Here is a 56,482-nt window from a genome sequence, read left to right as displayed (position 1 = left end):
CTGACCCAACAGCAAACCGCCTACCGAGTCGATCACGCCGTGCACCGGAGCCGACACCTGGTCGAGCCCGGTGACGACCTCATCGGCCCCTAAGGCCAGCAGCCTGTCCCGGCTGCCGGGATCGCGCACCGCGCCGGTCACGTGGGCACCCGCGAGCCGGCCCAGCTGGATGGCGAAGTGCCCGACCGCGCCCCCGGCCCCGGTGACCAGCAGGCGGCGACCGGTCACCCCGCCCAGCCGCCGCACGGCTCGTAGCGCGCTCACGCCCGGCACCAGCAAGGTGGCGGCGTGGCTGGGGTCGACCTGATCCGGTACGATCGCCAACTCCTCTGCGGGAACGGCACGTACCTGCGCCCAGGCGTTTCCGGTCATCATCGTCGCCACTCGGGTGCCCCGCGCGGGGCCGGTGCCGTTCTCGGCCGCCCGCCGGACCACGCCGACCGCATCGAATCCCGGGATGCTCCCCGGCGGCAGACCGGCCGCGTGATCGAGATTGCGGGCGACCAGGGTGAACCGCTCCACCTCGATCAGGACGTCGCCGGCCTGCGGCACCGGCTCGGGAGCTTGGCCGAACCGCACACCGGCAGGGGCGTCCGGGTCGCTGAGCAGTGCTTGCATGGGCCCTCCTCAGGCTCATACGCTATCTGAAATGAACACTCCAGTTGAGAATATGGAACGGCCATTTCAGATGTCAACCGCCGAACAACCCCGCCGAGCCGACGCCGTACGCAACCGACGGCTTGCCCTGGAGGCCGCCAAGACGCTGCTCGTCCAATCCGGGGTCACTATCACCGTGGAGGCCATCGCCCGCCAGGCCGGACTGGGAGCGGCAACGATCGTGCGAGCATTCGGCACCAAGGACGCACTCATCGACGCGGCAGTGACCGACCTGCTCGACCCACTCATCCAGCGCGCCCATCAGGCGTTGACCGAACCCGACCCGGCCGCGGCCCTACGCCGCTTCCTGCTGGACCTGATCGACTTCCAGGCGGCCCACTGGGTCATGAGTGAGCAGCTCACTCACCTGCAGATCCCCTTGACAGCCGAACGGCGCTCCGCTCTCCACCAAGCCCTTCTCGGCATGATCGACCGGGCGCGGGAGGCCGGGGCGATCCGGACCGACATCGATCCGGCCGTCGTCACCGTGATGCTGGGCGAGGTGGTGTACGCCATCGCGCGCTCAAGCGCCACCCCACCAGCGCTGGCGCACGATTTCGTCACGGTCCTGGCGGACGGGCTCCGACCACAGTCCTCCACCGGCCCGGCAGGCCGATGACGGGCATAGCCTGCCCAGGCATGCAGGTCGCCGTGACACTTCACGCAATTGCGCCCCGAACCGGAGGCGCGTACCGCCGTCGAGCGCGGATCTACCCGGGGGCGCCAACCCTCAGCGGTTCACCCGCAGACACCGCGACTGCCCAAGGTCCCCACGGTCGCCTACATCAACCAGTCCGAAAAAGATCACAACGGCGCATCAACGCCCCGCAGGAGGCCGCCTAGTGATCGCCTCGGCACGGCTATGGTTCACCTGGTTCGCGTCAGGTCGGCGAGGAGCGCGGGGATGAGGCGTTCCTCCATGACCGCGCGGCCGGCGGCGGCCATGGCGTCGGCGAGGGCCTGGTCCCAGAGGCTGGCCGCGGGGCTGCCGGTGAGTGGAGTGGATTCGCCCAGCTCCAGCCCGGCGAAGTAGTCGGCCGCCCCCATCCGCCAGGGGATCGCGCCGTGTCGCAGTTGGGCGGAGGCGAGGATGCGCAGCCCGGTCCAGTCGAAGTCGGCGCGCCAGCACAGCCGGGTGCACCCGGTGAGCAGCCCGCGCCAAGCCTTTGGATTCAGACCGGCGCGGCGCCGCCGACCTCGCTGCCGAGTTGGCTGGGTGGGTGGCCTCGCACCCGCTGTGGGAAGGACTCCACGCCCGGCTGATGCTCGCGCTGTACCGATCCGATCGCCAAGCGGAGGCGCTGGAGGCCTACCAGAGGGCCCGGCAACTCCTGGCCGACGAACTCGGACTCGAACTGGCCCCGCACTCCAGCATCTGCAGCAGGTTATCCTGCGGTCCGACCCCGTCCACTCTGGAGCCGCGCTCGAGTCGCCTGCGGACCGCCCCATGGCCGTCCCGGCCGAGCTCCCGGCCGATCTGGCCGGCTTCACCGGCCGCACCAGCTACACGAACGGCTGCTCGACAAGCAGCGGCCCCTTCCTGTTCCGGTGCTCGGTGAGCGTTGCGGCGCGTTTGGTGGTCTTGCCCACGTCGTGGTGACGGGCGGGAGCCCGGTTCTTCGAGCCCGCAGACTGCTAGGCCAGGCCCAGTGACCTGACCAGGTCAAGCATTTCGGCGCGGTGCAGCGCGGCTGGGTTGCCTGCGACGGGATGGATGTGGCCGTCGATCTCCAGAGCCACCAGGCCGTGCATTCGGCCCCAGACGCGCAGCGCGAGCGCTGCCGCGGCAGGTGGCACGTCTGGGAGGTCTGCCTGGATCTTGGCGACGTAGTCCGGGTGAAGATCGGACCAGGAGGTGTCCTCGGGCTGGTGGTGCCGGGCGTGCGGCCATGCGGTGGCCACCAGGCGGGTGAGGTCGCGGCACACTCGGCGTGCTGTCCGGTCCACCGGCCCGTCCTCGGGGGGCTGGTAGCCGGGGATGGGCTGGCCGTAGAAGAGTCGGAAACTCTCCGGGTGAGCCAGCGCCCATTCCCTCAGGGCTTGGCCCCAGGCCATCAGCCTGCCGCCGGGATCGGTGTCGGGCACGGCGTTGCTAGCGGCTTCCAATGACTCGGCGAGCGAGGCGGCGATCTCGCTGATCAGTGTCGTGATCAGGTCGTCTCGGGTGGGGAAATAGCTGTAGATCGCGCGTGGTGTCATCCCCATCTCGCGGGCGATGCCGCGCAGCGAGATCGCCCCCGGCCCTCCGTCGGCCATCTGCCGCAGCGCGATGGCCTTGATCTCATGGCTCGTCTCCGCCCGCAGGCGTTCCCGGCGGCTCATCACGGCCACGACGCGTTCGCCCTTCTCCTTGCTCATGTTGACCCAGGTTACAGGAGTGCATTAGGTTCCGGCGTGTCGAAACTACACGCCGTTTCCAAGAAAGTGGGGAACCATGTCCGCTTACGTCATCGTCGGAGTCGATGTGCTCGACCAAGAGGCCGGCCTGGCCTACGCCGCCGTGGCCCAGCCGTCCATCCTCAGCCACGGCGGGCGTTACCTTGTGGCAGGTCCCACTCCCGAGCCGGTCGAGGGCGCCTGGGACTTCTCACGCCTGTTGGTCATCGAGTTCCCCGACATGGACCGGATAAGGGAGTGGTACGACTCTCCCGAATATCGGCGGGCCCGGGAGATGCGGAAGAGTGCGGCTCGGGTGCGGATGTCGTTCGCCGAAGGCTCGCCGCCCGAGGGTTTCTCCCTCCCGGCCTAGCTGGTGCGGTGGCGGAAAGGATTGCCGAGAAACGTCGCGACGATCCGACGCGCTGTACCGACGCCGCAGGCCGATCCGCCGAGTTCGCCCGGTCAGGGGCCTGGCCGCCGGTGGAGAGAAGCACAGCCAGGTGCTCGGCTGGGGTATCTCAGCCGAGCGTCTGCAGGGCCGCCCAGACCAGGCAGAGGCAAGAGGTTTCGGCGGGAAGACGCGGGCCTCCGTGTTGCTAGTTGCGATCCTGCAGACCCGAGTTTCGAAGCGTCTGAACCCGGGTGGACGCATGGGGGAGCGGCGTTCGAGACCGGCATATCAGCATGTCACGGGTGACTATTAGGAGTGGTCCAGCGTGTTTGAGGGTGGCGGACGGTCGAACCGGGGTCCAGTGTCCAGCGACATCGCAGCCCGAAGATTCCGAAACTATTGACGACATGTGTTCGTGACATCTACCGTTACAGCGATCGAGTTCAGACCTGAGCAGCACATTGCCGGGACGACTACGCCCGTCTTGTCGTTCGCCGACCAGGTGCGATGGCGATCGGAGGGTCAGATGAAAGCCGCGGTGCTGGAAAGCCTCGGAAGCCCCCTTGTCGTTCGTGACCTGCAGCTTGACGTGCCGCACGCGGGCGAGGTCCTGGTCAGGGTCGAGGCGGCCGGTGTGTGCCACAGCGACCAGCACTACCTGTCCGGCGATCTGCGCAGCCCGCTGCCGGTCGTGCCGGGGCACGAGGGCGCCGGTGTGATCGAGGAAGTGGGCCCGGGTGTCACCGGACTGGAGGTCGGGGACCGGGTGTGCCTGATGTGGCGGCCACGGTGCGGCCAGTGCCCGTACTGCCTGGCCGGCAGGCCGGCCCTGTGTGAGGCGGCGGGCATCCAAGCAGGCTCGGGGGGCCTGCTCGATGGGACCACACGCCTGCGCGTCGACGGCGCACGAGTCCATCATCTGCTGGGCGTGTCCTGTTTCGCCGAATACTGCGTCGTGTCCGAGCGTGCCGTGGTGCCGGTGCCGCCGGCGGTGCCGCCCGCGATCGCCGCGATCGCCGGTTGCGCCGTCATCACCGGCGTCGGCGCCGTGCTCAACGTCGTGGGTGAGTGCGCCGGCGACGGTGTCGTGATATTCGGGGCGGGCGGTGTCGGGTTGTCGAGCGTCCTCGGCGCCGTGCTCGTCGGCGCGAATCCGATCATTGTCGTCGACGTCGTCGCCGAGCGCCTCGCCATGGCGGCGAGGCTGGGCGCCACGCATACCGTGGATGCCTCCAGCGAGGATGTCGCCGCCGCCATCCGGCGCATCCGGCTCCGCGGGGTCGAGTGGGCGATCGAGGCGATCGGCCGTCCGGCCACGCTGGAGACGGCGATCGACGTGCTCCGTCCTGGTGGGACGCTCGTGGCGGTCGGTCTGAGCGCGGTCGGGACGACGTTCGCCGTACCGCTGAACCTGCTGGTGCAACGGGAGAAGCGGGTGGTGGGCAGCCTGTACGGCTCCGCCAATCCGCTCATCGATCTGCCCCGGCTGTTCGACCTGTACCTCGCCGGCCGTTTGCCGTTGGACGCGCTCATCGGCCGGACTTATCCGTTGGACCACATCAACGCGGCCTTCGCCGACCTGACCAATGGCTCAGTCGGCCGTGGCGTGGTTCTGCCCTGGGAGTCGCCATGACCATCGCACGACAAACCGCCGAGGCATGCTCCCCACGCTACGCGGTCTATCCCAGCCTGCGCGACCGGGTCGCCTTCGTCAGCGGTGGCTCGACCGGGTTAGGAGCGCAGTTCGTCGCCTCGCTCGCGGCGCAGGGCGTCCGGGTCGGCTTCGCCGACATCGACGCCGCGGGGGCGGAACGGCTGCTCGACCGGATGGATGACTGGGACTGCCCGAAACCTGTGTTCGTCCCCGCTGACGTCCGCGATGTCGAGCAGGTGCAGGCGGCGGTGGCGGCGGTGGGGGCCGAGCTCGGGCCGATCTCGATCCTCGTCAACAACGCCGCCAATGATGAGCGCCACGACACCGAGGCGGTCGACGAGGCGTTCTGGGACAACGGGATCGCGGTCAACCTGCGGCATCACTTCTTCGCCATCCGGGCGGTCATCGCCGGCATGCGCGAGCTCGGCGGCGGGTCGATCATCAACCTCGGATCGATCAGCGCGCACGCGGACTTCGTTGGGCTGCCGGTGTACATCGCGGCCAAGGCCGCCATCGAGGGCATGACCCGCACCCTGGCGCGGGAGCTGGGCCCGGACCGGATCAGGGTCAACTGCATCATCCCCGGCTGGGTTCTCACCGAGAAGCAGCTCTCGCTGTGGGCCACCCCTGAGACGCTGGAAAAGGTCAGAAAGTCCCAGTCCCTGCGCGACCACGTCATGCCGGCCGACGTCGCGCGAATGGTCCTGTGGCTGGCGGCCGACGACAGCGCGATGTGTACAGGACAGAACTGGATCGTCGACGGCGGATGGATGTGAACGGAGGTCTCGGGCGCCGGCATGCCGCTTGCCCGCGACGCCTGCGCGTCTGCGACGGCTGCCTCAAGGCCCCTACGATGGTGGCTGCGACAGTGAAGCCCGGTTTCCGCAATGGAGCATGTCTTGGTGTCTGACTCAGTCGAACGGCGAGTCACCGTCGCCGATATCGCCGCCGAAGCCGGCGTCTCGCGTGCGACCGTGTCGAAGGTGCTCAACGGCCGTGCGGATGTGGCACCGGCCACTCGGGCCCAGATCGAAGCGATGCTGGTCGAGCGCGGTTATGTCCCGACCAAGCGCACAAAAAGGGCCGTGACCGCCAAGAGACGCGGCGGCCTGATCGAGATGCTCTTCAACGACGCGAGCACGCCCTGGGCCGCCGAAATGATTCGCGGTGGGGAGGCCGCGGCACGGGCGGCGCGCGTCGGCATCGTCGTTTCGGTGCTGGAGAGCGGACCCGGGCAGGCCCAGCAGTGGCTGGAGGACGTCTCGGATCGCGGCTCCCGCGGCATCGTACTCGCGCTGTCGGAGCTGTCGCCGGCCGACCACAAGCGGATCGCGAAGCTCGGCGTGCCGGTGATCCTCGTCGATCCCGTCGGGGATTTCGATTCCGACAGCCCATCGATGGGCGCGGGCAACTGGGGCGGTGGGATGGCCGCCACCCGGCACCTGATCGATCTTGGCCACCGGCGCATCGCGACGATCACCGGCCCGATGCGATTCCTCTGCAGTCAGGCCCGGCTGGCCGGTTATCGGGCCGCGCTGGAGCGGGCGGGCATTCCCGCCGATGACCGGCTCGTCAAGCACGGCGACTTTCACTACTCCTCCGGCTTGAAGTCGGCGCTGGCCCTGCTCGATCAGTCCGACCCGCCTACGGCGATCTTCGCGGCGAACGATGAGCAGGCGACCGGTGTCTATGCTGCGATCCAGCAGCGGGGGCTGTCCGTACCCGGTGACATGAGTGTCGTGGGCTTCGACGACGTGCCGGTGGCGCAGTGGATCTCGCCGGCCCTGACGACGGTGCGGCAGCCGATCGCGGAGCTGGGCGCGCTGGCCATCCGGACGCTGCTCGCTCACGAGGAGGGTGCCGAGCTGCCGCAGGGCCGCGTCGAGCTGTCCACGAAGCTGGTGGTCCGCGCCAGCACCGCCCGGCCGGCAGGCTGACGAAACCGGGTTCAGGCGCGTGGGACGATCGACTCGTCCCGTTCACGGGCGAAGTGACAAGCGGCTCGATGCACACGTCCCGCCGTGGCGGCCGGTTCCAGCGTCCGGCAGATCTCCCGCTCCGGGTCCGCGGCCGGTCCGATCGGGCAGCGCAGGCGGTAGGCGCACCCTCCCGAAGGGGGCGGATCGGTGACCGTCGAGGCCTCCACCGCGGACTCCGACAGCAGCCTGCGCTGCCCCATCTCCGGTATGGCGGCCAGCAGGGACCGCGTGTACGGATGCTCCGCTTGCTCGATCACCTCGTCGGCAGGCCCGAACTCGACGATGCGGCCGTTGAACATCACGGCGAGCTCATCGCACATGTACTGCACGACGGCGAGGTTGTGACTGATGAAGACCATGGTCAGCCCCAGCTTGGCCCGGAGCCGGCGCAGCAGGTTGAGCACGACGGCCTGCACCGACACGTCGAGGGAGGCGGTCACCTCGTCGGCGATCAGCACGTCCGGGCGGGCCGCGAGCGCCCTGGCGATCGCCACCCGCTGCCGCTGGCCGCCGGAGAGGTTCCCCGGACGGGATCGGGCGATGGCGGGATCCAGGGAGACCAGGTCGAGCAGCTCGGCCACTCGCGCGGAGGCGTCCCGCCGACGGAACCCCACGAGGCCCTCCATCACGCACTGTTCCACGGTGAAGCGAGGGTCCAGCGAGCTACGGGAGTCCTGGAAGACCAGTTGCACTCTGCGGCGCGCCTGGCGGGAGGACAGGTCGGCACCGTTGATCCTCATGGTTCCCGCCGACGGCGTCAGCCCCACGAGAGCGCGGGCAACCGTGCTCTTGCCGGAGCCCGACTCGCCCACGAGGCCGAGCACGGAGCCGTCGGCGACGTCGAAGGAGACGCCGCGGACGGCCGTGACAGCGCCATAGCGGACCGTGAGGTTCTCGACCGACAGGCCGGCCATCAGATTGTCACTCCCTCAGGGGTCGGCGCGTTCCCAGGTTCCGTCAGCGGATGCCAGCAGGCGGCGCGATGGCCGTCGGCCAGCACCCGCAGGGGCGGGCGGCTCGAAAGGCAGGTGGAGTCGGCATGGGGGCAGCGCGCCGCGAAGTAGCAGCCGGGCAGGTCGGCGTCCGGGCCCGGCATGCGGCCGTCGATGGCCATCAGCGGCTCGCTCTTGTCGAGCCCCATGCGCGGGCTGGCCGCGAGAAGGACCGAAGTGTAGGGATGAGCGGGCGAGGCGAGCAGGCTGCCGGTTTTCGCCTCCTCCACGATGAAGCCCGCGTACATCACGATGACCCGATCGCAGAGCTCGGACACGACGGCGATGTCGTGCGAAATGAACAGCAGGCCCGCCTCCGTCTGCTCGCCGAGCCGGTCGATGAGCCGGAGGATCTGCCGCTGCACGGTCACGTCCAGCGCGGTGGTCGGCTCGTCCGCGATGAGCAGCCGGGCCTCGCCCATCAGGCCGATGGCGATGCCGACCCGCTGCTTCATGCCGCCGGACAACTCGTGCTGATGCTGCTCGTAGCGGCGAGCCGGGTCCGTGATGGCCACCGCCCGCAGGGCGTCCAGCGCCTTGCGTTTGGCGTCCTGCTTCTTCTCGTCAAGGTGAATGACGGCTGGCTCGATGAGGTGCGTGCCGATCTTGATCGCGGGGTTCAGCGCTTCACCGGGGTCTTGGAAGACCATGGCCATGTTGCGGCCGAGGAGGTGCTGTGTGGCCCTGTCCGGCGCGAGCAGGTCGGCGTCCATGAAGCGCAGTGCCTCCGCCTCCACATGGCCGGGTTCCTCGACGAGTTGGGCGATTGCGGCCGCGGTCATGCTCTTGCCTGACCCGGATTCGCCGACGATCCCCACCCTTTCCTTCGGGGCGAGCGAGAAGGAGACATCGCGGACGGGCGTGGTGAGGCGGCCGTCCGCGGCTGGGTAGCTGACGCGGAGGTGGCGCACGTCCAGAAGGGAGCCGCCCGCCAGGCTCGGCGACGGTTCCGCCGGGCGCGATTCGCGGCGGCGGGCAGGGGGCGCGGAGCGGCGGCCGCCGATGAGATCCGACAGCCGCTCGCCCGCCAGGTTGAACGTGAGGCCGGCCAGCACGATCGCGACAGACGGTGCGATCGCCACGCCCGGAGTCACGTAGATGCGCGTGAGTCCGTCGTTGAGCAACCGGCCCCAGTCGTATACGGGCGGCTGGACGCCCAGCCCGAGGAAGCTGAGGCCAGAGAGCGCCAGGACCGCCGTGCCGATGTGGATGGTCGAGTACAGGATGATGGGTTCCGCGATGTTGGGCAAGATGTGGCGGAACGTCCGGTAGAGCGGGCCCCGGCCCAGCACGTGGGAGGCCTCGACGTACTCCTTGGACACCACGGACGCCGTGAGCGTCTGCGTGATACGAGCGAAGCCCGGTGCGAACGAGGCGCCCACCGCGAGTACGCTGCCCACCGAGCCGATCCCGAACAGCACGGCGAAGAAGATCGCCAATAGGAGCGCGGGGAACGCGATGAGCACGTTGATCACCGCACCGAGGGCGCGGCTCAGCCGGCGGGACATCGCGGACAGCAGCCCGAGCCCGATGCCGACGCAGCCGCCCACGATCGTGGCGAGTACGGCGAGCACCAGTGAGTTGCGCGTCGCCACGACCGTCCTGGCCAGGATGTCGCGTCCCAGGTCGTCGGTGCCCATCCAGTGCGCGGCGCTGATCGACTGGTTGGCCTCGGCCACGTTGCTCGCGGACGCGTCGTTCCCCCAGATCGACGGGGCGGCGACCGAGAGAAAGACGAAGAGCAGGACCAGGACCAGGGGAACGCCGCCGGACACCGCGCGGCCCAGACGATGGCCCCGGGAAGACGTCATCGCAGCGGTCATGTCAGAGTTCCCCCAGGCGAGATCGCGGATCGAGCACGCCGAGCACGACGTCCACGACCATGTTGAGGATCAGTACGGTGGCGCCGAGGACGAGCAGGATGCCCTGGATCAGCGGATAGTCCTTCTGGATGACCGCCTGCGAGATCACCGTGCCGATCCCGGGCCAGCCGAAGACATTCTCCACCAGTACGGTTCCGGCGATCAGGCCGGCCAGGATCATGGTGCCGTAGGTCAGGGAGGCGGTCATCATGTTCGGCAGCACGTACCGCCAGGTACGCAGGACCGCCGGCAGCCGGCGCGCCTTGGCGGCCCTGACGTACTCCGCGTCGAGCACCTTGAGAGCCTCTACCCTGACGATCCGGGACAGCGAGGCCGCGGGGCCCGCGACGAGCGCCACGACGGGGAGCACGTACGAGCTGAGCTGGTCGTTGCCCGCCGCGGGAAACGCCTTGATCGTCACCACGAACACGAGGCTGAGGACGGTGGCCAGCACGTAGTCGGGGATCGAGTTGAGCAGGCCGGTCACGTTCACGAACCAGCCGCGGACGTGCCGGCCGCGGCCGCCCCTGGTGCGCACTGCCGTGAGCAGTCCGACCGGCATGGCGATCAGGATGACCAGCAGGAACGCCGGTGCGGCCAGGAGCAGCGTGTTCGGGAACCGGGTCGTGAGCAGGTCCGAGACTGGAGCCTCGGTCACGATGGACCGTCCGAAGTCGCCGGTCACGACGCCCAGAACGTAGCGCCAGAGCTGCTCGGGCAACGGGAGGTCGAGGCCCAGTTCGTGCCGGCGCTGGGCGACCATCTGCGGCGTGGCCTGGTCGCCCAGCGCGGTCTGCACCGGATCGCCCGGTATGAGGTGGACCATGATGAAGGTCGCCGCGAGGAGGACCAGCAGCGACAGCACGAGCCTGACCAGCCGCCGACCGGCGAACACCATCCAGCGGTGGCTCGCCCGGACCTGTTGCCGCGCTTGGCCGTCCGCTCGTGGTTCCGCCCCGGTGACCTGGTAGCCGGTGCTCATGCCGGTCACTGGTACAACCGCAGGCTCGTCGGCACCGCGAACAGGCCGACGGTCTGCAGAGAGGCCTTCGACGTGTAGAAGGGCCGGTCGCCAACGGAGATCGGCAGCACGTCGGCCCGCTTCAGCAGCGCTTGGTGCGCCTGCTTCCACAGCTCGCATCCCTTCGCCCCGGAGGCGGCCAGCGCCTTCGCCGACAGAGCGTCGAAGTCCTCGTTGACGATGCTGCCGGTGTTGCGGCCGCCCTTGTCCGGTGTCGCGCCACCCCAGTAAGCGGTCATCATGAAGGGGAACTCGAGGTTGATCCCGCTGTAGTAGGCATCGAAGTCCTGCGTCGTGTAGAGCGCTTCGAGGAAGGCCGCCTGGGTGAGGCCCTTGAGGTTCGTTCCGATGCCGACGGCCTTGAGCTGCTGGCCGATCAGCTCGACCGCGGACACTGTTTGCGGCGCTCCGACCTGGTAGATCAGGTTGACGGTCAGCCTCTTGCCGTTCTTCGAGCGGATGCCGTCGGCGCCTTTGGTGTATCCGGCGACGTCGAGGGTCTGGTTCGCCGAGCCCGGGTTGTAGGCGGGAAGCGTGCCGGTGGTCTCGTCCCCTGGGCAGGAGACGGGTTTCTCCACCATCATGTTGTCGGCGACCTGACCCAGGCCGCTGGTGCCTACCTTGGTGACCTGTGAGCGGTCGAGCGCCGCCGCCATCGCCAGCCGTACCCGGGGGTCGGCGAGCACGCGGTCCCCGGCTTCGTTCAGGTTCAGCTCGCCGACCATCACCGGGACGTCGAACCGCTTGAGCGTGGTGTTGGCGTCCAGCCGGGTACGGTCGGGGCCGGTGATCTGGGCGGCGTTGACCTGACCGGAGAGCAGCTGGTTGGCGGAGGTGGATTCGTTCTGGACAAAGGCGATCTTCACGGTCTTGGGGCTGCCCGCGGCCGAGTTCTTGGCCCCGTTCGGTCCCCACGCGTAGCCGGGCCGCGCATCGAGCGTGTAGTGGTCGCCGGGAACGTAGCTGGTGACCTTGTAGGGGCCCGTGCCGTTGGAGGCGTGCTCGATGGAGCCGGGGTTCTTCAGCCCCGAGGGGCAGACGATGGGCAGCGAGCCGGCGCCCTCCAGCAGGAACCCGAACGGCGTCTTGGTCTTGATGGTTACGGTGCCTGCGGCATCGTCCGCGGTCGCCGTGTACGACAGGGGGATGGTGAGGCTGACCCAGGGCGAGAGCGTCTTGGGATCCTTGATGTAGTCGAAATCCGCTGCGACGTCGCTGGGGGTGAGCGGGGTGCCGTCCTCGCAGGTGACGCCCTTGCGCAGGGTGTAGGTGACCTGGTCCGGCGACACCTTCCAGCTCGTGGCGAGTTGCGGGACGACGCTGCCGTCGGGCGTCCGGGCGACGAGCGTGTCGTAGCTGAAGGCGAAGATCTGCCGGTTGGTGCCGCCCGTCGTCTTGTACGGGTTGATCGTCCCCGGGTCGGTGCCGAGGTTCATGGTGAACGTTCCCCCAGAAACGGGAGCGCCAACGGCAGCACCGCCACCCGAGCCCCCGCCCCCGCATCCGCCGAGCAGGGCCGAAACCGCCGCGATCGCCAGAACGACCGAATAGTTGCGCTTCATGTCGACCCATTTCTGGTGGGGGTGGTACCGGAAAGCCGCCGCGAGGACTTGACTGCAGTTTCGATGCGGTCGGATGTAGTTTCGACTGTGTTCGAGCCAAGTTACGACTGCGAAAATATGGCGTCAAGACCCTACGCTCCGTTGTCCTGGCCCGAGTGCCGTTCCCTGCGGCGATCCCGTACCGACATTGACCTGCGCAGAAGTGGCGGAAGCAGCACGGCGACCTGGTGGAACGGTTCGCGGGTCTCGCGCTCGGGCGCTGATGGGGTTACGATGACCTGCAGCTACAGTGCCGAAACTTTTCCGAAACTAATCTTGGGCGCCGGCCCGGCTCACGACCGAAAGAGAACCGACGTGATTGAGACTCACGACATCGTCCGCCCTCCCGAGGAACTCGTCGCCGGTCTGGCGGCCATCGGAAGCGCGACCGCGAGCAGTGAGCTCAACCGGCTCGGGGTTCGCAGCGCGCACATCCGCGGCCCGGTCTCATTCACACCGGGAACCTGCGTCGCCGGTCCCGCGCTGACCCTCCAGTTCATGCCCAAGCGTGAGGACCTGTACCAGGTCGATGAGTACGCCGAGCCGGAGAAGCAGCTGCACCGGCACGTCCTCTACCACACGCGGCCGGGGGACATCGTGGTGGTGGACGCGCGCGGCGACATGGCCAGCGGCGTCTTCGGCGAGATGATGATGATCTACTTCAAGAGCCGGGGCGGCGTCGGCGTGGTCGTCGACGGCTGCATCCGCGATCTCGGCAAGGTGCGGGACCTCGGCCTCGGGCTGTGGTTGCGCGGGACGACGCCGAACTTCCACTCGCAGACCGACATCTTCCCGACGGCCGTCAACGTTCCCGTCGCATGCGGCAACACGGTTGTGATGCCGGGCGACATCATCGTCGCCGACGACGACGGCGCGGTGGTCGTGCCGATCAAGCTCGCCCCGGCCCTGCTGAAGGAGGCGGGCAGCCACGCGGAGTGGGAGGAGTTCTCCCGCATGCGGCTGTCGCAGGGCGGCGACCTGCGCACCTACTACCCCCTGTCGGAGGAGGCGCGCCCCGAGTACGAGCTCTGGCGGAAAGCGCGCGCGGCCGCGGACGGCGACGCCACCGCCTGACGCGGCGGCCGAGCGAGAGGATGCACGGATGAAGATCATGGAGCTCGTTCCCTGGCTGATCCGGTCGGGCGGTTCCTACTGGGGAGAGTTCCTGTTCGTCCAGGTGCGGACAGATGAGGGCATCGACGGCTGGGGCGAGATCACCACGACGACGCGCACGGCCAACCGCGCGGTCGCCGGCATGGTAGGCCAGGCCACCGAACTGCTCGCCGGCGACGACCCCGCCAAGATTGAGGACATCTGGCACAAGGTGTTCCGGGCGTTCACCTACATGGGCAGCCGCGGCGCCGGGACGAACGTCACCAGCGCGATCGACATCGCCCTGTGGGACATCCGCGGCAAGGTGCTCGGCCGGCCGGTCTGCGACCTGCTCGGCGGCACGGTCCGGGACGACCTGCTGCTCTACACCCACCCCGACCAGCACCGCTTCCAGACCCGTGACGGGGTCGAAGACGAGATCAGGAAGATCGTCGAGTCCGGCCACACCGCCATCAAGTTCGACCCGTTCCCGCACGAACCCGGCCAGCCGGAGAGCAACGACCGCTACCTCGACGGCCGGCTGAGCCGCGCGAGGGAGCACGAGGCGATGGAGTTGACCGCGCTCATCAGGGAGATCGCCGGACCCGGGGTGGAGCTCCTGATCGACGCGCACGGCCGGTTCGACGTCCCCACGGCCATCCGGCTGGGCCAGGCCCTGGATGAGGTCGGCGGCATCCACTGGTACGAGGAGCCGGTGCCGCCGGAGAGCTACCACGCGCTCAAGCAGGTGCGCGACCGGGTGCGGGTGCCGATCTCGGTGGGGGAGCGCCTGCACACCCGGTGGGACTTCGTCCCCGTCCTCGAGAACGGGCTCGCGGACTTCGTCATGCCCGACGTGACCTGGACCGGCGGGATCTCCGAGCTCAAGAAGATCGCCACGCTGGCCGAGGCGTACTACGTGCCGGTCTCCCCGCACGACGCGAGCGGGCCGGTCAACCTGGTGGCCGGCGGTCACGTGATGATCACCGTGCCGAACTTCTACCGCATCGAGTCGAGCAGTCACGACCTGGCGGCCTACAACCGGTTCCTGCGTACGCCGCTGGACAACAGCGGCGGCCGGCTCAAGCTGCCGGCGGGTCCCGGGCTGGGACTGGACTTCGACATGGACTACCTGCGCGCTCACGCTCAGGACGGCTTCGGCGGCTGAACCCCGCCGTACGACGAGCAGTCGGGGCAAGACGCGACGAAAGGACGAGGAGCATGCTCACCAAGCGCCCCCTGGGCTCCACCGGACTGATGGTGCCGCCGCTGTGCATCGGCACCAGCGCGATCGGCAGCATCCCGGGCATCTACGGCTACGAGGTGGACCGTGACCAGGCCCTGCGCACCCTGCGTGCGGTATTCGACGGGCCGGTACGGTTCCTGGACACCTCGAATGGTTACGGCGGGGGAGAGAGCGAGAAACGCATCGGCGCGGTGCTGCGCGAGATCGGTGGTGTGCCAGGGGACTTCCTGCTGAGCACCAAGGTCGACCCCGACGAGAGCGGCGACTTCTCCGGCAAGCGGGTCAGGGCGTCGCTCGCCGAGAGCATGGAACGCCTCGGCATGGACCACCTGCCGCTGGTCTACCTGCACGACCCGGAACGCATCACCTTCGACCAGGCCACGGCTGCCGGAGGCCCGGTCGAGGCGCTCGTGCGGGCCCAGGCGGAAGGGATCGTCGACCACATTGGGGTGGCCGGCGGGCCGGTGGCCATGTTGCAGCGTTTCGTGGGCCTCGGGGTGTTCCAGTCGGTCATCACGCACAACCGGTTCACGCTGCTCGACCGGTCGGCCGAGCCGCTGCTGGACCAGTGCGCCGAGGCCGGTGTCGCCGTGCTCAATGCGGCGCCCTTCGGGGGCGGCATGCTCGTCAAGGGCCCCGACGCGGCCCCGCGGTACGCGTACCGGATGGCGCCTGACGACGTCCGGGAGAGCGCCGCCGGCATGTGGCGCGCCTGCGAGCGGGCCGGGGTGCCGTTGGCCGCCGCGGCGCTGCAGTTCTCCATGCGCGATCCGCGGATCACCACGACCGTCGTCGGCATCACCAGGCCGGAACGCCTTGATCAGACGCTGGAGCTCGCGGAGCTCGACATTCCCGACGAACTGTGGACAGAGCTGGACAAACTAACTCCTCCGAAAAAGACGTGGTTGCAGTGACAACGCAAGCTCGGGCATCCCAGCCGCTCCGGTGGGGAATCCTCGGCACCGGCGGCATCGCCGGCATGTTCGCCGACGACCTGCGGCTCTCCGGCGAGGGCGAGCTGGTGGCTGTCGCCTCCCGCTCCGCCGACCGGGCCGCGGCCTTCGCCGCGCGGACATCCGCGCCCCGGTTCCACGCCGGCCACGCGGCGTTGCTGGAGTCGGACGACATCGACGCCGTGTACATCGCGGTGCCGCACACCGCGCACAGGGACGTGGCGGTGGCGGCCATCGAGTCCGGCAAGGCCGTCCTGGTGGAGAAGCCGTTCACGGTCAACCGCGCCCAGGCGGAGGAGCTGGTGAAGCTGGCGCGCTCGCACGGGGTGTTCCTGATGGAGGCCATGTGGACGCGCTTCCTGCCGCACATGGTCCGGATCCGGGAGCTGCTCGCGCAGGGCCGGCTCGGCGACGTCAGGCTGGTGACCGCCGAGCACGGCGTGTGGTTCCGCAGGAACCCGGCGCATCGGATGTTCGACCCGCACCTCGGCGGCGGCGCGCTGCTCGACCTGGGTGTCTATCCGCTGTCGTTCATGTCCATGGTGCTCGGCCGCCCCTCCTCCGTGCAGGCTTCCGCGCACTTCGGCGACACGGGGGTGGACGGGCAGACCGCGGTGGTGCTCGGGTACGAGCGGGGCCGCCAGGCAGTGGCGACGACCTCGATGCAGGCCTGGCTGCCCAACCGGGCGACGATCGCGGGGACGGACGCGCGCATCGACATCGACACCATGTGGTACCGGGCGACGACGTTCACGCTGACCGCGCGCACCGGCGCGACGGAACGCTACGAGTTCCCCGTGCCGGGCAGTGGGCTGCGCTTCCAGACCGAGGAGGTGGCGCGGTGTGTGCGGGCGGGACTGCTGGAGAGCCCGGTGCTGCCGTTGGACGAGGTCTGCCAGATCATGGGCACGATGGACGACGTGCGGGCCCAGGTGGGCCTGCGCTATCCGGGCGAATGACCGGTACGGCCGGCGCCCGAAGGGGACGCCGGCCGTACGCGTCACTTTCAGGCCTGACCGACCCTCGCCTCCATCACCCGGTCGAAGCCGACGTACCGCCGCGGCCCGGTCATCGAGACGCTGATGGTCTGGCGGATGTCGGCACTGGAGGCCCCGACCCGCAGCTCGACCTCACCGGGATCCACCTGCCGCCGCCCTGACGCCCCGGTGTAGGACGTCTGGTCGGCGTGCAGCGACATGGTGACCTCGCGCGTCTCTCCCGGGGCCAGGTCCACCCGAGGGGCGGCGAGCAGCGACTGCACGGGCCTGGCCACCTCGGCGACCGGGTCGTGCAGGTACACCTGGACCACCTCCGACACCGTGTGTGCCGCGTCGTTGTGCAGCGTGACCCGCACGTCGAAGGTGCCGTCGGTGGCCCACCTCCCCGACGGATCCCCCGCGACGGCCGTCCAGACGACCGGTGCGTAGGAAAGCCCGTGGCCGAAGGCGAACAGCGGCGTGGGGTCCACGGCGCTCACCTTGCTGCGCTGCGCCAGAGGCGCGGAGAGGTAGGTGGCGGGCTGGTTGCCGCTGTCGCGGGGGAAGCTCACCGGCAGCCGTCCCATCGGGTCGGCCCGCCCGGACAAGACGTCGGCCAGAGCATGCGCGCCCTCCTCGCCGGGGAAGAACCCGCACACCACGGCTGCCAGCCTGTCCACCTGCCGCGACAGCTCGTACGGCCGCCCGACCAGCAGGACCAGCACCACCGGCGTGCCGGTGGCCAGCACGGCCTCCAGCAGTTCCTCCTGCCGGCCGGGAAGGCGCAGACTCGTCGCGTCGCACCCCTCGCCGGAGGTCCCGCCTCCGAACAGCCCCGCCTGGTCGCCGAGCACGGCCACGCAGACGTCCGCGTCGGCCGCCAGCTCCGCGGCGGCGGTGATCCCGGCATCGTCCCCGCCGAGCACGGGACACCCCTGCTCGTAACGGACGTCATAACCGGCCGCGTCGCCGCTCAGCGCCTCGACCAGCGTCGGCACCTCGATGCCGAGGTCCACGCCGGGGTGGTGCACGCCGACGTGCATGGGGAACGAGTAGCACCCCATCATGGCCTGCGGAGTGTCGGCACGCGGCCCGATCACGGCCAGTTTCAGGTTCGGCGCCAGCGGCAGCGTCCCGGTGTTGCGCAGCAGCACGACGGACCGGCGAGCCAGTTCCCCGGCCAGGGCACGCGTCGCCGCGTCGTCCAGCACGACGTCGCCCGCCTCGTCGAGTACGGCAGGTTCGGGCGACCAGCCCTCATCCAGCAGGCCGAGCCGGGCCTTCTGCCGGAGCACGCGCCGCAGCGCGCGATCGACCAGGGCGAGGTCCACCTCTCCGCGTTCGACCGCCTCGGCCAGCGGCGGGCCATAGCAGTGCACCGTGGGCAGCTCCACGTCGATCCCGGCCGAGAGCGCCAGCCCGGCCGCCTCGCCCGGTGAGCCCGCCACGTTGTGCAGGGCTTGCAGGAAGGCGATCGAGAAGTAGTCGGCCACGACCGTGCCGGTGAAGCCGTACGTGTCGCGGAGCAGGTCCGTGAGCAGCCCTGGATCGGCCGCGACCGGCACCCCGTCCACGTCCGCGTAGGAGTTCATCACCGAGTCGGCTCCCGCCCGCAGCGCCATCTCGAACGGAGGCAGGAGCACGTCGGCGATCTCGCGGCGGCCGGCCGACACCGGCGCCAGGTTACGGCCGCCCTTCGAGGCCGAGTAGCCCACGAAGTGCTTCAGCGTGGCGACCACGCCCGCCGACTGCAGGCCGCGGACGTAGGCGCTGCCGATCGTGCCCACCAGGAGAGGGTCCTCGCCGATGGTCTCCTCGACGCGCCCCCAGCGCAGGTCACGGGCGACGTCCATGACCGGGGCGAGGCCCTGGTGGATTCCGAGGCGCCGCATGGTGGCGCCGATCTGGGCGCCCATCCGTTCGACCAGTTCGGGATCGAAGCTCGCGCCCCAGCACAGCGGTGAGGGGTAGACGGCGGCTCGCCACGCGGCCAGGCCGGTCAGGGTCTCTTCGTGCACCAGCGCGGGGATCCCCCACCGCCCGGCTGCCATGATCGAGCGTTGCGTCTTCGCGAGCGTGGCCGCGCCCGTGCGGACGTCGACGGGCGCGGTGCCGAACGGCCGGGTGAGCTGGCCGAGGCCGTCGCGGACCAGGTCGTCCCACTCGGCGTGGAGCTGGGCGAACTCGTGCTGGTGCGGAGCCATCTCGCCGTCGCCGTCGTCGATGCCCACCCAGACGCCGTAGAGCTGCGCGACCTTCTCGGCCAGGCTCATCCTGGCCACCAGGTCTTCGACGAGGTCCTCGTGGGAGGTACGGTCGCCGGCCATGTCAGATCACGAATCCTTTCGATATCCGGCCGCTGTGTCCCGGTTCGGCCAGGAAGATCGCGCCGGCCGCGGGCTGCTCTCGTAGGTCGCCGGCCGAGAGGCCGTCGGTGGAGGTGCTGATGACGAGCCGGTCCAGCTCGGGCCCGGCGAAGCAGCAGGACGTCACCTGGGACACCGGGAGCATGATGGTGAGGTCGGCCTGTCCCTGGGCGTCGAAGCGGCAGACGCGCGACCCGCCGAAGAAGGCCGCCCACACCCCGCCCTCGCTGTCGACGGTGAGCCCGTCCGGGATGCCGGGGATGGCGGAGGTGTCGGCGAACACGCGCCGGTTCGACAGCGCCCCGGTCGCCACCTCGTAGTCGAACACGTCGATGCGGCGCAGCGTGCTGTCCACGAAGTAACACGATGTGGCGTCCGGCGACCAGTCGATGCCGTTGCCGATGGTGACGCCGGTGAGCACGGTGTGCAGCGAATGGTCGGAGTCGAGACGGTACAGGCACCCCGCGCCCGGCTCGGCGTCATAGGCCATGCTGCCGGCGAAGTACCGTCCTGCCGGGTCGACGTTGCCGTCGTTCATGCGGATACCGGGCTGTCCCGCGAGCGGCGCGGCCAGCCGTTCGACCCGCACGCCTTCGGCGGCGAGGGCGATGCCGTCGCCGTCCGCCACGATGAGCGTCGCGGGATCGGTCGTGGGGTGCACGGCGGTCACCGGCGCCGGCAGGTCGAACCAGTCCACGGCGCCGGTGCCGAGGTCGGCGGCGAACACCCGCCCGCGCGGGATGTCGACGAACCGCAGCAATCCTGCGGCGTGGTCCCACACCACGCCTTCGCCGTGGACGGCGGACACGTCCAACCACGGCCGCGCGACCGGGCCGGAGCCCGTGCCGGCTCGCTGTGTCATGGAGCCAGCTTCCCCACCGCGGCCACCGCGGCCTGGTGTCCTTCGACGAGGCGGCCCAGCAGCGCGTCGGTCTCGGGGTTCGGCCGGGTGTGCTCGGCGTGACCGGAACGCCACTCCAGCAGCCGCCTGGCGCCGGTCGGCCAGGTGATCGCCGGCCGGAACGACGGTACGAATCGCTTGATCTTGGTGTTGTCGAACACGGCGCTGTGCGACAGGTCACCGAGGATCAGGTTGGACCAGAACCAGTCGGGGGCCACGATCGGGAGGAACTCCGAGGGCAGGTGCAGCAGCCGGGCCCGGGTTCCCGCCGTCAGCCCGATGACGTCGTAGATCTCGTTCCAGGTGAGCACTTCGTCGGAGGTGATGTGGAAGTCCTCACCGACCGCCTGCCAGTTCCCGGTCAGCCCGACCAGGCCCACGGCGAAGTCCTCCGCGTGCGTCAGGGTCCACAGGCTGGTGCCGTCGCCCGGTACGACCAGCTCGTCGCCGCGCACGATCCGGTCCCAGGCGGTCCAGTCGCCGGGCAGCGGCGGGCGGGCGTCGTCGTAGGTGTGCGAGGGCCGCACGATGGTGACCGGGAAGCCGCGCTCCTCGTACGCGCGCCGCAGGACGTCCTCGGCGGCGATCTTGTCCTGGGCGTAGGCCAGGTAGGGGTTGTGCCGCGTGGTCGATTCCACGAACGGCACCCGCCGCACCGGCTTGTGGTACATCGAGGCGGTGCTGATGTGGATGTACTGACCCGTACGGCCCTCCAGCAGGTCCACGGCGGCCGAGGCGTCCTCGGCGCCATAACTGAGGAAGTTGACCACGCAGTCATAGGAGGCGCCGTCGAGGATCCGGCGCATCGACTCCGGGTCCTGGACGTCGCCGGTGATGGTGGTGACGCTGTCGGGGAGAGGGCGGACATTGGCGGTGCGGCCGCGGTTCAGGACGTGGACGTCCATGCCCTGGCGCACCGACTCGGCCACGCAGGACGAGCTGATCGTACCGGTGCCGCCGATGTAGAGAACCTTCACTACGAGTCTCCGGAATCTGTGAGTCGTCTCTGATGCGATCGGCTCGGGGTGCCGCCGCGCAGAAATGTTTCGGAAACGTATCCGAAACTTCTACAGCTCATCCACAACGTAGGGCTGTATGTCGAAGAACGTCAAGGGAGCCAGGGCGCCGAAATGGACTGCTTCCGACCGTATCACCGCCTGTCAGGACGGCCCTGGCCACCACCGAACCACCTGACGAGTTTCGATGACTTGTCCCGATCTGCGACACTGGCCCGTAAGGTCGAGGGCCCAGCGCGGACTGGCCGCCCCACGCCGCACCGCGCGGTGGCCTCCGAGCCGTTTACCGACACCATCGTGAAAGTGAGGCCGGCCGTGAACATCGCGGTGACAGGGGCGAACGGCAAGACCGGGCGCGCCGTGGTCCAGGATCTGCTCGCTCACGGACACGACGTCCGCGCCGTCGACGTGACCGGCGCGCCCGGCGACCGCGGCCCCTTCCACGAGGAACTGGGCACCCCGCTGATGCGCGCCGACCTGACGGACTTCGGCGACACCGTCGACGCGCTGACCGGGATGGACGCCGTCGTCCACCTCGCGGCCATCCCCGCACCGGGCTTCTACACCGACGCCCGCACCTTCACCGACAACACGGCCATGAACAGCAACGTCTTCCTCGCCGCGGCCAAGCTCGGCACCCGCCGGATCGTGTGGACGTCGAGCGAGACCACGCTGGGATTCCCGTTCGGGCCGCAGGCCCCGCCGCGCTACCTGCCCGTCGACGAGGACCACTACCCGCACCCCCACTCCGCGTACGCGCTGTCGAAGGTGATCGGGGAGACGCTGGCCGAGCACATCTCCTCGTGGGCCGGCATCCCCGTCGTCGGCTTGCGGCTGTCGAACGTGCACGACGCCACCGACTACCCGAAGATCCCGTCCTGCTGGGACGATCCGCTGACACGGGCCTTCAACCTGTGGAGCTACGTCGACGTCCGAGACGTCGCCCAGGCATGCCGCCGGGCACTGTTCGCCGAGGTCACGGGCGCCCGAGCGTACATCATCGCCGCGCGGGACACGCTGATGGACCGGCCCTCGGCCGACCTGGTGGCGTCGATGTTCCCCGACGTGCCGGCGCACGGCCCGCTCGAGCCGTACGGAAGCCTGCTGAGCAGCGCCAGGGCACGCGAGGAGCTGGGCTACGAACCGCGATACTCCTGGCGCGACGTGCTCGGCGTCCCTCTCCCCTGAACCGCGGCCGAGCGCCGTCTCACCTGCGGCGGCGCGCGGCCCGGGCCGGCTTCCACGGCGCGGTGCTCTCCCGCACCACCAGGCGGGTGGACAGCTCGAGGCGTAGCGGGTGCTCATCAGGCGAGTGCGCGGTCTCCAGCACGTTTCGTACGGCCAGCACGGCCATCTGGGCGAGCGGCTGCCTGACGGTGGTCAGCCGCGGCGTCATCCACTCGCACATGTCGACGTCGTCGAAGCCGACGACGCTGAGGTCGTCGGGGATGCGCAGGCCCCTGGCGTGGGCCTCGTCGTACACGCCCGTCGCCTGCTGGTCGGACCCGGCGAAGATGGCGGTGGGAGGTTCGGGCAGGTCGAGCAGCTCGGCCGCGCCGCGGCGGCCGCCCTCGGCGTAGAAGTCGCCCCGCCGTACCAGGTCCTCATCGGGGGACAACCCGGCCCGGCCGAGCGCGGCGCGGTAGCCGTCGAGGCGTTCCAGGCCGCACAGAACGTCGTCAGGCCCGGTGATCATGCCGATGCGCCGGTGGCCCAGATCGGTCAGGTGCTCTGTGGCCGCGAATCCGCCCGCCCAGTTGGTGGCCCCGATGGTCGGGACGTTCTGGTCGTAGCCGCCCATCTGGTCGATGACGACGAACGGGGCGTCGATCGAGCGCAGCCGCTCGGGGGCTATCAGGCGGGTGCTGCTCGACAACACGATGACCACGCCGTCACTCTCCCGGGAGGCGAGGGTCTTGAACCACTCGCGCGGGTGGGCCTGACGGTCGTGGGTGACGGTCAGGACCAGGCGGGCGCCCAACCGGTATGCCTCCTGCTCGGCGCCGCGCAGCAGCTCGCAGGCCCACGCGGTGTCCAGCTCGGTGATCACGAAATCCACGAGGCCGGTCTTGCCCGTCTCGGACCGGCCTCGGCGCCGGTAGCCCGTCGCGGCGAGGGCGTCCTCGACCCTGCGGCGGGTCTCCGGGCCGACCGCGTCACGGCCGTTGAGCACCTTGCTCACGGTCGGCACGGACACGCCCGCCGCGCGGGCGACCACCGCGATGGTCACGCGCTCGCCGGCGACGCGCCGCGCCACACCCCTCACCCGTTTACGCACTTTCGTGCCCTCGTGTTCGGTCGCCACGGCACCTCTCATCATGCTCTGGCCCAGACGTTCGGAAACTTTCTTTCACCGTAGCATCGCGGATAACGGGTTGGTCGGGCCCGCGCCTGATGGGGTTCCCGCAGCTTACGTGCCGGTTGGCGAGAAGCGATGGGGCATGGCGCGGTCCTTCGCATCGACCCTGCCCCCGCAAGGGCGAGAGCAGTTGACCGTGCGTCCTTCGAAACTTCTCGGAAATGAATTCGGGCAAAGTTCTTGACACTGTACGTCGTGCGGTGTTTCGCTGCTCACGGGCAAGGATCCTTTCCGAAACTTTCGGACACCGCAGAGCCGTCCGTTTCGTCGTTCGTTCGTTCTGCCTCCATCCGCACGAGTCCGGCCCGTCGCCTTCCTTCCGGCGGGTGACTCGGCATCGAAACGGCCAGTACGTGCCATCACGTGCAAGGAGAGATCACATGCTGGGATCCCCTCGAACCAGGAAGCGCCGCCTCCCCCGAGCCGTGGCCTTGTTCATGGCCACAGGGCTGGCGCTCGCCGGGTGCGCAGGCGGAGTTTCGACCGAGACCGCGGACAAGGGCGCGGCCGACTCGGGCGACATCACCTGGTGGGGGTGGACGCCCGACTCCGCGCCCGCCGAAGCGTACATCAAGGCATTCAACAAGGTGTATCCGAAGATCAAGGTCACCTTCAAGAAGCTGACCATTGACGGCTACGACGCCGCGATCCGACCTGCGCTGGCCTCGTCGGTCGGCCCGGACGTCTTCGCCGTCGCGCCGGGGGCGGCCAACGGCGCGGTCGGCATCTACGGGGTCAACGCCGTCGACCTCACGCCCGCCGTACAGAAGGCCCTGGGGCAGGACTGGAAGTCCAAGCTGGCCCCGATCGGGGTGTCGAGCCTGACCACGGACGGCAAGCTCGCCGCCATGTCGGTCGGGTCGGTCTTCTCAGGAACGATCTGGGCCAACAAGGACCTGTTTGACAAGTACGGGTTGGCCCCGCCCAAGACGTACGACGAGTGGAAGAAGGTCTGTGCGGCTTTCAAGTCCCACGACGTCGGCTGCTTCGTGCAGGGCGCCGGCCAGCCCGCGTTCAACGAGGACACGCTGCAGGCGATCACCGACAACGTCAAGCCGGGCGTGTGGGAGAAGGCGTTGAAGGGCGAGACCCCGTGGACCGACCCGGCCATCGTCCAGGCGCTGACCATCTGGAAGCGGATGTTCGACGACGGGATCATGCAGGAGGGCGCGCTCGGCGTGCAACAGTACCCGGACGCCAACAACGGCTTCATGTCCGGTAAGTACGCGATGGTCATGATGGGGACCTGGTATATGCAGTACTCCACAGTGGAAGGCAACACGACCGCGATCTCCGGGGCCGGCGTCGCGAACCCGAAGCCGTTCACCCAGATCCCCATCGCGTTCCCGGACGTGGCGGGCACAGGCAACGTCGGGGCCCTCTTCGGTGACGCGGACTTCGGGCTGGCCGTGAACAAGAAGTCCAAATCCATCGCCGCCGCCACGACCTTCGTCACCTGGCTCGGCACGTCACAGGAGGGCCAGCAGGCCGTGGCCGACATCCTCAACGACATCCCCGCACTGACCAGCGCCCAGCCGAACTGGGACGCGGTGAAGCTGGTCAACCCCTCCGTGCAGCAGCCCGCGCTGGAGAAGCTGATCAAGGACGCGAGCCAGTCGAACGAGCCTCGCCTGGCGACGGTGACCGCCGACCTGCAGACCGCGATCGGCGTCGCGTCCACCACAGTGGCCGCCGGGCAGGCGACACCGGAGCAGGCCGCGGCGACCCTGCAGAGCACGGCCGAGAAGATCAAGTAGCCGCGCGGGAAGACCCATGACCTCCCTCACCTCGCAGCAGGACGAGACGCGTCGTCCCTCGTCCGCCACTCTTCCCCCGCCACGCCGAGCCAGGAACACCCTGCGCCCCTCGGGCCTGCCATGGATCACGCCGGCCTTCGTGCTCGTGGTCGGCCTCATCTACTACTGCATCATCGAGACCGGTTACCTCTCGACATTGGACTGGGACGGCACGAGCCCGACTCCCACACCGGTGGGAGCGCGGAACTACGCCGAGCTTCTGAACGACCCGATCTTCTGGCTCGCCCTCTGGCACACAGTCGTCTTCTTCGTCGTGACCTTCGCCGTGCAGACCCTCATCGGGTTCGTCTTCGCAGCGGTGCTGCACTCGAAGATCAAGCTCACCGCCGTCTACAAGGTGCTCGTGTTCACGCCGGTGGTCATCGCGCCGGCGACGATGGCGCCGGTGTTCCGGCAGATGTTCGCCGCCGACGGCCAGCTCAACTGGGTCTTGGAGCACATCGGTCTCGGTTTCCTGGCCCAGCCGTGGCTGGCCCAGTCGAGTACGGCGATGCCGGTCATCATGTTCATCACCGTCTGGGAGTTCACCGGCCTGACCTTCGTCCTCTACTACGCGGCGATGGGGCAGATCGACCCGGAAACCCTGGAGGCCGCGCGCACCGACGGCGCAGGCAACCTCCGGATCCTGGTGAGCATCGTCTGGCCGGGAGTCAGGGGGACGACGGTCGCCCTGGGCATGCTCGGCGTGATCGGGGCGCTGAAGACGTTCGACGTGCCGTACCTGGTGACCATCGGCGGGCCGAACTACAGCACGGAGTTCCTCGGCACCTACATCTATCGGGTCAGCATCCCGCAGGCACATGTCGGCTACGGGGCGGCGCTGTCGATCATGCTGCTCATCCTGGCGTTGCTCGGCGCGATCGCCGTCGCCACCCGTGCCAACAGAAAGGACCGTGAGCCCGGTGTTTGAGGCCCGTCGCCGTTCGACCCGGCTGCTGCTCCAGCTCTTCGCCACGCTGCTGATCATTCCGTACGTGTTCCCCCTGGTCGCCATGGTCCAGGGATCGCTGGCTGGCGAGGGATTGGGCAACTACCAGGCGGTGTTCGCGGTCGGCGCGGTAGGGACGTTCTTCAAGAACAGCGCCGTCATCGCCGTCTCGACGATCCTGATCGTGTACGTCCTGACCATGCTGGCCGCGTTCGGGTTCTCCAAGCTGCACATACGTGGCAAGGAGGTCTACTTCTGGTTGATCCTGGCCGCGCTCACGCTGCCCGAGGTCGTGCTGCTCACGCCGTTGTTCGCCACCACTCTGGCACTGGGCGTGTACGACACCTACTGGGCGGTCGTGTTGCCGCTGGCGGCGCTGCAGATCCCCTTCGCCGTGCTGCTCGCGCGCAAGTTCATCGACGGAGTCCCCGATTCGTTGTTCGACGCCGCGCGGGTCGACGGCGCCGGCATCTTCGCGGCCTTCCGCTACATCGTCCTGCCGATGACGCGGCCCATCGGCGCGGCCATCGTCGTGCTGACGCTGATCGGCGCCTGGAACTCCTACCTGCTGCCGCTGGTCCTCATTCAGGACCCGGCCAAACAGACGATCACATTGCTGCCGCAGTTCTTCGTCAGCCAGTTCAGCAACGACCAGACCAAGGTCCTGGCCAGCGCGGTCATCACCGCGATCCCCGAGATCGTGGCCTACCTGTCCCTGCAGGGTCTTTTCGAGCGCGGCCTGGCGGCCGGTGCCCTGAAGTAGTAGATGAGGAACAGAGGAAATATGACGTTTCTTCGTACTGCGGGCCGTGAGTTCGTCGATGAGACGGACACCACCGTACGCCTGCGGGGTGTCGCCGTGGGCGGCTGGTTGAACATGGAGAACTTCATCACCGGCTATTCCGGTAATGAATCGCTCATGCGCAGCACGGTGCGCGCGGTGCTCGGCGACGATCGCTACGAGCTCTTCTTCGAGCGGCTGCTGACCGCGTTCTTCGCCGACGGAGACGCGAAACTGCTGGCCGATGCCGGGCTGAACTGCGTACGGTTCCCGGTCAACTACCGTCATTTCGAGGACGACAGCGAGCCGTTCGTGTTCAAGGAGGACGGGTTCCGGCACCTGGACCGGGCCATTGACGCCTGCGCGCGGCACGGGATCTACTCGGTCATCGATCTGCACGCGCTGCCCGGCTCGCAGAATCACCACTGGCACTCGGACAACCCCACGCACCGACCGGCGTTCTGGGATCACCCGCATTTCCAGGATCGAGTGGTGGCGATGTGGGAGCACATCGCCGACCACTACAAGGACAATCCGTGGGTGGCCGGATACAACCCGATAAACGAACCCGCGGACGAATCTCGAGCCGTGGTGGGACCCTTCTATCGCCGCCTGGTCGAGGCCATCCGCAAGGTCGACAACCGCCACATCCTGTTTCTCGACGGCAACACCTACTCGACGGAGTTCGACATCTTCGACGAGCCTTGGGAGAACACCGTCTACGTCTGCCACGACTACGCCGCCCCAGGTCTGGGCCGTGGCGGGGACTATCCCGGTTTCACCGACGGCAAGTATTTCGACAAGGCGGCGCTCGAAGCCAAGTATGCCGAACGCACCGCATACTGCCGCCGTACCGGAACCCCCGTCTGGGTAGGGGAATTCGGCCCCATCTATACCGGTGACGAACGGGTCGATGCCATGCGCCGGCAGCTCCTGGATGATCAGCTCGACATCTACCGCCGAGACGGAGCCGGCTGGTCGATCTGGATGTACAAAGACCTCGGACGGCAGGGCGTGGTCATGGTCCGGCCCGACTCTGCATACTTGACCCGATTCGGCGACTTCGTGGCGAAGAAGAACCGCTTGGGCGCCGACCAGTGGGGCAGCGACGGTCAGGGCGTCGTGGAGGTGACCGAGCCGTTTCAAAACATGATCGCGCGCGAATTCCCCGGCTTCGAGCCTTACCCATGGGGGCGTTTCGACTGGGTTCGGACGCTCATCCTGAATCTCACGGTCGCCCAGCCCCTGGCCTACGAGTACGCCGAGTTGTTCCGCGGACTCCGCGACGACGAACTGATCGCCCTCGCCGACTCGTTCGCGCTCGGCAACTGCGACGTCCGTACCCCGCTCCTCGACCAGCTCCGCACCGGCTGACTTGATATGGCACGACTATTACGTACGAGCAGCCACTGGCAGGCGGTGCGCACCCGCAGGCGGGATGGCGTCCCACCGAGTGGTGTAGTTCGTGACGACAGCTCTAGCCTCGATCTTTCGTGCGCCCAGCAGGACGGGAGGTGAAGCCGTGACGTAGCGGTGGATCCTGTTGTTCGTAAGCTCGTCGTCGCTTGCCGGTGTGAGTCCGGTCCGGGTAGCTGCCAGGAGGCCCGGTAGCAGGCTGGCGGTTTCGTCTGGAAACGGGCGGGGCCGAAGCCCAGCGTCAAAGGCCCTGTAACAGGGGGAGCAACGATGCGGTCCGTAGCATGAAGCGAAGCCTGCGGCGTCGTTAGAGGTCCCGGCCATTGGTCGGGAACCAGGGAGAGCCGAGCCCCCGAATCCAGGGCGAAGGCCATGGACGCGGTGAAGAGCCTGGAGGCGCAGCCGTCAAGGACTCCCCGGCGTATGGGGCGCGGAACGTATCGAGAGTGGCGGCGGGAACTGGGGAGGCCCTCCCCGGCCCGGCAACCTGCGGTGATGGGTGTTGCCGGAGCGTGGCGTCCTATAACCGGTCAACGCCGGGAAATGGAGTGCCGGCCGGGTGGGCGTCGGAGGCGGCCGTAGTACTGCTGGAGCCGACCGGACAACACAACCGGCGGTGAGGGAAGGGCCGCTGCTTCGTCGATGCGTAGCGACTGTGATGGAGGGGCCCGGTGAGTGCCGGTCAGGCTAGTCCCGCCGCCAAGGGGTCACGGGAACCACGGGTTCCGCGTGATCCGGTCCGAGCCTTGCAGCATGCGCTCTACCGGGCGGCCAAGGCCGATCCCGGGCGTCGATTCCACGCGCTGTATGACAAGGTCTGCCGCAGGGACGTGCTGCAGCGCGGGTGGGTCGCGGTGCGCGCCAACAACGGCGCACCCGGTATCGACAAGACCACCCTGGGCCAGGTTGAGGAGTACGGGGTTGCCCGGCTGCTCGACGAGGTGGCCGGTGAACTGCGGGAGGGGCGGTATCGGCCGCTTCCGGCGCGGCGGGTGCTGATCCCCAAGCCGGGCACGGCCGAGCAGAGGCCGTTATCGATTCCCGCGGTTCGGGACCGCATCGTGCAAGCCGCCCTGAAGATCGTGTTCGAACCGGTCTTCGAGGCGGACATGCTGGGCTGTTCGTTCGGGTTCCGTCCGAAGCGCTCGGCGCACGACGCCTTGCAGGTGCTCATCGATGAGTGTTATCGCGGGCGCCGGTGGGTGGTGGAGACGGATATCGCCGACTGCTTTTCGGCGATTCCGCATGATGAGTTGATACGAGCGGTCGAGGAACGCGTCTGTGACCAGTCCGTTCTCAAGCTCCTGCGCGCGATCTTGCGTGCCGGGGTGATGGAGGAGGGGCAGGTGCGTCGGCCGGTCACCGGAACCGCGCAAGGCGGGGTGATCTCACCCGTTTTGTGCAACGTCTACCTGCACCGACTTGATCGGGCGTGGGATGACGGTGATGGGGTTCTGGTGCGCTATGCCGACGATGTGACGGTGATGTGCTGGTCTCGCAGCCAGGCCGAACGCGCGCTCGCGCGGCTGACGACGCTGCTGGCCGAGCTCGGCTTGAAGCCGAAGGCGGCCAAGACCCGGATCGTGCGCCTGGAGGTCGGTGGAGAAGGGCTGGATTTTCTCGGCTTCCACCATCGGTTGGTGCGCAGTTCGGGGCGGGACGGTAAACGGCCTGTCACCTTCCTTGCCCGCTGGCCCGCCGATCGGGCCATGCAGCACGCTCGTGATCGGATCCGTCAGCTGACGCTGCGGTCCCGGTTGCTGCTGCACCCGGAGGTGATCGTGGAGGACATCAACCGGTTCCTGCGCGGCTGGGCCGCGTATTTCCGGTTCGGTAACTCCTCCCGGCACTTCAACAAGATCAGGAGCTATGCGCGGATGCGGATGGCTCTCGTGCTTCGCAAACGCCATCGCCGCTCCCGAGGGTTCGGCTGGTCGGTTGTGGCCTTCCAGTCTTCGGACCAACTCGGGCTGGTCACGTTGTCGGGAATCGTCGTCGCGCCCAGGCCCTTTCGGGACTGGCGGGGGAGGTCGAATGCCAGGCGGTGAACGACGTCGGTGAGCCGTGTGCCGGAGAACGGCATGCACGGTTCGACGGGCGGGGACTGGAAACGGAGCAATGAACCTGGCCACGGTCACTGGGGTGGCACAACCGACCGGGAAACCGGCGGAAGACGAAGGCCCCAGGCTCTACCGTCAGGAGACGCCACCGCGCCAGCCCCCGACCCTACGCGATCAAGGCGTGGTCGGGCAGCGCGAGCGGCTGCATCCAGGCCAGGAGTTCGCAGGCCAGGGTGACGAGTTCGCACCAGATCCGGTTGCGGGTGAAGTGGTGCAGCGGCAGGTTGGCCAGGCCGGTGTCCTTGGCGCAGCGGATGCGGTCTTCGGCGCGGGCCCGGCGGCGGTGGCGGAGTTCCAGGTCGGCGAGTTGACCGTGTTTGGTGTTGGTGACGAAGCAGGTGACGCGGCAGCCGTCGACGTCGGTGAAGCGCAGCTGGGCGCCGGGGTGCGGGCGTTCCTTGCGGGCGATGACCCGCATCCCTTTCGGCCAGCCGGTCAGCTCCAGCAGGCCGGCCAGTTCGGCCACCCAGGCGCCGGGGCCTACCTGCCGGTCGGCGTCGTAGGCGGGCGTCCACGCGGTCTTCGGTAGGCGCAGCACCGCCTGCTGTACCTCCTCGGTCAGGGTGAACCCGATCGAACTGGGGCGGCGACCTCATTGATCACGAGGCATCTTGTGATCTCCCGCCGTAGAATCCGGGTATGACCGCTCGGAGCGCCACGGTATGGTGCGCGGCCCTCGGTATCGCGGTGCTGACCCTGACGGGCTGCGCCAACGACGATGAGATCTACGTCTCCAACTTCAGCGACTCGCACGGCAGAGCCTGCACGTTCGTCTATACCGCCCGCGAAGGTGAGGGGTGGGGAGAAAGCCGCGACGTGGACGTCAGCCAGCTCGACTGCGAATACCCGCCCGCCGGCCGTACCCCCGGCCCGCCCATAACCACCCGCCTGGAGGCCCGCCCCAGCAAGTGAAGCCAGACGGGTAACCGGCGTCAGCGCACCCGGCCACGTCCATCAGCGCGTCCAGCCAGGACATGTGTTGCGCGCACATCCCCGGCACATGTCTTGATGGCCCACCGTACAACCGCAAGGAGTATCCATGATCCGGCCTGGTGCCCGCCCTGGGTTCTCCTCCGCCGCCGGGCCTATCCGTGAGCCGGTGACCAAGATCGGCGGGCAGCCGGTGTGGCTTGAGGAGGCGCAGTGGCCATTCTCTCGTGACACTGGCGAACCCATGCAGTTCTTGGGTCAGTTCACGCTCGGCGGCGGACGCTCGGCTTATGTGTTCATGGGCGCCGACGATCTCTCCGCGGAGCCCGAGGGTGGCGAAAACGCGGTGGTGATTCAACGGAGCGGTCGCCTCCAGGACTTCGTGACCGTGGAGCGCGGTCCAGCGCCCGGCGAGGTGGTCACGTTTTTCCGGGAGCGTCCGAACTCGCGCGTGGTCATGGGCAACCACGAGCGCAAACTGTGGGCGATCACGAATTACGTGATGCGAATCCCCTCACAACAGTGTGGGACCGGGCCCAGACGGTGACGCGAGCATGGCACCAACGCTCCAGCAAAGACTGTGGTAGGGGTAGAGCCAATTACTGAGAGGGGCGGCGTTTGGACGGTTCGGAGTTCCGGCTGCTGGGGCCCGTGGGAATCTGGGCCGACGGCAGGCTGCTCGGGCCCTCGACCCCGCAGCAGCGTTCGGTGCTGGCCATGTTGCTGCTCAATCCGGGCCGCACGGTGCCGCTCAACCGGTTGGTGGAGGCCGTCTGGGGTCAGGAGCCACCGGCGTCGGCACGCAACGCCATCCAGGGGTACGTGTCGCGGCTCCGCAGGGTCCTGGCCGGGGTCCGCGATATCGAGCTGGCAACGTCGCCGCCTGGCTACCGGCTCGACCTCGATCCGCTGCGGGTGGACTTGTTCCTGTCGCGTCACCTGGTCGAGCGGGCGCGGGCGGGCGGCCAGGACGCGGGCGCGCTGCTGCGGCGAGCGCTGGATCTGTGGAGCGGGCCCCCGCTGGCCGGGGTTGCCGGGGAGTGGCTGTGGGAGACGTTCGGCGGGCCGCTGGAGGAGGCGCGGCTGGTGGCCGTCGAGGAGCACATCGCGGTCGATCTGCGGCTTGGGAGGCATCGAGAGGCGCTGGCTGAGCTGCCGTTGTGGATTGGCGAGTATCCGCTGCGGGAGCGGCTCGCGTACCTGATGATGGCGGCACTGCACCAGGACGGGCGGCGAGCGGACGCGCTGGAGGTCTTCCGTGACGCTAGACGACGGCTGGTGGACGAGCTGGGGATAGAGCCTGGTAGGGAGCTGCAGGATCTGCACCAGCAGATGCTGCGAGAGGAGGCGCCCGAGGCGCTGACGGCCGACGGCGTGCGCCCCGCCGACGCACCCGTCGTGGCAGCAGAGCCGGTGACGACGTTCGTGGCAGCGGTGCCCGCCGAGACGATGTCCGTGGTTACGGTGCCTGCGGAGCTGCCTGCCGAGATGGCGTCGTTCGTCGGGCGGGCCGAGGAGGTCGCGCGGGCGAGCGCGGCGCTCGCGGAGGACGGGCCCGGCCCGGTGCGGATCTGCCAGATCAGCGGCATCGGCGGCGTCGGAAAGTCCTCCCTGGCCATCCGAGTCGCGCACGCCCTCGCCGACCGCTATCCCGCGGGTCAGCTATACGTGAACTTGCACGGTGACACGCCCCAAATCGCCCCGGTCGAGCCGATTGAAGCGCTCAGCAGGTTTCTGCGTTCGCTGGGTTTGGCGGGCTCCGCGGTGCCCACGGAGCTGGAGGAGGCGGCGGGCCGGTTCCGTTCGCTGACCCGTGGCAAGAGGATGCTCATCGTCCTGGACAATGCCAAGGATGCCGCGCAGGTGCGGCCGCTGCTCCCCGGCAGCGCGACGTGTGCGGTGCTGATCACCAGCCGCCGGATGCTCACCTCGTTCGAGGGCGCCGTGCAGGTGCCGCTGGACGTGCTGCCGGATGCCGATGCCTTGGCCCTGCTGAGCGGCATGGTTGGTAAGGACAGGATCGCCGCCGAGCCGGAGGCCGCGGCCGAGGTGGTCCGGTTATGCGGCGGCCTGCCGCTGGCGCTGTGCCTGGCCGCGGCCCGGCTGGCCGCGCGCCCGTCCTGGTCGGTGTCGGTACTGGCCAGGCGGTTGGCCACGGCTCGCCGCCGCCTCGATGAGCTGCAGGCGGACGACCGGGCGGTACGCGCCAGCTTCCAGACCGGTTACCAAGGTCTGAAGGCCGACCCCGACGGCGTGGCGGCGGCACGGATGTTCCGGCTGCTGAGTCTGCTCGACGGACCTGACATCGGCCTGCCAGTGGCAGCCGCGCTCGCCGACCTTCCCAAGGAACGCGCCCAGCAGCTGCTCGACCTCCTGGTGGACGCGCGGCTGGTGCAGGATCACGCTCCCGACCGTTACCGTCTGCACGACCTGCTCCGATTGTTCGCCCGCGAGCGGGCAGAGGAGGAGGGGAGCGAGCCGGACAGGCAACTGGCCGTCGAAGGCGTGCTGCGCTGCTACCTGGCCACCGCGCGTACGGCGGCCCGGATGCTGAAACCATCCGGCACCTGGCGCATTGAGCTCGGTCCGGAGTCTCTCACATATCCTGGCGTGGACCTGGAGACCGGCGAGGATCTGCAGGCGTGGATCGACGTTGAAGAGGCCAACCTGCTCTCGGCCGTCGCCCAGTCGCGCGGCACGCCCGCCGCCGAGCTCGGGGTCGCGCTGGCGGTGGCCTCCGCGCTCGTGCTGTTCGACTCGGGCCGCTGGCGTACCCAGCTGACCCTCAGCGAGATGGCGTTGCGGGCCGCCGAGCACACCGGCGACCCGTTGCACGAGGCCTTGGTGCTCGGCGACCTCGGCTGGATACAGGTCTGCGTGGGCAACCCGGCCGACGGCCTGGCCAACCTGCACCGCTCGCTGGCCGCCCACCAACGGCTGGGCAACACTCCCCGCGAGGCGGCCCTGCTCGACCACATCGGCATGGCCTATCGCGGGGCGGGTCGCCTCGACGAGGCCGTCGACCACCACAGGCGGGCCATCGCGCTCAACCGCGAACTCGGCGCCCGCTGGGGCGAGAGCGCCAGCCTCACCTATCTCTGCCTGGCATACCAGCGTTCTGGACGGTTCTACGAGGCCATCGAGTGCGGCGCACGAGGGGTCGCGATCCTGGAGGAGTTGGGCGCGACGGTCGACCTAGTGACCGCTATCGCCAACCTCGCCGAGGCGTACCGGCTGGCGGGCAAGCCGGAGCACGCCGTGGCGCACCACCGCCAGGCGCTGGCCCGTAATCGGGAAGCTGGCTATGGCGACGATTATCGCGAGGCGGAGAGCCTTTGGGGGCTCGGGCACGCACTGGCCGACACCGGCGAGCACGACGAGGCCCGCCGCTACTGGCGGCTATCGGTCGCAATCCTGCACCGCCTCGGCCTGGTCACCGCCGAGGAAAGACGGTCCATCGAGAACGCCACCGTCCCCGCAACCCCACAGGTCATCCAACGGCAGCTCTGACTCTCACAGAAGCCGACGTGAACGTCTCCGCCTCGTACGTCGTCTACTCCGCCTTGGCAAGCAGCGCCCGCACCCGCGCCAGCGTTTTCTCGCTGACGGCGTGCGAGCGTGCCTGGACCGTACGGCGAGCGGTCCCGGGTGGCGGGCTCAACGATTCCAGCCGGGGCAGCCCGGTCAGCAACCCCAGCAGTTCCAGCACAACAGAGACGGTTACCGGCCGGCCGGCCCTGTCGCCCTACACCAGGTAGCCGCCCTTCCACCACACCGCGGCCTCCAGGCCGGCGAGTTGGTCGCGCCGGCGCTCATCCACCGTGGCCGACGCGTAGGCGCGCATCTCCCAGGCGATGAGATCGGCCGCCGCCCGCCCGTGCCAGTCGGTCAGCCGCCTGGCCGCGATCCTGACCACGTCGGCGGGCTGCCAGCCGTTCCGCCACAACCCCGAGATAGCACGGGTCAGGGCATCACGTGGAGGGGATGGGCAGGGAGTCGATCGGCGGCCGTCGTGGGTCATAGCCTCAGCTGTTCAGCCGGGGCGGTAGCTGTACGTCAGAGCATGAGAAAAGGTGCCCCTGAACTGCAAGGATCCGGGTGTCGAAGCCATATCCGCTGCAGAGCCAGGTGCACCTTTCTGGTGAGTGAGCGTATCGGGTGGGACCGCCGGTTGTCTGTCACCGCCGACGGAAAAGGGCTGGTCGGTCACGCGGGCGTGGTCCTGCTGCACAAGCTCGCCGATCGGGTGGGGCTGACCGCAGCACTCCGTGAACTGTGGCCGGATGGGCAGAGCGCGACCTGGCGCGACCCGCGCGGCCGGCGATGTTGCTGCGCCCGGGAACGCGGGCAGCAAACACCGTCGCCGACCGCCTGCGGGTGCTGCGTGCGGCGCTGGCGCAGATCCCGGACTCCGGCCAGGCCAAGATCCTGGTCCGGGTGGACGGCGCGGGCGCCACCCACGATCTTCCGACCGGATCACGCGCCCGGCGACTACTACGAAGTGCACGTCGTGGCGGGAAGGCCCAAGCGGGCTGAGTTCCGTGGTTCGGCGTGCCCGCCGACATGGGTGACGGCGATTCGGGTCGCCGTCACCCCGTCAGGGGTTACGCGGGGGGCTGGGAGACGACGACCACGTGGGTGGTCTTCGCCGGCTCGATTGTCGAGTTCCCCACCAGCTGGATGACGTACGTGTGCTTGCCGGCCGTCGTCGGCGTGTCGGCGAAGCTGAACGACCCGTCGGCAGCGGCAGTCATCTTGGCCAGGGCTTTCGAGGTAGTGCCATCGGGGTTGGAGACGTTACGTACGACGGTGACAATGGTGCGTGGGAAGGTGATGCCGTCGGCGGCGAACGTTCCGTCGAATTCGAGTCGCTCGCCGACGACGCCGGTCTTCGGGCCGGTCACCGTGAGCACCGGCTGGTACAGGCCCACCTCGACGATGGCCGAGGCGCCGCTGCCCCTGAACCATGAGTTGCCCGGCCAGTACAACCGATATTCGTACGACCCCCATTTCGGTGCGGTATCGGTGAACTGGTACGTGCCGTCCGCCTCCGTGGTGACTTCCTGGAAGGGCCGGGAGGTGCCGTCGGGGAGCCAGCGGTACAGCTCAAGCGTCTGCACGCCGGGCAGCGCGCCGGTGCTCAGCGTGAGCCGCCCGCTGAAGGTCAGCTGCTTGAGCGCGATCGCCTCGGAGGGAGCCGTCATGGTCAGGGTGGAGGCGTGGTAAGGCGAATGCGGCAGCCGCCAGAGGTGCATCCGACCGGTGTCGGGCTCCTTCAGCACCGCATAGGTGAGTACGCCGTAGAAGGCGACACTGCCCGCCACCAGTGCCTTCCCCTGCTGCTCGGCCGAGTAGATCACCTCCGCTGTGGCCGGGTCGTACACCACGAGCTCCGCCGCGTCGCCCGCGGGAGAGTTCCAGCCGCCCACGACGTAGGCGCCGTTCGGGCTGGCCGCGACGGCGGTGGGGAGGCCGTGCTCGCTCAGCTCGCCGCTGTCGTAGGCGCGTGTCTTGGCGTTGGTCGTCGTGTCCCAGGCGTCGAACCGGTGGGTGTCGGCCAGCGCCGACAGCGCCGCTGACCCGTAGTCGGCGAGGGCGAGGTCCCGCAGGGACGTGTCAGCGCGGATCTCACCGCGCGGGGCGGCCGGGGTGGTGCTGACGTCATACACCCTGATCGAGGCGGGGTCGGCTCCCGGCTCTCCCGCCACCAGTGTGCTCCCGGCGACGGCGACCAGCGGAGGCTGCGTCGTGCCTGGCCCGACCGGGACGAGGGTGGGTGTCGGCCTCCACAGCTCGAGGGCGACGACGCCTCCTTCCCCCGCTTGGCCGCACCCGTATCCGACCCACAGCCGTTCGTACGACTGGGCCATCGTGGACGGGCACGGGTAGGCGGTGAGGTCGATCCGCTTGGTGATGGCGAGCGTTGCGATGTCGATCTCGATCACTTCATGCGAATCGCGCAGCGCCGCGTACACCTTCCTGCCGTTGTCCGCCACGGACAGGGCCACGGCACCGGACAGGCCGCTGATCGTGTCGATGAGCGCGCCGTCGCTTTCGGTGACCACGATCCGATCGTCGGCGGCGACGAAGATTTTGCCGCTCTGCCCCACCACGTCGCCGCCCCTGTCGGCGGCGACGCCGAGGTCGGTGACGGTGTCGGCGGCCGAGGCGGCGGGTGCCTGAGCGACGAGCAGGACCGCTGCCAGGAACAGGGACCCAGCCAGGGCGACTAATCGGTGGGAAAGAGGAGCACGGCCAGAGCTTGAGAGGCGCACATGCACTCCATTTCTGAAGGACGTTGTCGAACGTATGTTCGCACATTGGATCATCGTCGTCCAGAACGGCCTGGGAGAAGGTGGTCCCATCGCCCGCCGCCCCAGGCGGACCTCGCACGCCCGCCGACAAGGTGCCCGGCTGCGCTGCTGAATACTCCGCAGACGCCAAGGTGCCGCGCCCGCACCGCAGGTGCTTCACGCGGGCGGGCCCGCCTTCACACGCTGCACCAGCCCCACCGCCACCTGCGCGAACCCTGCGGCTACCGTGGAAGGCATGGACGACCGGCCCGACCACCGCGACCAGAGCGGGATACGCAGACCTACTGGAGTGGATGCGCTCCTTCGGCCGGCTGCATGCGGTGGGGGTAGAAGGTACCGGCTCCTACGGTGCCGCCCTGGCTCGTCACCTGAGCAGCGCGAAGGTCAAGGTGGTCGAGGTCAATCGACCTGACCGGCAGCAGCGCAGGGCCGAGGGGCGCCCACGCCAAGCTGCGCGGACCCGGCGAACGCGCGAATGCCCAGCCGAGGAGCTGGAAGATCCTCCGCAGGCTACGCTGCGGCCCGTCCAAGGCCGGCCATCTCTGCAAGGCCATCGCGGTCCTTCGAAACCGCCGAGCACTGCAGGTCGCATAGAGATGAAAAGGGTTCAGGGTGGGCTGCCGTTGCAGGAGCCCGGTCCTTGGGCCTTCTTGAATGACCGCAGCCGTTTGAACTTCCGCCGCGCCCAGCGCACCAGGTAGGTGTTGTGCGCTTGAGAAGGACGTTCAGCGCGGTCTGGTAGAACTTGCCGGTACTAATAGTTCATCCAGTCACGAATGACCTGATCCATCCAGCTGGCCAGTCTTTCCAGATCGCTGGTGGTGCCCAGATGGATCCGCCAGGATCGCAGCTCGGCGCCCATCTCCATGCGCGGCCAGCACTTCTCGTGCCCGCCGCTCGGTCGCGCAGTGCACCACCGCATCGTCAGCGAACCGCTCGAACTCCACGGAGGACAACGACCATCCCCGCGGGACTCCCTGGCACTCCGAGGGCACCGGCCACGACCAAGGTTTCGTGTGATCCCCGGCCCTACCGTTTCAGTCGTTTTTCAGGGTCGTTTCAACGACCGGCCGCACGATCATTCTTCATTACCCGACGGTAATCTCGGGCACTGGAGATCCAGCAGAGGGGCGATCCATCTTCATGACACGTGCACCGGCCGAGGTCTCGGTAGCCTGCGGTTGTCGAGGCGGCGATGATCCTGACCGCCTGCACCGCGCCGGACATCGCGGCATCGGTCACTGCCCGGCAGACCCCCGCCCCGGAGGCGTTCCATCCGAGCGGGCCACCTCGCGGCCCAGCCGTGAGAGTCCCCGGCCTGAACAGGGACAGATCAGCGGCACGTCGTCACCGTTGGTCAAGTCGCCTCATGGGAGCCGGCTTGATGTGTGTACTGAACGCGACCATCTCCCGGATCTCGCCTCAGAAGGGAGTGGTTCGGTGGCGCATCCTGGGGAGACACCATCTTGAATCGCTCGTGGTGGGGTTGGTTCAGCTGCGGACTGGCATTCGCCGGAATCGTGACCGCGTACGTCGCCTGGCAGTGGCCGATTGACTCGCCGGCGGTGCCTGCATCGGCTTTTCACCCGTCCGGCGTCGAATCGGTAGCGCTCTTACTGGGGACTCTGCTCGCCCTGTGGCTGACCGTCGCGACCGTCAAGGCGGTTCGCCGTACGGCACAGCACGACCCGGTCGGCGCGCCGCCGGCCGATCGGATCCGGGCTTCGGCGGTGACCTGTGCTGTCGTCCTGGGAGCAGCCGCCGCGTACCACTGGATCCAGCCAGGCGCCTTCGCGCTCGATGGGCGGGAGGCGTTCGCTGCCGCTTACGGAACTGGTCTGACGGCAGCGGCGGCGGGATTCCTCGGAATGGCGATCGCGTTCAAGCCGGCGAGGTTGGGAATCGCGGGAGTGCTGGGCGGATCGGCCGCCGTGGTCGCAACGAGCCTCGCCACTTTGGCCGCCATCACGGTGATGCCCATCGACTCCGTCGCCAGCGGGACGGGCACCGCCATGAACAAGAAGGGTGAGCCTGTGGCGGCGGTGCCCACCTCGGTGAGCAGAGTAGGCTGGCGGTGGAAAGCCGCGGACCTCTCTCCTGTAGGGGGCCTCGCCATCGCCGGTGGCGGCGTGGTGGTGCAGATCGCGGACGGCCTTGTGTCGCTGAACAGCGTTACGGGCGAGGAACGCTGGCGCTACCGCAAGCCGGGAAGCCACGCCGACGATGTCGAACCGTCGGCTGACGGCGGCCTTGTGATGGTCACGTTCAAACAGTCGTCGGCTGCTGCCGACGGCAGCAGAGCCAAGACCGAACAGCGGACCGCGCTGTTGGACGCCTACACAGGCATGGTCCTCGCCGAGCACGTGAATCCCTGGGGAGGTGCCGACAACCCATTTCTGCATGCCAAAGGCGTCATCACCGCACTTTCCGCGAAACAGAAATACAGCTTGTCCCCCGGGGTTTTGACCGGTTGGCACCCGGACACCTCCAAACCGGCCTGGCACTACACCCCGCCGAAAGGCTGCGCGGGTGGTTGGGAGGACGGCTATGGCCTGATCGCCGGCTCTGGGACGTTGGCCCGAGACGTGTTCGCCCAACTCCTCGTCTGCGCTCAGTGGGTTGGGGAGAAATCCCGTGGCGACAGAGTGAGGACGTTCACCTTGGCCGTACTCGGACTGGATCCCGAAACCGGTGCCGAGGCGTGGCGGCGCGAGCGGAAGGTATCAGCCAGGCCGGACAGCGTCCGGATGTACCGGTCAGCGGACGGGGGCGCCCTGTCGGTGACCTGGGGCGAGAAGGACGGCATGGTGCTGGAACAAGCGTCGGGAAAGGCCGTGGCACAACAGCGGACCACCGGCGTGTTCACCGCCGAGCGCTTTCTTCACACAGTGCCCGCACCTCGAAGAGAACGTCCACAAGCCTACGGCTGGGACCCCTTCGGTGCCGGCGAACGGGAGCGCGCTTCGGTTTCCCTGATGGGGCTCGCTCCGTCGCCCGAGGAGGATGCCGAAACCCGGCTCCTGCCTTTGGAGGACGCGATGCTGGTGGCCTTCCCCCAACAGCGCCGGGATGAGGTGACCATAACCGTACTCATCACCCCGTGGGGCCGGGACGACACCGTTCGGATTCCGATCACGCTCCCTTCACTGTCGCCGCCCCTCCCGAACATGCCGCCTGCCTTGGGTCTGTTGCCCGCGCCGGGAGCAGTGATCGTCGCTCGGCCGCCGAGCGGCGTCATCGTCGGCCTGGTATGAGAACTGCGCGCGTCCGTCACCAGCTTGACGAGACCCAAAGGTCACGCGGCGATCCGGGTGCTGCGTACTGATCCCCGGTCTCGGGGCATGGTGCCGCCGCGCCCGAGACCCGGGATCCCGACGGGGTGCTACTTCTTCGTCAGCCATTTCTTGAAGTACACGCTGACCGGCGCTCCGCCACGAGAAGTTCAGCGGGCGGGCGATCTCGTCGTCCGACGGGCCTGGCCCACAGGCTGATGCGAGCCCAGCCACGGCCGCGGTGACGGCGGGGTAGATCGTCGGGTTGGACTATGCTGCCAGGGCATGGCGCCGTTCCAGTCAAGCGACAGCCGAGTCGGCTTCCGGAGGGCTGCGAGGGCCTGGTGATGATTGCGCGTGAGATGCCGGCCGAGTCAGGGCTGCTCGCCGCCGAGTTGCGGAAGTCGCGGGAGCGGGCCCTGCTGACGCAGGAGGAGCTGGCGCGGCGCGCGGGATTGAGCGTGGGCACCGTACGCGGTCTGGAGGCGGGCCGGATCCGGCGGCCACGCCTTGGATCGGTGCGCATGCTCGCCGACGCACTGGCCCTCGCGGAGCCGGATCGTGCCGTGCTGATCGCCCTCGCCCGTGGCGAGCCCGTCAGCCGGCCCGACGGCGAGCCCGCCGCCGATGACGGCCCCGCCCCGCCCTCCGCTGACACGCGGCCGGCGTACTCAGGGGTGCGCCCTGCCCAGCTCCCGGCGGCCGTGGCCGCTTTCGCCGGGCGCGTCGAGCCGCTCAGGGTCCTCGACGAGATGGCCGCGAGGCCGTCCGCCACGATGGTGATCGTCGGCACGGCCGGCGTGGGTAAGACCACGCTGGCGGTGCACTGGGCGCAGCGGGCACGCGACCGCTTCCCCGACGGTCAGTTGTACGTGAACCTGCACGGGTTCCACCCGGCTGGCTCGCCGCTGGACCCGGCGGTGGCGGTGCGCGGATTCCTGGACGCCCTTCAGGTGCCGCCGCAGCGGATCCCGGCAACCGAGGACGCGCAGACCTCGCTGTACCGCAGCCTGCTCGCGGACCGGCGCCTGCTCGTGGTGCTCGACAACGCCCGCGATGCCGAGCAGGTCCGCCCGCTGCTGCCCGGCTCGCCTGGATGCATGGTGCTGGTGACCAGCCGCGATCAGCTCTCCAGCCTGATCGCCGCCGAGGGAGCCCAGGTGATCAATCTGGACGTGCTGTCCGCCGACGAGGCTCGCGACCTGCTTGCACGCCGCCTGGGCGACGATCGCGTCACCGCTGAACCACAGGCCGCGGACGGCCTCATCGCCGCCTGCGCACGGTTGCCGCTGGCGCTGGCCGTCCTGGCCGCCCGCGCGGCGATCCGCCCCGACTTCCCCCTCGCTGCCCTGACCGACCAGCTCTCGCAGAGCCGTGACCTGCTGGCGGTCTTCAGCGACGACAGCGCGCTCACGGACGTGAGGGTGGTGTTCTCCTGGTCCTATCGCACGCTCAGCGCCGCGGCCGCCCGGCTGTTCCGCCTGCTCGGAGTGCACGCGGGCCCCGACATCGACGTCGAGGCCGCGGCACGCCTGGCGGCGATGTCGCCGTCACACGTATGTCCGTTGCTCGCCGAACTCGCCCGCGCCCACCTGATCGACGAGCCCACACCCGGCAGGTACGCCTTCCACGACCTGCTCCGCGCCTACGCGACCGAGCTCGCCGCCAGCACCGACTCCGACGAGGAGCGGCGCGAGGCGATACACCGCGTCCTCGACCACTACCTGCACGCCGCGCACAGCGCCGCGCTGCTGCTGAGGCCGGGCCGCAGGCCCCTCGACCTGCCGCCACCGGTCGCCGGGGTCGCTCCGTACGTCCTGGCCGACCTCGATCGGGCCATGTCCTGGCTGACCGCCGAGCACGCCACCCTCCTCGCCTCCGTCGAGCAGGCGTTCGACGCGGGATTCGACCGCCATGCCTGCCAGCTCGCCTGGAGCATGCGGGCTTTCCTCCAACGGCAGGGGCACTGGCACGACCTCACCACCGTGGCCAGTATCGCTCTACGGGCCGCGAACCGGCTGGACGACCCGGTCTGTCAGGCACACGCCTACCGGAGCCTGGCCCACCCGCACGTCAACATGCGCCAATTCGACGAGGCGCGCGCACACCTCCTGAAGGCCTTCGACAGGTTCGCCGCGGGCGGTGACCTCGCCGGGCAGGCCGACGCCTCCTCTACCCTCGGCTGGGTCCTGTGGTCGATGGGCCGTCGTGAGGAAGGGCTGGGCTATGCCGAGCAGGCCCAAGAGCTCCACGCGCGAGCCGGAGACCACGCCGGGCACGCGGACGGCCTGAACAATCTCGGCTGGCTGCACGTGCAGCTCGGCAATCGCGAACGGGCACTCGTCCTGTGCCGGCAGGCGCTGACCCTCCAGCAGGAAATCGGTGACCGCCACGGCGAGGCCGCCACCTGGCACACCCTCGGTCACATCCACCACCTGCTCGGCGACCATCGGGAAGCGATCGCATGCCACGAGCGCTCGGCTGACCTGGCTCGCGCGTGCGGCGACGGTCGTCGGGAGGCGGAGGCCCTCACCCACCTCGGCGACGCCTTTTACGCCATGGACGATCGCCGAGCCGCCGGGGGAACCTGGCGGCGGGCTCTCAGCATCCTCACCGATCTCGACCGCGGCGAGGCCGCCGACCTCCGTGCCAAGCTCCGCTCCCTGGACGACGGCGAACCGCCCGCCGCCTGACTCGGTGGTCGCCTTTACCGCTTCCAGCCCGTCATAGGGGCTGGTGGCACGCTGTGGGGTGCGGAACTCGATCGCGCGGTCGGCCCTGAAGGCCAAGGTCGGGGCTGCCAAGGCCCCCGGGCATCCGGTTGACGGTGTTGCGGTCCTCGCTGACCCGTTCACTGGGTTTTCAGCGGTATTTCAATGCCGATCAATATTTTGATTTCCGGAAGCCCCAAGGCTCTTCCACCGCGGAGAACGACGCGGCAACTTCTGCACCCCTGGAGTGATTTTGCGCATTCGGATGAGCAGGTCCATCGCCCTCGGCGGCGCGGTCGTCACCACAGCCGCAGGCATGATGACAGCCGGCGTGACTCCTGCCGCCGCATCTGTCGGCGTATCTGCCGCCGCGTATGCCGGCGGCACCTGCAAGGCTTCGTGGGGCGTGCGATCGGCCACTCGATTCGGCGCCGACCGGCTCTACGACTGCGTGGGAGGAGAGCCGCTCGAGATCAGCTGCTGGTACCCGGGCGAGCTGGACGGTAGCGGATCCAACGTCTGGTTCCGAGTACGGGTGATCAAGGCCAAGGTCACCGGCTGGCTCCACAGCTCCGGAACCAACGGCGTCAAGGGCGCACCCCTCTGCTAGCGACTCATGCCAGGCACTCCTGATCAATCCTCGGCCGAACGCCGTGAACCCGCGATTCCCCGGACAAGGATTCGATGAACCGAAAACTCACCGCATTCGTCTCCGCTCTTCTGATCGGCTTCGGTGTCGGCCTCGCCGCTCCTGCTGCGTCGGCGGCCGTGCCGCACGACACGACGGTCGCGGTCTTCGTTACGGCCTCGCCCCCGAAGTCGTGCGACATCAATGCCAATCTCAACATGACGGCGACCGTCTATATCTCGGCATGTCGCAAGGCGGGCATTCGCCAGGTATTTCCCGGCCAGTTCCTGGACGCCGCCATCATCAAGATCAAAAATGACCGGACCGCGGCGGGAAAGACGGCCTGGAAGCTTCTCAACGACAAGCGATGGAGAAAATAACCGGTTGAATTCGCTTGTGGCCGATCGCTGACCGTCACGACGGCCGGGCCGCCCGAGCCCAGGCGCCCGGCCGAGCCGCGGGGCCATGCCCATGCCTGGCATGTGCCCCCGCCAAAACGCTGGAGCAGGCGGCGAGCCGGAGATCCACTGTCCAGAACCCCGCGACTCCAGGCCAAGAACGGACGGTGGGCCGTCCTGCCCAGGACCGGTTGATCCAGATGAGTCGCACCCGGCGATCGCAGCGAGGTGGGTTCCCGCGCGGCGGACCTCGAAGGGGTACGAGTTCCGCATCAGGAATGATCTCCGATGCGCGACCTGGCGGGATCGCTGTGAGGAGCCCCGGGAGCCACAGTCGGAACGCACGTATTCTGACCGGCGTGCTCCCCACCACCTCATCTGCAGGAGATAACGGGCCCAGCCACGGGCGGGGCACCTTGTGGCGGCGAACAGCGATCGAGTCCACGTCGACCTCGGTAGGGTCTCGACCATGGGTACTGAGGCAGGCATGAAGTTCGGCCCGGTCGGTGACCTGGCGGCGCAGGTGGACGAGGCGCGTACCGCGATGGATCAGGGACGCAGCGCGCTGTCGGACGGCCCCGACGCCGTCCCTTACGTGCCGACGGGGGTCGCGCCGGGGTCCAACGCGTTCGGCGACACGTCCAACGCGACGGCGGCGGGGTCCGCGCACGCGGATACGAAGGCCGCCGCCGACAAGCTCGCGGAGGTCTTCACCGGCGTGCTCGGCTCTGACGGCGAGCGGCTGCGCAGGGTCATCCAGGCGTTCAAGGACCTCGACGACGAACTTGCCGACCGGCTCTTCGCGGGCGCCAGCCAGGGGTTCGACGTCTACAGCGCCCACGTCCACAGCCACGGGGCGCACGAGTACGACGACTACATCAGGACCGGCCAGATCGACCGGCTGCACGAGGCGATGAACGGCGGCCCGTCCATCATGGGCGGCGACCTCAACGTGGTCACCGAGAACGGCGACAACACCAAGGACAACTCCTCCGGCGCGGCCATCCAGTCCTTCACGGAGGAGGGCTACACGGTCTATTCGGGAGCGGTCAACGGCGACGGCGACGTCGTGGGCACCTCGCCGTCCCAGACCCGCATCGACCACGTGGCCGGTTCGCCCGCCTTCATCATGGACGAGCAGCCGCTCCTGGTGGACGGGGCCACCTCCGACCACGACGGCCAGGTCCTCGACGTGCAGGTGCCCGACTGGTAGGCCGCTCACCGCTGCTGGATCTGGATCTCCGTCCCGGTGGCCGAGCGGCCCTCGCCGTCCTCGATGTGGTGGTTGCCCGCACCCGGCTGATTGCCTGGCAGCGTGATCTGGCCGCCGGGGACGTCGAGCTTGACCCCTTCGCTGTCTCCCGAACTGCCGATGACGTCCCCTTCGCGAACGAGGACGGCGTTGCCGAACGACGCGTGCACGCGGTCGCCGAGGACGGGCCACTCGTCGCTGGCGTGGTACTTGTCGCTCGCCTCCTCGTACCGGACGTCCCAGTTGTCGCCCGTACGGCTTTCGAGCTCGTCCTCGAGGCTCCCGAGGTCGTGCTGGAAGACCTCCTGCACCGTGGCGACGTCCGCGTCCTGGTCGGCGATCACCGCGGCGATCTCGTCCAGGTCCTGGGAGTCGGTGCCGGCCGACGCACCCGGGGAGTTGCCCGCGCCCTGGCCGATGTTGAGGTTGATCAGGCGGATCGAGCGGGGCTGCCACTGCTGGGCGATCAGGTCGAACTGCTCGTGGTAGAAGTCGAGGTCCTGCCGCTTCTCCGAGAGCACGCCGTCCACATGCCCGCGGACCTCGTTAGCCATGCTGATCGCGCTGTGGACCAGGCCCGTCTGGCCGGCGTCCGCGGGCCGGAACGTCAGGCCCTGGGCGTCGGTGCTCACGGGCACCGCGTTGAGCTTGTCGCGCTCGTCGTCGAGGAGCCCCTGCTGCACGCGGAGCGTCGTGGCCGTCAGGTCGAGCACCTGCGCGATGTTGTCCGCCCACGCGCCGACCCGCTCGATGTCCTGGGTCAGGCGTTTGCGGTAGTCGTTGAACCCGTCGGCGGTGTCTCCCGTCCAGTATTCCTTGGAGAACACCTCGTGGGCGGAGTCGTTGATCTTTCCCTCCGCGCTACGCGCCTTGGAACCGAGGCGTCGCCACGCTTCGGCCATCAGTTCCAGCCGCACCGGATCGGCTTTCAGGTTCCACACGTCGGAGGTGGTGATGGGCGTCTGGCTGTTGTCGTTCTCGGGATCGGGTGCCATGAACGTCACCTTTACATCAAGTAATAGTTATTCGCAAGATCGCCCGGAAGGTGAAACACGGAAAACGATCGAACGCGGTATCTGACCAGTGTTCAATGAACTTCACCGACCGCCGGCCCGACAACCTGTGAAAGCTCGGCGGCCTCTCGCCCAGAGGTCTAATAAGACCGGGAATCCCAGGGCCTGATATTGCAGGGCGCCAGTCATGGTGTCGTTGGCTGTGAGTGACCGGATCCTTGACCCTCACTCGACAGCCGGGCCCGTCCCCGCGAGACCGCCGGCGCCCGTGGCGGCCATGCCTGGCTCCGCGCATTGGCCCGGTGGCAGCGCTAGGGGGCTTCGCTGGGCGTCGTGATAGTTCCCGGGAACTAGGCGGGTTAGTGCCCGCGCCTGATGTGCGAGGCGAGGGCGGCTTCCTAGGCTTCGCCGTGTGCTCAAACGTCTGATCGCGACCGTCGTCGCGCTGGTGATCGTCGGCGCCTGGGCGGGGCCCGCGTGGGCGCACGGACGCAGTAGCGAGGCTGATGTGCGCTTCGCCCAGACGATCGCCGGTATGGAGATCACCGTTGTGGTCCGGGCGAGCGTACGGGTACCCGCTCCGCTGCAGGTGGACGTGGTCGCGCACGCGCCTGGCCGGGGTGGCCGGATCGATCTGGTGATCAGGTCGGTCGAGAGTGGCCGCTCCTCGTCCGGCATCGTTCAGGTCAAGGCAGGCAGGCCAGGGATGTACCCGGTGGCGCTCTCGGTGGATCGGGTGGGTCTCCACGAGTTGGAGGTCCGCGCGGGCGGGGAACGGTCGGTGCTGCCGTTCGCCGTGCTGGTGCCGCAGACCCCGCTGTGGGAGGTGGTCGTGTACGCGGCCTTCGCCTGCGCGGCGGTGGCGCTGGTCGGTGCCCTGGTGAGCGCGGCGTTGTCCAGGCGCGTGGTCGCGGCGGGGTGCGCGGGCGGGGTCGTGGTGGCGACGGTGGTGGGGTTCACCGCTGGGCTGCTGTCCCCGTGGTTCGCTCCGGTGGCGCCTGAGGGGGCGCCGCCCGTGGCGCGTGATGTGATGCTGGGACGGCCGAACGCGCAATCGGTGATCGAGATTCTGCCCGGCAAGCCCAGTCCTGGGTCGGAGTTCCGGTTGCGCGTGGAGTTGTTCGACGGCTCGACGGGCGTCCCCGCGGACGATCTGGTGGAGCACCATGCCGCGTTGCTGCATGTCGTGGTGACAAGCCAGGACGGCTCGTACTTCCGTCACGTGCATGCGATCCGCACGGCGCCCGGCACGTACGAGGTGCGGCTGCGCGCGCACGGGGAAGGGCGACATCGGGTGTACGCCGAGTTCGAGCGTGCTGACGCGGGCGGGCAGCTGGTTTCGGGGGAGTTCACTTTGGGCGGCCCGAAGCAGGCATCAGACGGCGTCACCGCCGTCGCAGGTGCGGGTTCGGGAGGAATCCCGGTCACCGAGCCGTTGCGGCCGGTGGCCGGGCGGCCCGTGCGTGTCACGCTCGACACCGGCGTCACCGGCCTGCAGTCGTGGCTCGGCATGGCCGGGCACCTGTTGGTGCGCAGCCAGGACGGCGGCTTCTTCGGCCACGTACACGAGGCCCGCTCGATGGTCGCCGGTTCGCAGCGCGTGCCGGACGAGTCCGTCGCGGGCTTTGGGCCCAGGCTGGAGTTCACCTTCAGCTTTCCCCGGCCGGGCCGGTACCTGGTGTGGATCCAGTACGCGAGGAATTACGAGATCGTCACGGCTCCGTCCGTCATCGAGGTAGGGGGCACGCCATGACGCGGCGCTTCGCGTTCATCGCGCTTCCGCTCCTGCTGCTCGCGGCCGGGATCGTCTGGATCCTGCGCGGCGGCGAGGGGCCGGGCCCCGTGGAGCTGTCAGGCAGGGGCGCGCATTATGCGGTCGTCGTCGCCCTCGAGCCGAGCGCCGGCCCGCTGGAGGCGAGGGTCGAGATCGAGCCGGCCTCCCCTGCGGAGGTGTCGCTGTTCGGGGTGATGCCGCACATGGGCCACACGACTCTGGAGATCCCCGCGCGGGACGACGGCGCCGGACGATACGTGGCCCGCGGCGAGCTGTTCACCATGCCCGGTGCCTGGGAGATCCGCATCCGGGTGCGGGGAGCCGCTGGCACCGAGGTCATCAAGGTCAACACACTGGTCGGAAAGTAAGGAGATACCCCCATGACCATACAACCATTAACGGATCCACAGGCTCGTGAGGTGCCGCGCAGGGAGGTGGCCGGAGCCTGGTTCCTGATGTCCGGCTACGCCACACTGCTGGCCGGCATGATCTGGGACGGTCAGTGGCACGGCGACGTCGGGCCCGACAACTTCTGGACCGCGCCCCACCTGCTGCTGTACGCGGGCACCGCCATCATCGGCCTGTCCTGCCTGTCTGTGGTGCTGCTGTCGACCTGGGCGCGGGGGCCGGTGACCGGGACACCGTCGGTGACGGTGTTCCGCACGTTCCGCGCGCCCTGGCCGTTCCTGGTGGGCGGGCTCGGCGCGGCGGCCAACCTGCTGTACGCGGGCTCCGACCTGTGGTGGCACGACCTGTACGGCTTCGACATCGCGGCCGGGACGACACCCTCGCACTTCGGGCTGGGTCTGTCGATCCAGGTGGAGATCTTCGCCATGGTGATGGCGTTCGCCGTGCTGCGGCGGACCAGGTCCGAGAGGTGGGGCCTGGCGGTGGCGATCGGTCTGGCGACCCTCGGTTCGACGTCGGCGTTCGGCATGCTGTCCGAGCTGATCTTCGACTGGCTGCCGGGCGTGGCGCCGCGCGTGCTCGGACTCGGCGCGGTGGGCGCGCTCATGCTGAGCCTCATCGTCGGGCTCACCCGGCGCTGGCAGTGGCCGGCCGCGGCCGGGCTGGCGTTCGTGGTCGTGCAGGGCGGGCTCGCGTTGTGCGTCCCGGCCGCCACCCGCTGGTACGCCGGGGCGATCGGCCAGCCGGTGCGCGACTACGCCTCCGGCATGCCGCAGGTGCTGATCGGGTTTCCCGTCACGTTCCCGCTGGTCGCGCTGCTGGCCGGAGGGGCGGTGGCGTGGGCCGTACGGCGTGGGGTGAGCCCGCGATGGATCACGTCCACGGTCGGCGCGCTGGCCGGCGTCAACACCGCGATCTTCTACGGCGCCGTGGGGCTGGAGATGAACCTGCCCGCCACACTGGTGGCGGTGGCCGCCCTCGGAGCGGGCACGGGCTGGCTGGGCTGGCAGTGCGCGGTCATGCTGCGCCGCTTCGGCCTGCGCACGACAGGGGCGGTGCCCGCATGAGACGCCTCATCACCGCGGTACTCGCGGCGGGGACGGTTGTGCTGGCCGGTGCCGGCCCGGCCATGGCGGCGCCCCTGCGGGGTGAGATCGTTCACAGCGAGACCGTACGCATGAGCGACCAGTCCGCGATCACCGTATCGTTCACCGAGTGGCCGATCCACGCGCTGCAGTCGCTCGACTTCACCTTCGAGCCCACGGGTGGCATCGATGGGCGCACCGGCTTGGTCACGACCGTCTCACCGTCCGGCGACCGGCGGGGGCTCAAGGGCATCGTCCTGCAGCGGCGTGGCGACAGCATCGTGCTGCCGAGGCACCCGAGAGCGCGCCAGGTGTGGGGGCTGGACGTCGTCTCGCTGCCGGAGGAGGGCACATGGCGGTTCGAGTTCGCCGTGGAGGGACCGGGCGGGACCGCGACAGGGGTGCTGCCGATCCGGGCGATCGAGCAGCCGGGGCCGCCACTGGCGCTGAGCTGGACGATCGCGCTGACGCCCTGGGCGCCGGTGGCGGTGCTGGTGGCTCGTGGCTGGCGGCGCACCCGGCGGCTGCGGCGAAGCGCCAAGCCCACCTGGAGTGGATGAGCGATGGTGTGCTGGCCATCCTGCCGCCGCTGGTCTGCTGGCTGATCGGGCGCGGCCAGGACGCCGGCGTGCTGGCGCTCGCGTGCGGGCAGTCCCTCGCGTTGATGTGGTCGCGCCGATACCCGCTGACCGCGCTGGGCATCGTCGTCGCGCTCGAGCTGGCGCTGGCACTGATGAAGATGCCGGTCCTGGTGGCTCCCCTGATCGCCGCCTCCCGTCTGGGGGCGTGGGGCCGGGCGGATCGGCGAGTGATCGGTGTCGTCTCGGTGCTGGTGCTGCTGCTGGCCGGTCTGCCGCTGACGCTGCTGTCCATCGGCGACTCCATGCGGGTCCTGGCGGTCTACTCGGCGCTCTCGCTGCTGTTCGTCGGGTTCTGGGCCGTGGGGAGGGTGGACGCGCGGCAGCGGGATCGGATCCATGAGCTGCAGGAGCGCTCGCGGCGGCTCGAGGCCGAGCGGACGGACCTCGTGCGGCGGGCGGCCGAGCGCGAACGGGCGCTGCTGGCCAGGGAACTGCACGACATCCTCAATCACTCGGTGACCACAATGGTCCTCGACGCCGAGGCGGGGGCCGACACCGGCGACGGGATGGAGGAGACACTGCGCCGCGTGGCCCGTACCGGCCGGGAGTCGCTGGCCGAGCTGCGGCGGCTGCTCGGCGTGCTGCGAGAGGCGCCGCCCGGGCACAATCCGCTGGCGCCGCCTCCCAAGCTGGAGCAGCTCGACGACCTGGTGGCGGCCTCGCCGCCGGGCGGGCCACGGGTGCTGCTGGAGCGCCGAGGAGCCGTACGGCAGGTGGACGCCAGCATCGAGCTGGCGGCCTACCGCGTCGTGCAGGAGGCGCTGACCAACGTCGCCAAGCACGCCGGGGCCGTCGACGTACGGGTGCTGCTGGCCTACGAACCGGTACGCCTGACCATACGCGTCACCAACTCGGTGCGCGGCGAAGCGGGAACGATCGGGAACGGGGCCGGCGTGGGGCTGATCGGCATGAGGGAACGGGTCGAGCTGCTGGGGGGCTCGGTCAAGGTGACCGGCGACTCCGGCACGTTCGAGGTCTGCGCCACGCTGCCGCTGCGGAGCGTGTCATGACCGGCATCCGGGTCCTGATCTGCGACGACGAGCAGCTCCTCCGGGAGGCGCTGGTACGCCTGGTCGGCGCGGCTGAGGACCTTACCGTGGTGGGCGCCGTGGGCGACGGCGCCGCCGCGGTGGCCGCGGTGGCCGAGTACCGGCCGGACGTGGTGCTGATGGACATCCGCCTGCCCGGAATGGACGGGATCGAGGCGACCCGCCGCATCGTCGAGCGCAACGCCGGCGAAGCCACCCGCGTGTTGATCCTGACGACCTTCGACCTCGACAGTTACGTTTACGCAGGACTGCAGGCCGGGGCCAGCGGGTTCCTGCTCAAGGACGCGCCCGGCGAGCGGATCCGCGATGGCATCAGGATCGTCGCGGCCGGGCAGTCCGTGCTGGCACCCGAGGCCACCACGCGGATGATCGAGGCGCTGCAGCCCATGCTGCCCACCGATGAGGACCGGGCGCTGCTGGCCGCGGCCGGCCTGCTCACCGAGCGCGAACACGAGGTCTGCGAGCTCATCGCGCAGGGTCTTTCCAACGACGAAATCGGGCACCGGCTCCGCATCAGCCGCTACACCGTGAAAGTGCATGTATCGAGCATCCTGGCCAAGCTCGACCTGCCGGACCGGGTCCACGTGCTGATCTCGTGGTCCCGGCTACGCGGCCTGCGCCCGCCCTGATCCGGGCGGGTGGCGAGGCGGCCGCGGACACCCCCCTTCGCGGCCCTGAAGTGGACTCTCCGTCAAGCAAGTGAGGACTGCCGGCCAACGACGTTTCCGGGGTGCGGGGAGCACACTCTGGTGACGAACACGACCCGGACCACGAAGGGCCCGCACTTGCGCAAAACCTTACGGTGGCTCGGCCAGACGGCCGCAGCCCTGGCCTTGGTGGGGTTCACCGGCACCCCCGCGTCCGCCGCGCCGATCACCGACAACATGTATCCGACGGCCAACACGCGCTGGGCCTGCCCGAGCAGCGCCACGCTGGTCACCGCCGGTTTCTGCCAGACCGACAACAGCACCGTCACCTACTACTACAACACCTCCGGCATCTCCAGCGCCGCGAAGTCAGCGATCAACACCATCGCCGGCCGGTACAACTCGACCGACCTCAACTTCAGTTACAAGTCGACCGTGGTGTGGACGGGCAGCGGCGAGACCGACATCGTCTACTGGCAGGGCACCATTCCCGACGGCTACGTGGGATTCGCCTGGTGCAACGACCGCGTCGACGCCAACGCGAACAGATGTGACCAGCACTACGTACGGTTCAAGTCCTCCACGCCGAGCATCACCACCGTCTGCCACGAGACGGGGCACGCCGTGGGCCTGACGCATGGGGCCAACGCCAATCTGCCGCTGGACAATGACGATACGAGGCTGGGTTGCATGACCAATCCGTCGGCGTCGTCATCCCTGGGGGCGCACAACGTCGACATGATCAACGCCACGTACTAGAGCATGACGAGGAAGGTGCTGCGGCACATGCGAGCACGCAAGAGCCTGGTGGCAGGGGTGACGGCGGCCCTGGCCGGCTTGGGGGCGGGGGCGTACTTCTCGACCGGCTCGGCCCAGAGCCCGCCGGCGGCGGGCGAGGTGACGATCGCGCACGGTGACGCGCGCCTGCCGTCGGACCTGCCGGCCGACTGGGTCGGCTACGCCGATCACGTGGCCGAGGTGGAGCTGCTGTCCGAGCAGGAGGTTCCCCCGTCGGCGGAGGAGCTGCGGATCGGGGAGGGCTACATCGGGCGCACCGGTACGCTGGCGGTCCAGCGGGTCCTGTGGAGCCGGGAAGGGGCGGCACCGTTGCCCGCCTCGCTGCCCATGAACCTGGCCGGGTGGGAGTTCTCCGGCGATGTGCGGCGGCGGCTGGCCGGGCACGACACGCCGCGGGTGGAGACCGGGCACACCTACCTGATGGCGGTGTCCCGTTACAGCGAGGGCTGGGGCCCGCTCGGGCCCGGGGGGACGCTGCCGTACGACAATGGTGTGATCGGGCAGGGCGAGTCGCAGGGCGCACCGCAGACGGCCGACGAAGCCAGGGCCGCCACCGCCGCGCGCTCCACGGTGGCCTCCACGATGGCCGGGCAGCCCGCCGAGGCCCTGGTCGCGTTGCTGAGGACGACGGCTCCGGACCCGAAGGTGGCCGGCCTCGGCGGCCTTCCCGCGGACAAGCGGTTCGAGCAGGTCACCGGGCCCATCGAGTGAGCAGGCCATAGGCCCATCGTGGCTGTCGCCCTCGGCCCGGTGACCCCGGCACAACCACTAACAAGGGATCAGAAGATATGACCTCTCATGTACGCGTTTCCCGCAGAGGGCTCCTCAAGATCGGCGCCGGTGTCGCGGCGACCGCCGTTCTGGCGGCCGAGCCCGCGGCAGCCGCGGAGGGCCGGTTCCAGCTGACCGCCCCGTCAACCTCGCTGATCTGGAAGAAGGCCCTGTACGACGAGACCGTCCTGCAGTCGATCGCCTTCGACAACCGCAACGGTCACATCTACACGCTTCAGGTGAAGAACGGCGCCGGCTCCGGCGCGGCGGGCCACCTGTGCCTGTCCAAGCTCAGCCTCACCGGCACGGTCCTGGGCCACATGTATCTGATGGGCTTCGGCCACGGTGTCCAGTTCGGGGTCGAGCCGTCGGGGACGTCGGCCTACCTGTGGACGGAGACCGACGCGGTGAGCGACGGCACGAGCTCCCGGGGCACGAGGCTGGCCAGGTTCAAGTTCGTCAACGGCCAGACGCTGACCACCTCGTCGCCGGCGTTGACCAAGTACAAGCCGATCGCGGAGGCGGACAACACCACGTGCGCGATCGATCCCTCCACGAACCGGCTGGTCATGCGTTACTGGGACGGGAGCCGTTTCCGCTACGCGCTCTACTCGCTGGAGGACCTCAAGGCGGGCTCGGCCCAGCCGCTGTCCGACATCGCCCAGCCGTCGGGGCTGGGCACCTTCCAGGGGTACGCGGCCTACGGCAACTTCGTCTACATCCTGACCGGCACGGCCTACAGCGACGCCAACCCCGCGCCGGGCAACACCTACGTCACCTGCCTGGACCTGCGCACGGGCGAGCAGGTCCAGCGGGCGCGCAGCGTGGCCGGCAAGTCCCTGGACTACCGCGAGCCCGAGGGCATGGCCATCCAGCTCGTCTCCGGTGCCCCGCGGCTGTGCCTCGGCCTGGCCTCGGGCGTGGCGGGAGCGCGTAAGGCCAGCATCTTCTACAAGACCGAGCTGATCTGACGCGGGGTTGACCTTGTCGGCGGCCTTGGCGTCTTCGGCGCGGACGCGTGCGTGCGGGAGGCGCGGCAAACCTGGCGGGCTGGGAGGCGGGTGCGTCCTGTGGGTGCCGTGCCGAGCATGGACTCTGAGTCAAGCAAGCGTGGAGCCCATGCCATCGACTTACGCCGTACGGGTGCGTGAAGATCGCTTGTCATGTTCACCACCCACAACCCCGCGATTCTGCGGCGGGCCCTGGCAGGCATTCTGAGCGTGGCCACCATCGCGATCGCCGGCTGCGGCTCCCTTCAGCCTCCGGTGGAGGATCGGGCCCGGGCCGAGTTTCCCGCACAGGAATCATCAGCCCCGGCTGAACAGGACGAACCGGCCGAGCCGGAGACCACCGAGCAGAAGTCCGGGCAGGCAACACGCGCCGAGACGACCGCGACGGGCACCCGGCTCAAGGCCGGCCAGCGCGCGGTGATCCCGTACCGGAAGGGCACGATAGGCGTCACCGTCACCGACGTGGAGAAGGGCGACCCAGCCGACCTCCTGCGTCAGTACGGCCAGCGAGCCAAGGGCATCACGCCCTACTACATCCGTTTCACGATCGAGAACGTGGACGGCACCGACCACTCCTACTCGTCGGGCCCCATCCTGTCCCTGGTGACCGCGGACGGCGGAGGCACCGGCGCGGTCCTGACCGGCACCATGCCGGACTGCGACCGGGAGAGCGCGCCCCAGGGCTTCTCCGAGGTGGGAGCGAGCTTCGAGTCCTGCCGGCTGGCCGGGGCCAGGACCGGCGTCGCGATCGTCGGCGCCAAGTTCGCCGACGCGGACTACCGTGAGGAGCCCGTGGTCTGGCGACGCTGAGCCGACCGGAGGCCATCGCAGATCGGGGCGTCTACACATCAAGTGACAGGGCCACCCGCGTGTCAGCTGGTGGTCACAGATCTCGCTCCCAGCGCCCCAATAGCCAGGCATCTATCGCTCCCATGGGCAACCAGCGCCCCAATCTCATTCAGGTGTGGCTGTGAGTGTCAGGCGACAGCAGAACTGGCCGAGCGCCACCGATGTGGCCAAAGGCATGGCCAGGAGGCGACCTGTGGCATCCAAAGTGGCCAAAGCGCAGGTCAGCGGCCCCTGCTCTGCATCTGGAGGCGTCGCTTTCGATGTCACGATCTGCGGGTGTGTTGTCCTGTCCCACCAGAACTGGGGCGGCGACCTCATTGATCACGAGGCATCTTGTGATCTCCCGCCGTAGAATCCGGGTATGACCGCTCGGAGCGCCACGGTATGGTGCGCGGCCCTCGGTATCGCGGTGCTGACCCTGACG

The 56,482-nt window shown here is 69.0% G+C and carries 50 protein-coding genes and 2 pseudogenes (1 of these 52 cut by a window edge); 36 read left to right on the top strand and 16 right to left on the bottom strand.

Annotated features, from left to right (window positions below; genetic code table 11):
* On the bottom strand, nt 1–618 hold the 5' portion of the coding sequence (locus ABGB18_RS44175; RefSeq protein WP_347701688.1) for a zinc-binding dehydrogenase. 288 nt of this gene lie to the left of the window's left edge; the window shows 618 of its 906 coding nt (coding positions 1–618); the start codon lies at nt 616–618; its stop codon lies beyond the left edge, outside the window.
* A gap of 70 nt (nt 619–688) precedes the next feature.
* On the opposite strand from ABGB18_RS44175, the gene ABGB18_RS44170 reads away from it, so the two are divergent.
* Nucleotides 689–1,276, top strand: a complete 588-nt coding sequence (locus ABGB18_RS44170) for a TetR/AcrR family transcriptional regulator (protein WP_347701687.1) — start codon at nt 689–691, stop codon at nt 1,274–1,276.
* A 248-nt stretch (nt 1,277–1,524) separates the two neighbouring features.
* Here the strand turns inward: ABGB18_RS44170 and ABGB18_RS44165 are convergent, their stop codons facing one another.
* Entirely contained in the window at nt 1,525–1,788 is a 264-nt protein-coding gene (locus ABGB18_RS44165; protein ID WP_347701696.1) for a DUF2399 domain-containing protein, read from the bottom strand.
* 89 nt (nt 1,789–1,877) lie between these two features.
* On the opposite strand from ABGB18_RS44165, the gene ABGB18_RS44160 reads away from it, so the two are divergent.
* Nucleotides 1,878–2,216 (top strand): BTAD domain-containing putative transcriptional regulator, encoded by a 339-nt coding sequence (locus tag ABGB18_RS44160; protein ID WP_347701695.1) that lies wholly within the window; start codon nt 1,878–1,880, stop codon nt 2,214–2,216.
* 76 nt (nt 2,217–2,292) lie between these two features.
* On the opposite strand, the gene ABGB18_RS44155 is transcribed toward ABGB18_RS44160, so the two are convergent.
* Nucleotides 2,293–3,015, bottom strand: a complete 723-nt coding sequence (locus tag ABGB18_RS44155) for a TetR/AcrR family transcriptional regulator (RefSeq protein ID WP_347701686.1) — start codon at nt 3,013–3,015, stop codon at nt 2,293–2,295.
* A gap of 76 nt (nt 3,016–3,091) precedes the next feature.
* Between ABGB18_RS44155 and ABGB18_RS44150 the strand changes: the two genes are divergently transcribed.
* The 4 genes from ABGB18_RS44150 to ABGB18_RS44135 all read left to right on the top strand — a co-directional run bounded on the left by ABGB18_RS44150 (nt 3,092) and on the right by ABGB18_RS44135 (nt 7,018).
* Entirely contained in the window at nt 3,092–3,406 is a 315-nt protein-coding gene (locus tag ABGB18_RS44150; protein ID WP_347701685.1) for a DUF1330 domain-containing protein, read from the top strand.
* Nucleotides 3,407–3,953: 547 nt separating this feature from the next.
* On the top strand, nt 3,954–5,060 hold the full coding sequence (locus ABGB18_RS44145; RefSeq protein WP_347701684.1) for a Zn-dependent alcohol dehydrogenase: 1,107 nt from the start codon (nt 3,954–3,956) through the stop codon (nt 5,058–5,060).
* On the top strand, nt 5,057–5,857 hold the full coding sequence (locus ABGB18_RS44140) for an SDR family oxidoreductase (protein WP_347701683.1): 801 nt from the start codon (nt 5,057–5,059) through the stop codon (nt 5,855–5,857). The genes ABGB18_RS44145 and ABGB18_RS44140 overlap by 4 nt, the downstream gene beginning before the upstream one ends.
* Nucleotides 5,858–5,968: 111 nt before the next feature.
* Nucleotides 5,969–7,018, top strand: coding sequence for a LacI family DNA-binding transcriptional regulator (locus ABGB18_RS44135; protein WP_347701682.1), 1,050 nt, complete (start codon nt 5,969–5,971; stop codon nt 7,016–7,018).
* An 11-nt stretch (nt 7,019–7,029) separates the two neighbouring features.
* Here ABGB18_RS44135 and ABGB18_RS44130 read toward each other — a convergent pair whose 3' ends face one another.
* Genes ABGB18_RS44130 through ABGB18_RS44115 form a run of 4 tightly spaced genes read right to left on the bottom strand, consistent with a single transcriptional unit; the run spans nt 7,030 to nt 12,371 of the window.
* Nucleotides 7,030–7,974, bottom strand: coding sequence for an ABC transporter ATP-binding protein (locus tag ABGB18_RS44130; protein WP_347701681.1), 945 nt, complete (start codon nt 7,972–7,974; stop codon nt 7,030–7,032).
* Nucleotides 7,974–9,863, bottom strand: a complete 1,890-nt coding sequence (locus ABGB18_RS44125; protein WP_347701680.1) for a dipeptide/oligopeptide/nickel ABC transporter permease/ATP-binding protein — start codon at nt 9,861–9,863, stop codon at nt 7,974–7,976. Before ABGB18_RS44125 ends, ABGB18_RS44130 begins: the two co-directional genes overlap by 1 nt.
* Nucleotides 9,864–9,876: 13 nt before the next feature.
* Nucleotides 9,877–10,896: an ABC transporter permease gene (locus ABGB18_RS44120; protein ID WP_347701679.1), complete on the bottom strand. Its 1,020-nt coding sequence runs from the start codon at nt 10,894–10,896 to the stop codon at nt 9,877–9,879.
* 5 nt (nt 10,897–10,901) lie between these two features.
* Nucleotides 10,902–12,371 carry an ABC transporter substrate-binding protein gene (locus ABGB18_RS44115; RefSeq protein WP_347701678.1) on the bottom strand — a complete coding sequence of 490 codons (1,470 nt, stop codon included), beginning with the start codon at nt 12,369–12,371 and terminating at the stop codon, nt 10,902–10,904.
* Nucleotides 12,372–12,851: 480 nt separating this feature from the next.
* Between ABGB18_RS44115 and ABGB18_RS44110 the strand changes: the two genes are divergently transcribed.
* From ABGB18_RS44110 to ABGB18_RS44095, 4 genes are read left to right on the top strand one after another with little or no spacing between them, the layout of a single operon-like run.
* Nucleotides 12,852–13,610 (top strand): hypothetical protein, encoded by a 759-nt coding sequence (locus ABGB18_RS44110; protein ID WP_347701677.1) that lies wholly within the window; start codon nt 12,852–12,854, stop codon nt 13,608–13,610.
* 28 nt (nt 13,611–13,638) lie between these two features.
* The gene (locus tag ABGB18_RS44105; RefSeq protein WP_347701676.1) at nt 13,639–14,796 is read left to right on the top strand and encodes a mandelate racemase/muconate lactonizing enzyme family protein; all 1,158 of its coding nucleotides are present in this window, start codon (nt 13,639–13,641) and stop codon (nt 14,794–14,796) included.
* Between the two features lie 53 nt (nt 14,797–14,849).
* Nucleotides 14,850–15,788 carry an aldo/keto reductase gene (locus ABGB18_RS44100; RefSeq protein ID WP_347701675.1) on the top strand — a complete coding sequence of 313 codons (939 nt, stop codon included), beginning with the start codon at nt 14,850–14,852 and terminating at the stop codon, nt 15,786–15,788.
* Nucleotides 15,785–16,786, top strand: a complete 1,002-nt coding sequence (locus tag ABGB18_RS44095; RefSeq protein WP_347701674.1) for a Gfo/Idh/MocA family oxidoreductase — start codon at nt 15,785–15,787, stop codon at nt 16,784–16,786. Before ABGB18_RS44100 ends, ABGB18_RS44095 begins: the two co-directional genes overlap by 4 nt.
* Nucleotides 16,787–16,833: 47 nt before the next feature.
* On the opposite strand, the gene ABGB18_RS44090 is transcribed toward ABGB18_RS44095, so the two are convergent.
* From ABGB18_RS44090 to ABGB18_RS44080, 3 genes are read right to left on the bottom strand one after another with little or no spacing between them, the layout of a single operon-like run.
* On the bottom strand, nt 16,834–19,131 hold the full coding sequence (locus tag ABGB18_RS44090) for a glycoside hydrolase family 3 N-terminal domain-containing protein (protein WP_347701673.1): 2,298 nt from the start codon (nt 19,129–19,131) through the stop codon (nt 16,834–16,836).
* A gap of 1 nt (nt 19,132) precedes the next feature.
* A complete protein-coding gene (locus tag ABGB18_RS44085) occupies nt 19,133–20,032 on the bottom strand; it encodes an SMP-30/gluconolactonase/LRE family protein (protein WP_347701672.1) in 900 nt (299 codons plus the stop codon).
* A complete protein-coding gene (locus ABGB18_RS44080; protein WP_347701671.1) occupies nt 20,029–21,048 on the bottom strand; it encodes an NAD-dependent epimerase/dehydratase family protein in 1,020 nt (339 codons plus the stop codon). Before ABGB18_RS44080 ends, ABGB18_RS44085 begins: the two co-directional genes overlap by 4 nt.
* Nucleotides 21,049–21,384: 336 nt before the next feature.
* On the opposite strand from ABGB18_RS44080, the gene ABGB18_RS44075 reads away from it, so the two are divergent.
* A complete protein-coding gene (locus tag ABGB18_RS44075; protein WP_347701670.1) occupies nt 21,385–22,275 on the top strand; it encodes an NAD(P)-dependent oxidoreductase in 891 nt (296 codons plus the stop codon).
* Nucleotides 22,276–22,294: 19 nt separating this feature from the next.
* Here ABGB18_RS44075 and ABGB18_RS44070 read toward each other — a convergent pair whose 3' ends face one another.
* Nucleotides 22,295–23,392: a LacI family DNA-binding transcriptional regulator gene (locus tag ABGB18_RS44070; protein WP_347701669.1), complete on the bottom strand. Its 1,098-nt coding sequence runs from the start codon at nt 23,390–23,392 to the stop codon at nt 22,295–22,297.
* A 434-nt stretch (nt 23,393–23,826) separates the two neighbouring features.
* On the opposite strand from ABGB18_RS44070, the gene ABGB18_RS44065 reads away from it, so the two are divergent.
* The 5 genes from ABGB18_RS44065 (at nt 23,827) to ltrA (ending at nt 30,436) form a co-directional block, all read left to right on the top strand.
* On the top strand, nt 23,827–25,203 hold the full coding sequence (locus ABGB18_RS44065) for an ABC transporter substrate-binding protein (RefSeq protein ID WP_347701668.1): 1,377 nt from the start codon (nt 23,827–23,829) through the stop codon (nt 25,201–25,203).
* A gap of 16 nt (nt 25,204–25,219) precedes the next feature.
* Nucleotides 25,220–26,173 carry a sugar ABC transporter permease gene (locus tag ABGB18_RS44060; protein WP_347701667.1) on the top strand — a complete coding sequence of 318 codons (954 nt, stop codon included), beginning with the start codon at nt 25,220–25,222 and terminating at the stop codon, nt 26,171–26,173.
* Nucleotides 26,166–26,954 (top strand): carbohydrate ABC transporter permease, encoded by a 789-nt coding sequence (locus ABGB18_RS44055; protein WP_347701666.1) that lies wholly within the window; start codon nt 26,166–26,168, stop codon nt 26,952–26,954. The genes ABGB18_RS44060 and ABGB18_RS44055 overlap by 8 nt, the downstream gene beginning before the upstream one ends.
* 21 nt (nt 26,955–26,975) lie before the next feature.
* Nucleotides 26,976–28,346: a cellulase family glycosylhydrolase gene (locus ABGB18_RS44050; RefSeq protein ID WP_347701665.1), complete on the top strand. Its 1,371-nt coding sequence runs from the start codon at nt 26,976–26,978 to the stop codon at nt 28,344–28,346.
* Nucleotides 28,347–29,134: 788 nt separating this feature from the next.
* Nucleotides 29,135–30,436 (top strand): group II intron reverse transcriptase/maturase, encoded by a 1,302-nt coding sequence (ltrA, locus tag ABGB18_RS44045; RefSeq protein WP_347701664.1) that lies wholly within the window; start codon nt 29,135–29,137, stop codon nt 30,434–30,436.
* Nucleotides 30,437–30,638: 202 nt separating this feature from the next.
* On the opposite strand, the pseudogene ABGB18_RS44040 reads toward ltrA, so the two are convergent.
* A pseudogene (locus ABGB18_RS44040) lies at nt 30,639–31,097 on the bottom strand (transposase); the annotation flags it as partial.
* 50 nt (nt 31,098–31,147) lie between these two features.
* Here ABGB18_RS44040 and ABGB18_RS44035 point away from each other — a divergent pair.
* From ABGB18_RS44035 to ABGB18_RS44025, 3 genes are all read left to right on the top strand, one after another.
* A complete protein-coding gene (locus ABGB18_RS44035) occupies nt 31,148–31,420 on the top strand; it encodes a hypothetical protein (protein ID WP_347701663.1) in 273 nt (90 codons plus the stop codon).
* Nucleotides 31,421–31,607: 187 nt separating this feature from the next.
* Entirely contained in the window at nt 31,608–31,985 is a 378-nt protein-coding gene (locus ABGB18_RS44030) for a hypothetical protein (RefSeq protein ID WP_347701662.1), read from the top strand.
* 71 nt (nt 31,986–32,056) lie between these two features.
* The gene (locus ABGB18_RS44025) at nt 32,057–34,948 is read left to right on the top strand and encodes a BTAD domain-containing putative transcriptional regulator (protein WP_347701661.1); all 2,892 of its coding nucleotides are present in this window, start codon (nt 32,057–32,059) and stop codon (nt 34,946–34,948) included.
* Between the two features lie 43 nt (nt 34,949–34,991).
* On the opposite strand, the gene ABGB18_RS44020 is transcribed toward ABGB18_RS44025, so the two are convergent.
* Nucleotides 34,992–35,147, bottom strand: coding sequence for a hypothetical protein (locus ABGB18_RS44020; protein WP_347701660.1), 156 nt, complete (start codon nt 35,145–35,147; stop codon nt 34,992–34,994).
* A 36-nt stretch (nt 35,148–35,183) separates the two neighbouring features.
* Entirely contained in the window at nt 35,184–35,384 is a 201-nt protein-coding gene (locus ABGB18_RS44015; RefSeq protein ID WP_347701659.1) for a hypothetical protein, read from the bottom strand.
* A gap of 329 nt (nt 35,385–35,713) precedes the next feature.
* On the opposite strand from ABGB18_RS44015, the gene ABGB18_RS44010 reads away from it, so the two are divergent.
* The gene (locus tag ABGB18_RS44010; RefSeq protein ID WP_347701658.1) at nt 35,714–35,974 is read left to right on the top strand and encodes a hypothetical protein; all 261 of its coding nucleotides are present in this window, start codon (nt 35,714–35,716) and stop codon (nt 35,972–35,974) included.
* Nucleotides 35,975–36,042: 68 nt separating this feature from the next.
* Here the strand turns inward: ABGB18_RS44010 and ABGB18_RS44005 are convergent, their stop codons facing one another.
* Nucleotides 36,043–37,713: a hypothetical protein gene (locus ABGB18_RS44005; protein WP_347701657.1), complete on the bottom strand. Its 1,671-nt coding sequence runs from the start codon at nt 37,711–37,713 to the stop codon at nt 36,043–36,045.
* Nucleotides 37,714–38,190: 477 nt separating this feature from the next.
* Here ABGB18_RS44005 and ABGB18_RS44000 point away from each other — a divergent pair.
* The 6 genes and pseudogenes from ABGB18_RS44000 to ABGB18_RS43975 all read left to right on the top strand — a co-directional run.
* A pseudogene (locus tag ABGB18_RS44000) lies at nt 38,191–38,346 on the top strand (IS5/IS1182 family transposase); the annotation flags it as partial.
* 872 nt (nt 38,347–39,218) lie between these two features.
* Entirely contained in the window at nt 39,219–41,006 is a 1,788-nt protein-coding gene (locus ABGB18_RS43995; protein ID WP_347701656.1) for a hypothetical protein, read from the top strand.
* 365 nt (nt 41,007–41,371) lie between these two features.
* Nucleotides 41,372–43,717, top strand: coding sequence for a tetratricopeptide repeat protein (locus ABGB18_RS43990; RefSeq protein WP_347701655.1), 2,346 nt, complete (start codon nt 41,372–41,374; stop codon nt 43,715–43,717).
* 283 nt (nt 43,718–44,000) lie between these two features.
* Nucleotides 44,001–44,345, top strand: a complete 345-nt coding sequence (locus tag ABGB18_RS43985) for a hypothetical protein (RefSeq protein WP_347701654.1) — start codon at nt 44,001–44,003, stop codon at nt 44,343–44,345.
* A gap of 74 nt (nt 44,346–44,419) precedes the next feature.
* Nucleotides 44,420–44,743, top strand: a complete 324-nt coding sequence (locus ABGB18_RS43980) for a hypothetical protein (protein WP_347701653.1) — start codon at nt 44,420–44,422, stop codon at nt 44,741–44,743.
* A gap of 487 nt (nt 44,744–45,230) precedes the next feature.
* On the top strand, nt 45,231–45,974 hold the full coding sequence (locus tag ABGB18_RS43975) for a hypothetical protein (protein WP_347701652.1): 744 nt from the start codon (nt 45,231–45,233) through the stop codon (nt 45,972–45,974).
* 5 nt (nt 45,975–45,979) lie between these two features.
* Here the strand turns inward: ABGB18_RS43975 and ABGB18_RS43970 are convergent, their stop codons facing one another.
* Complete coding sequence (locus ABGB18_RS43970) at nt 45,980–47,008, bottom strand: hypothetical protein (RefSeq protein WP_347701651.1); 1,029 nt, start codon at nt 47,006–47,008, stop codon at nt 45,980–45,982.
* A 430-nt stretch (nt 47,009–47,438) separates the two neighbouring features.
* Between ABGB18_RS43970 and ABGB18_RS43965 the strand changes: the two genes are divergently transcribed.
* From ABGB18_RS43965 to ABGB18_RS43920, 10 genes are all read left to right on the top strand, one after another.
* A complete protein-coding gene (locus ABGB18_RS43965) occupies nt 47,439–48,779 on the top strand; it encodes a hypothetical protein (RefSeq protein ID WP_347701650.1) in 1,341 nt (446 codons plus the stop codon).
* Complete coding sequence (locus ABGB18_RS43960) at nt 48,776–49,168, top strand: hypothetical protein (protein WP_347701649.1); 393 nt, start codon at nt 48,776–48,778, stop codon at nt 49,166–49,168. Before ABGB18_RS43965 ends, ABGB18_RS43960 begins: the two co-directional genes overlap by 4 nt.
* Nucleotides 49,169–49,180: 12 nt before the next feature.
* A complete protein-coding gene (locus tag ABGB18_RS43955) occupies nt 49,181–50,275 on the top strand; it encodes a hypothetical protein (RefSeq protein WP_347701648.1) in 1,095 nt (364 codons plus the stop codon).
* Nucleotides 50,272–50,853, top strand: coding sequence for a hypothetical protein (locus ABGB18_RS43950; RefSeq protein WP_347701647.1), 582 nt, complete (start codon nt 50,272–50,274; stop codon nt 50,851–50,853). Before ABGB18_RS43955 ends, ABGB18_RS43950 begins: the two co-directional genes overlap by 4 nt.
* Complete coding sequence (locus ABGB18_RS43945; RefSeq protein WP_347701646.1) at nt 50,850–51,944, top strand: histidine kinase; 1,095 nt, start codon at nt 50,850–50,852, stop codon at nt 51,942–51,944. Before ABGB18_RS43950 ends, ABGB18_RS43945 begins: the two co-directional genes overlap by 4 nt.
* The gene (locus tag ABGB18_RS43940; protein ID WP_347701645.1) at nt 51,941–52,612 is read left to right on the top strand and encodes a response regulator transcription factor; all 672 of its coding nucleotides are present in this window, start codon (nt 51,941–51,943) and stop codon (nt 52,610–52,612) included. Before ABGB18_RS43945 ends, ABGB18_RS43940 begins: the two co-directional genes overlap by 4 nt.
* A 156-nt stretch (nt 52,613–52,768) precedes the next feature.
* The gene (locus ABGB18_RS43935) at nt 52,769–53,389 is read left to right on the top strand and encodes a reprolysin-like metallopeptidase (RefSeq protein ID WP_347701644.1); all 621 of its coding nucleotides are present in this window, start codon (nt 52,769–52,771) and stop codon (nt 53,387–53,389) included.
* Nucleotides 53,390–53,416: 27 nt separating this feature from the next.
* Complete coding sequence (locus ABGB18_RS43930; protein ID WP_347701643.1) at nt 53,417–54,139, top strand: hypothetical protein; 723 nt, start codon at nt 53,417–53,419, stop codon at nt 54,137–54,139.
* A gap of 77 nt (nt 54,140–54,216) precedes the next feature.
* Nucleotides 54,217–55,170 (top strand): teichoic acid biosynthesis protein C, encoded by a 954-nt coding sequence (locus tag ABGB18_RS43925; protein ID WP_347701642.1) that lies wholly within the window; start codon nt 54,217–54,219, stop codon nt 55,168–55,170.
* 192 nt (nt 55,171–55,362) lie between these two features.
* A complete protein-coding gene (locus ABGB18_RS43920; RefSeq protein WP_347701641.1) occupies nt 55,363–56,019 on the top strand; it encodes a hypothetical protein in 657 nt (218 codons plus the stop codon).
* The last annotated feature ends 463 nt before the right edge of the window (nt 56,020–56,482 follow it).

The sequence above is a fragment of the Nonomuraea sp. B12E4 genome, from assembly GCF_039871825.1.
In the GTDB taxonomy this organism is placed as follows: domain Bacteria; phylum Actinomycetota; class Actinomycetes; order Streptosporangiales; family Streptosporangiaceae; genus Nonomuraea.
This window is presented reverse-complemented; position numbering and strand designations above follow the sequence as displayed.

What these genes read in the sequence shown, in the direction of transcription:
- ABGB18_RS44170 (WP_347701687.1), top strand. Translation starts at nt 689, where the DNA reads ATGTCAACCGCCGAACAACCCCGCCGAGCCGACGCCGTACGCAACCGA.
- ABGB18_RS43975 (WP_347701652.1), top strand. Translation starts at nt 45,231, where the DNA reads ATGGGTACTGAGGCAGGCATGAAGTTCGGCCCGGTCGGTGACCTGGCG.
- ABGB18_RS44135 (WP_347701682.1), top strand. Translation starts at nt 5,969, where the DNA reads ATGGAGCATGTCTTGGTGTCTGACTCAGTCGAACGGCGAGTCACCGTC.
- ABGB18_RS43945 (WP_347701646.1), top strand. Translation starts at nt 50,850, where the DNA reads ATGAGCGATGGTGTGCTGGCCATCCTGCCGCCGCTGGTCTGCTGGCTG.
- ABGB18_RS44050 (WP_347701665.1), top strand. Translation starts at nt 26,976, where the DNA reads ATGACGTTTCTTCGTACTGCGGGCCGTGAGTTCGTCGATGAGACGGAC.
- ABGB18_RS44060 (WP_347701667.1), top strand. Translation starts at nt 25,220, where the DNA reads ATGACCTCCCTCACCTCGCAGCAGGACGAGACGCGTCGTCCCTCGTCC.
- ABGB18_RS43925 (WP_347701642.1), top strand. Translation starts at nt 54,217, where the DNA reads ATGACCTCTCATGTACGCGTTTCCCGCAGAGGGCTCCTCAAGATCGGC.
- ABGB18_RS43955 (WP_347701648.1), top strand. Translation starts at nt 49,181, where the DNA reads ATGACCATACAACCATTAACGGATCCACAGGCTCGTGAGGTGCCGCGC.
- ABGB18_RS43980 (WP_347701653.1), top strand. Translation starts at nt 44,420, where the DNA reads ATGAACCGAAAACTCACCGCATTCGTCTCCGCTCTTCTGATCGGCTTC.
- ABGB18_RS44065 (WP_347701668.1), top strand. Translation starts at nt 23,827, where the DNA reads ATGCTGGGATCCCCTCGAACCAGGAAGCGCCGCCTCCCCCGAGCCGTG.
- ABGB18_RS44125 (WP_347701680.1), bottom strand. Translation starts at nt 9,863, where the DNA reads ATGACGTCTTCCCGGGGCCATCGTCTGGGCCGCGCGGTGTCCGGCGGC.
- ABGB18_RS44155 (WP_347701686.1), bottom strand. Translation starts at nt 3,015, where the DNA reads ATGAGCAAGGAGAAGGGCGAACGCGTCGTGGCCGTGATGAGCCGCCGG.
- ABGB18_RS44085 (WP_347701672.1), bottom strand. Translation starts at nt 20,032, where the DNA reads ATGACACAGCGAGCCGGCACGGGCTCCGGCCCGGTCGCGCGGCCGTGG.
- ABGB18_RS43990 (WP_347701655.1), top strand. Translation starts at nt 41,372, where the DNA reads ATGATTGCGCGTGAGATGCCGGCCGAGTCAGGGCTGCTCGCCGCCGAG.
- ABGB18_RS43960 (WP_347701649.1), top strand. Translation starts at nt 48,776, where the DNA reads ATGACGCGGCGCTTCGCGTTCATCGCGCTTCCGCTCCTGCTGCTCGCG.
- ABGB18_RS44115 (WP_347701678.1), bottom strand. Translation starts at nt 12,371, where the DNA reads ATGAACCTCGGCACCGACCCGGGGACGATCAACCCGTACAAGACGACG.
- ABGB18_RS44035 (WP_347701663.1), top strand. Translation starts at nt 31,148, where the DNA reads ATGACCGCTCGGAGCGCCACGGTATGGTGCGCGGCCCTCGGTATCGCG.
- ABGB18_RS44130 (WP_347701681.1), bottom strand. Translation starts at nt 7,974, where the DNA reads ATGGCCGGCCTGTCGGTCGAGAACCTCACGGTCCGCTATGGCGCTGTC.
- ABGB18_RS43970 (WP_347701651.1), bottom strand. Translation starts at nt 47,008, where the DNA reads ATGGCACCCGATCCCGAGAACGACAACAGCCAGACGCCCATCACCACC.
- ABGB18_RS44100 (WP_347701675.1), top strand. Translation starts at nt 14,850, where the DNA reads ATGCTCACCAAGCGCCCCCTGGGCTCCACCGGACTGATGGTGCCGCCG.
- ABGB18_RS44140 (WP_347701683.1), top strand. Translation starts at nt 5,057, where the DNA reads ATGACCATCGCACGACAAACCGCCGAGGCATGCTCCCCACGCTACGCG.
- ABGB18_RS44145 (WP_347701684.1), top strand. Translation starts at nt 3,954, where the DNA reads ATGAAAGCCGCGGTGCTGGAAAGCCTCGGAAGCCCCCTTGTCGTTCGT.
- ABGB18_RS44105 (WP_347701676.1), top strand. Translation starts at nt 13,639, where the DNA reads ATGAAGATCATGGAGCTCGTTCCCTGGCTGATCCGGTCGGGCGGTTCC.
- ABGB18_RS43940 (WP_347701645.1), top strand. Translation starts at nt 51,941, where the DNA reads ATGACCGGCATCCGGGTCCTGATCTGCGACGACGAGCAGCTCCTCCGG.
- ABGB18_RS43985 (WP_347701654.1), top strand. Translation starts at nt 44,001, where the DNA reads ATGAGCAGGTCCATCGCCCTCGGCGGCGCGGTCGTCACCACAGCCGCA.
- ABGB18_RS43930 (WP_347701643.1), top strand. Translation starts at nt 53,417, where the DNA reads ATGCGAGCACGCAAGAGCCTGGTGGCAGGGGTGACGGCGGCCCTGGCC.
- ABGB18_RS43950 (WP_347701647.1), top strand. Translation starts at nt 50,272, where the DNA reads ATGAGACGCCTCATCACCGCGGTACTCGCGGCGGGGACGGTTGTGCTG.
- ABGB18_RS44090 (WP_347701673.1), bottom strand. Translation starts at nt 19,131, where the DNA reads ATGGCCGGCGACCGTACCTCCCACGAGGACCTCGTCGAAGACCTGGTG.
- ABGB18_RS43920 (WP_347701641.1), top strand. Translation starts at nt 55,363, where the DNA reads ATGTTCACCACCCACAACCCCGCGATTCTGCGGCGGGCCCTGGCAGGC.
- ABGB18_RS44150 (WP_347701685.1), top strand. Translation starts at nt 3,092, where the DNA reads ATGTCCGCTTACGTCATCGTCGGAGTCGATGTGCTCGACCAAGAGGCC.
- ABGB18_RS44120 (WP_347701679.1), bottom strand. Translation starts at nt 10,896, where the DNA reads ATGAGCACCGGCTACCAGGTCACCGGGGCGGAACCACGAGCGGACGGC.